Source organism: Rhodococcus sp. C26F (assembly GCF_053345925.1).
In genome coordinates this window covers 1-49,925 of sequence record NZ_JBKFBA010000039.1, presented here as the reverse complement: position 1 = coordinate 49,925, position 49,925 = coordinate 1, and the positions used below count along the sequence as shown (strand labels likewise).

At 61.3% G+C, this 49,925-nt stretch carries 43 protein-coding genes and 3 pseudogenes; 19 read left to right on the top strand and 27 right to left on the bottom strand.

Annotated features, from left to right (window positions below; translation table 11 throughout):
- Positions 1-36: 36 nt before the first annotated feature.
- Positions 37-1,410 carry a dihydrolipoyl dehydrogenase gene (gene lpdA / locus ACLBYD_RS25780; RefSeq protein WP_447818637.1) on the top strand — a complete coding sequence of 458 codons (1,374 nt, stop codon included), beginning with the start codon at positions 37-39 and terminating at the stop codon, positions 1,408-1,410.
- A gap of 27 nt (positions 1,411-1,437) precedes the next feature.
- On the opposite strand, the gene ACLBYD_RS25775 is transcribed toward lpdA, so the two are convergent.
- The 3 genes from ACLBYD_RS25775 to ACLBYD_RS25765 form a co-directional block, all read right to left on the bottom strand.
- The gene (locus ACLBYD_RS25775) at positions 1,438-2,085 is read right to left on the bottom strand and encodes a TetR family transcriptional regulator (protein ID WP_447818633.1); all 648 of its coding nucleotides are present in this window, start codon (positions 2,083-2,085) and stop codon (positions 1,438-1,440) included.
- A 118-nt stretch (positions 2,086-2,203) separates the two neighbouring features.
- A complete protein-coding gene (locus ACLBYD_RS25770; protein ID WP_447818636.1) occupies positions 2,204-3,109 on the bottom strand; it encodes a tyrosine-protein phosphatase in 906 nt (301 codons plus the stop codon).
- Between the two features lie 783 nt (positions 3,110-3,892).
- Positions 3,893-5,287 (bottom strand): DHA2 family efflux MFS transporter permease subunit, encoded by a 1,395-nt coding sequence (locus tag ACLBYD_RS25765; protein ID WP_447818632.1) that lies wholly within the window; start codon positions 5,285-5,287, stop codon positions 3,893-3,895.
- A 360-nt stretch (positions 5,288-5,647) separates the two neighbouring features.
- On the opposite strand from ACLBYD_RS25765, the gene ACLBYD_RS25760 reads away from it, so the two are divergent.
- From ACLBYD_RS25760 to ACLBYD_RS25735, 6 genes are all read left to right on the top strand, one after another.
- Entirely contained in the window at positions 5,648-6,682 is a 1,035-nt protein-coding gene (locus tag ACLBYD_RS25760) for a phosphotransferase family protein (protein ID WP_447818631.1), read from the top strand.
- Positions 6,683-6,727: 45 nt separating this feature from the next.
- A complete protein-coding gene (locus ACLBYD_RS25755; protein WP_447818630.1) occupies positions 6,728-7,963 on the top strand; it encodes an acyl-CoA dehydrogenase family protein in 1,236 nt (411 codons plus the stop codon).
- A gap of 2 nt (positions 7,964-7,965) precedes the next feature.
- Positions 7,966-9,162, top strand: coding sequence for an acetyl-CoA C-acyltransferase (locus ACLBYD_RS25750; RefSeq protein WP_447818629.1), 1,197 nt, complete (start codon positions 7,966-7,968; stop codon positions 9,160-9,162).
- Positions 9,163-9,185: 23 nt separating this feature from the next.
- Positions 9,186-10,238: a lipoyl synthase gene (gene lipA / locus ACLBYD_RS25745; RefSeq protein ID WP_447818628.1), complete on the top strand. Its 1,053-nt coding sequence runs from the start codon at positions 9,186-9,188 to the stop codon at positions 10,236-10,238.
- Between the two features lie 79 nt (positions 10,239-10,317).
- Complete coding sequence (locus ACLBYD_RS25740; RefSeq protein WP_447818627.1) at positions 10,318-11,823, top strand: CoA-acylating methylmalonate-semialdehyde dehydrogenase; 1,506 nt, start codon at positions 10,318-10,320, stop codon at positions 11,821-11,823.
- 55 nt (positions 11,824-11,878) lie between these two features.
- Positions 11,879-12,640, top strand: a complete 762-nt coding sequence (locus tag ACLBYD_RS25735) for an SDR family NAD(P)-dependent oxidoreductase (protein ID WP_447818635.1) — start codon at positions 11,879-11,881, stop codon at positions 12,638-12,640.
- Between the two features lie 132 nt (positions 12,641-12,772).
- On the opposite strand, the gene ACLBYD_RS25730 is transcribed toward ACLBYD_RS25735, so the two are convergent.
- Genes ACLBYD_RS25730 through ACLBYD_RS25710 form a run of 5 tightly spaced genes read right to left on the bottom strand, consistent with a single transcriptional unit; the run spans position 12,773 to position 17,432 of the window.
- Positions 12,773-13,960, bottom strand: a complete 1,188-nt coding sequence (locus tag ACLBYD_RS25730) for an ABC transporter substrate-binding protein (RefSeq protein WP_447818626.1) — start codon at positions 13,958-13,960, stop codon at positions 12,773-12,775.
- 57 nt (positions 13,961-14,017) lie between these two features.
- Positions 14,018-14,734, bottom strand: a complete 717-nt coding sequence (locus tag ACLBYD_RS25725; protein ID WP_447818625.1) for an ABC transporter ATP-binding protein — start codon at positions 14,732-14,734, stop codon at positions 14,018-14,020.
- On the bottom strand, positions 14,727-15,509 hold the full coding sequence (locus ACLBYD_RS25720) for an ABC transporter ATP-binding protein (protein WP_447818624.1): 783 nt from the start codon (positions 15,507-15,509) through the stop codon (positions 14,727-14,729). Before ACLBYD_RS25720 ends, ACLBYD_RS25725 begins: the two co-directional genes overlap by 8 nt.
- Positions 15,496-16,563, bottom strand: coding sequence for a branched-chain amino acid ABC transporter permease (locus tag ACLBYD_RS25715; RefSeq protein WP_447818623.1), 1,068 nt, complete (start codon positions 16,561-16,563; stop codon positions 15,496-15,498). The genes ACLBYD_RS25720 and ACLBYD_RS25715 overlap by 14 nt, the downstream gene beginning before the upstream one ends.
- The gene (locus ACLBYD_RS25710; protein WP_447818622.1) at positions 16,560-17,432 is read right to left on the bottom strand and encodes a branched-chain amino acid ABC transporter permease; all 873 of its coding nucleotides are present in this window, start codon (positions 17,430-17,432) and stop codon (positions 16,560-16,562) included. The genes ACLBYD_RS25715 and ACLBYD_RS25710 overlap by 4 nt, the downstream gene beginning before the upstream one ends.
- Before the next feature lie 471 nt (positions 17,433-17,903).
- Here ACLBYD_RS25710 and ACLBYD_RS25705 point away from each other — a divergent pair, with 471 nt between their 5' ends.
- Positions 17,904-18,695, top strand: a complete 792-nt coding sequence (locus ACLBYD_RS25705; RefSeq protein ID WP_447818621.1) for a hypothetical protein — start codon at positions 17,904-17,906, stop codon at positions 18,693-18,695.
- 889 nt (positions 18,696-19,584) lie between these two features.
- Here the strand turns inward: ACLBYD_RS25705 and ACLBYD_RS25700 are convergent.
- From ACLBYD_RS25700 to ACLBYD_RS25635, 14 genes are all read right to left on the bottom strand, one after another.
- The gene (locus tag ACLBYD_RS25700; protein ID WP_447818620.1) at positions 19,585-20,577 is read right to left on the bottom strand and encodes a phosphotriesterase family protein; all 993 of its coding nucleotides are present in this window, start codon (positions 20,575-20,577) and stop codon (positions 19,585-19,587) included.
- Positions 20,578-20,631: 54 nt separating this feature from the next.
- Positions 20,632-21,444 carry an SDR family NAD(P)-dependent oxidoreductase gene (locus tag ACLBYD_RS25695; protein ID WP_447818619.1) on the bottom strand — a complete coding sequence of 271 codons (813 nt, stop codon included), beginning with the start codon at positions 21,442-21,444 and terminating at the stop codon, positions 20,632-20,634.
- An 86-nt stretch (positions 21,445-21,530) separates the two neighbouring features.
- Positions 21,531-22,460: a TIGR03621 family F420-dependent LLM class oxidoreductase gene (locus ACLBYD_RS25690; RefSeq protein ID WP_447818618.1), complete on the bottom strand. Its 930-nt coding sequence runs from the start codon at positions 22,458-22,460 to the stop codon at positions 21,531-21,533.
- Positions 22,461-22,465: 5 nt separating this feature from the next.
- Entirely contained in the window at positions 22,466-23,449 is a 984-nt protein-coding gene (locus ACLBYD_RS25685) for an alpha/beta hydrolase (protein WP_447818617.1), read from the bottom strand.
- 44 nt (positions 23,450-23,493) lie between these two features.
- Positions 23,494-24,243 (bottom strand): SDR family NAD(P)-dependent oxidoreductase, encoded by a 750-nt coding sequence (locus tag ACLBYD_RS25680; RefSeq protein ID WP_447818616.1) that lies wholly within the window; start codon positions 24,241-24,243, stop codon positions 23,494-23,496.
- Positions 24,240-25,421, bottom strand: a complete 1,182-nt coding sequence (locus tag ACLBYD_RS25675; protein WP_447818615.1) for an LLM class flavin-dependent oxidoreductase — start codon at positions 25,419-25,421, stop codon at positions 24,240-24,242. The genes ACLBYD_RS25680 and ACLBYD_RS25675 overlap by 4 nt, the downstream gene beginning before the upstream one ends.
- 101 nt (positions 25,422-25,522) lie before the next feature.
- The gene (locus ACLBYD_RS25670) at positions 25,523-26,161 is read right to left on the bottom strand and encodes a hypothetical protein (RefSeq protein WP_447818614.1); all 639 of its coding nucleotides are present in this window, start codon (positions 26,159-26,161) and stop codon (positions 25,523-25,525) included.
- 723 nt (positions 26,162-26,884) lie between these two features.
- The gene (locus ACLBYD_RS25665; protein WP_447818613.1) at positions 26,885-28,360 is read right to left on the bottom strand and encodes an aldehyde dehydrogenase family protein; all 1,476 of its coding nucleotides are present in this window, start codon (positions 28,358-28,360) and stop codon (positions 26,885-26,887) included.
- Between the two features lie 51 nt (positions 28,361-28,411).
- Positions 28,412-29,248: a mycofactocin-coupled SDR family oxidoreductase gene (locus ACLBYD_RS25660; protein WP_447818612.1), complete on the bottom strand. Its 837-nt coding sequence runs from the start codon at positions 29,246-29,248 to the stop codon at positions 28,412-28,414.
- A 5-nt stretch (positions 29,249-29,253) separates the two neighbouring features.
- Positions 29,254-30,843 (bottom strand): class I adenylate-forming enzyme family protein, encoded by a 1,590-nt coding sequence (locus ACLBYD_RS25655; RefSeq protein ID WP_447818611.1) that lies wholly within the window; start codon positions 30,841-30,843, stop codon positions 29,254-29,256.
- 48 nt (positions 30,844-30,891) lie between these two features.
- Positions 30,892-32,403: an AMP-binding protein gene (locus ACLBYD_RS25650; RefSeq protein WP_447818610.1), complete on the bottom strand. Its 1,512-nt coding sequence runs from the start codon at positions 32,401-32,403 to the stop codon at positions 30,892-30,894.
- Between the two features lie 35 nt (positions 32,404-32,438).
- Positions 32,439-33,587, bottom strand: a complete 1,149-nt coding sequence (locus tag ACLBYD_RS25645) for an LLM class flavin-dependent oxidoreductase (protein ID WP_447818609.1) — start codon at positions 33,585-33,587, stop codon at positions 32,439-32,441.
- Positions 33,588-33,609: 22 nt separating this feature from the next.
- A complete protein-coding gene (locus ACLBYD_RS25640; protein ID WP_447818608.1) occupies positions 33,610-34,524 on the bottom strand; it encodes an LLM class F420-dependent oxidoreductase in 915 nt (304 codons plus the stop codon).
- Positions 34,525-34,566: 42 nt separating this feature from the next.
- The gene (locus tag ACLBYD_RS25635) at positions 34,567-35,331 is read right to left on the bottom strand and encodes a hypothetical protein (protein ID WP_447818607.1); all 765 of its coding nucleotides are present in this window, start codon (positions 35,329-35,331) and stop codon (positions 34,567-34,569) included.
- Between the two features lie 249 nt (positions 35,332-35,580).
- Here ACLBYD_RS25635 and ACLBYD_RS25630 point away from each other — a divergent pair, with 249 nt between their 5' ends.
- The 3 genes from ACLBYD_RS25630 (at position 35,581) to ACLBYD_RS25620 (ending at position 37,905) form a co-directional block, all read left to right on the top strand.
- Entirely contained in the window at positions 35,581-36,729 is a 1,149-nt protein-coding gene (locus ACLBYD_RS25630; RefSeq protein ID WP_447818606.1) for a thiolase C-terminal domain-containing protein, read from the top strand.
- Entirely contained in the window at positions 36,729-37,151 is a 423-nt protein-coding gene (locus tag ACLBYD_RS25625) for a Zn-ribbon domain-containing OB-fold protein (RefSeq protein WP_447818605.1), read from the top strand. Before ACLBYD_RS25630 ends, ACLBYD_RS25625 begins: the two co-directional genes overlap by 1 nt.
- Positions 37,152-37,260: 109 nt before the next feature.
- The gene (locus tag ACLBYD_RS25620) at positions 37,261-37,905 is read left to right on the top strand and encodes a TetR/AcrR family transcriptional regulator (RefSeq protein ID WP_447818604.1); all 645 of its coding nucleotides are present in this window, start codon (positions 37,261-37,263) and stop codon (positions 37,903-37,905) included.
- A gap of 209 nt (positions 37,906-38,114) precedes the next feature.
- Here the strand turns inward: ACLBYD_RS25620 and ACLBYD_RS25615 are convergent.
- Positions 38,115-38,333 (bottom strand): annotated as a pseudogene (locus ACLBYD_RS25615) (LLM class flavin-dependent oxidoreductase); the annotation flags it as partial.
- 55 nt (positions 38,334-38,388) lie between these two features.
- Here ACLBYD_RS25615 and ACLBYD_RS25610 point away from each other — a divergent pair.
- Both ACLBYD_RS25610 and ACLBYD_RS25605 read left to right on the top strand, forming a co-directional pair.
- A pseudogene (locus tag ACLBYD_RS25610) lies at positions 38,389-39,503 on the top strand (IS630 family transposase).
- Between the two features lie 306 nt (positions 39,504-39,809).
- A complete protein-coding gene (locus tag ACLBYD_RS25605; RefSeq protein ID WP_447818603.1) occupies positions 39,810-40,163 on the top strand; it encodes a WhiB family transcriptional regulator in 354 nt (117 codons plus the stop codon).
- A 102-nt stretch (positions 40,164-40,265) separates the two neighbouring features.
- Here the strand turns inward: ACLBYD_RS25605 and ACLBYD_RS25600 are convergent, their stop codons facing one another.
- The 3 genes and pseudogenes from ACLBYD_RS25600 to ACLBYD_RS25590 all read right to left on the bottom strand — a co-directional run.
- Positions 40,266-41,096, bottom strand: coding sequence for a mycofactocin-coupled SDR family oxidoreductase (locus ACLBYD_RS25600; RefSeq protein WP_447818602.1), 831 nt, complete (start codon positions 41,094-41,096; stop codon positions 40,266-40,268).
- 111 nt (positions 41,097-41,207) lie between these two features.
- Complete coding sequence (locus tag ACLBYD_RS25595; RefSeq protein WP_447818634.1) at positions 41,208-41,471, bottom strand: Zn-ribbon domain-containing OB-fold protein; 264 nt, start codon at positions 41,469-41,471, stop codon at positions 41,208-41,210.
- Positions 41,472-41,483: 12 nt separating this feature from the next.
- Positions 41,484-41,618: pseudogene (locus ACLBYD_RS25590) on the bottom strand (zinc ribbon domain-containing protein); the annotation flags it as partial.
- Positions 41,619-41,662: 44 nt separating this feature from the next.
- Between ACLBYD_RS25590 and ACLBYD_RS25585 the strand changes: the two are divergent.
- A complete protein-coding gene (locus ACLBYD_RS25585; RefSeq protein WP_447818601.1) occupies positions 41,663-42,817 on the top strand; it encodes a thiolase C-terminal domain-containing protein in 1,155 nt (384 codons plus the stop codon).
- An 18-nt stretch (positions 42,818-42,835) separates the two neighbouring features.
- Here ACLBYD_RS25585 and ACLBYD_RS25580 read toward each other — a convergent pair whose 3' ends face one another.
- The gene (locus ACLBYD_RS25580; RefSeq protein ID WP_447818600.1) at positions 42,836-43,666 is read right to left on the bottom strand and encodes a MaoC/PaaZ C-terminal domain-containing protein; all 831 of its coding nucleotides are present in this window, start codon (positions 43,664-43,666) and stop codon (positions 42,836-42,838) included.
- Positions 43,667-43,773: 107 nt separating this feature from the next.
- On the opposite strand from ACLBYD_RS25580, the gene ACLBYD_RS25575 reads away from it, so the two are divergent.
- From ACLBYD_RS25575 to acs, 5 genes are all read left to right on the top strand, one after another.
- Complete coding sequence (locus ACLBYD_RS25575) at positions 43,774-44,847, top strand: LLM class flavin-dependent oxidoreductase (RefSeq protein WP_447818599.1); 1,074 nt, start codon at positions 43,774-43,776, stop codon at positions 44,845-44,847.
- 347 nt (positions 44,848-45,194) lie between these two features.
- Positions 45,195-45,905, top strand: coding sequence for a hypothetical protein (locus tag ACLBYD_RS25570; RefSeq protein WP_447818598.1), 711 nt, complete (start codon positions 45,195-45,197; stop codon positions 45,903-45,905).
- Positions 45,906-45,924: 19 nt separating this feature from the next.
- Positions 45,925-46,449 carry a flavin reductase family protein gene (locus tag ACLBYD_RS25565; RefSeq protein ID WP_447818597.1) on the top strand — a complete coding sequence of 175 codons (525 nt, stop codon included), beginning with the start codon at positions 45,925-45,927 and terminating at the stop codon, positions 46,447-46,449.
- A gap of 88 nt (positions 46,450-46,537) precedes the next feature.
- A complete protein-coding gene (gene ribB, locus ACLBYD_RS25560; protein ID WP_447818596.1) occupies positions 46,538-47,836 on the top strand; it encodes a 3,4-dihydroxy-2-butanone-4-phosphate synthase in 1,299 nt (432 codons plus the stop codon).
- Between the two features lie 48 nt (positions 47,837-47,884).
- Complete coding sequence (gene acs / locus ACLBYD_RS25555; RefSeq protein WP_447818595.1) at positions 47,885-49,816, top strand: acetate--CoA ligase; 1,932 nt, start codon at positions 47,885-47,887, stop codon at positions 49,814-49,816.
- The last annotated feature ends 109 nt before the right edge of the window (positions 49,817-49,925 follow it).

The following is a 49,925-nucleotide window of genomic DNA, read 5'->3' as shown; positions in this document are numbered from 1 at the left end:
CGGCACCGCCGCCTCCTCGGAAGGAACCTTGCTGCAATGACGAGTAGCACGTATGACGTCGTGATTCTCGGCGCCGGCAGTGGCGGATATGCCTGTGCTCTACGCGCTGCGCAACTCGGACTCACTGTCGCCCTCGTCGAACGAGACGAACTGGGCGGCACCTGTTTGCATCGCGGATGCATACCGACGAAAGCGCTACTTCATGTCGCTGAGGTAGCCGACGCACTGAGAACGGGCGGAAACTACGGCCTCGACGTCACGCTCAACACCATCTCATTCGACCACGTTCACGCCTTCAAAAATGGGGTGGTAGACCGACTGCATCGCGGGCTGAGCAGCCTTATCGAGACGTCTCCCAACATCACGGTGATCCGCGGTGCCGGTACCGTCGTAGGCACCCACACCGTCCGCGTAGGCGATGAGGAGTACACCGGGTCGAACCTCGTCCTCGCCACGGGCTCACGGCCACGCACAATCCCTGGTGTCGATATCGGCGGTCGTGTGATGACCAGTGACAGCGCCCTGGATATGCCGACCATCCCAGAGCGCGCGGTCATCATCGGCGGATCCGTCATCGGTGTCGAGTTCGCGAGCCTGTGGCACTCTCTCGGATCCGAGGTCACAATTATCGAATCTCTCGGAAGCCTCGTTCCGCAGGAAGATCCGTCGGTGTCGAAAAAGCTGGAACGAGCGTTCCGTAAACGCAAGATCAAGTTCACGACGAACGCGAAAGTGGTCGAGGTGTCTCAATCCGACACTGGGGCAAGTGTCACCCTGGACTCAGGAACGGCATTCGACGCAGACGTGGTTCTTGTTGCTGTGGGACGCGAACCCGCCTCTGACCGCCTGGGCCTCGACGAGGTCGGAGTAGCTCTCGATCGAGGATGGGTGGTAACCGACGAGCGGCTCCACAGCAACATTTCGTCCGTCTATGCAGTCGGCGACCTCGTACGTGGCCCTCAACTTGCTCACCGAGGGTTCGCACACGGCATCTTCGTCGCCGAAGAAATTGCCGGCCTGCAGCCACGTCCTGTCGTCGACATGAACCTGCCCCGGGTCACCTACAGTGACCCTGAGATCGCATCAGTCGGTCTTACCGAGCGCCAGGCCCAGGAAGCATTCGGAGACGTCGAATCCGTTGAATACAACCTTGCAGGCAACGGCAAGAGTCTCATCCTCGGAACGTCGGGCAGCGTCAAGATCGTCCGCGAACCCGAAGGACCGATTGTCGGTATTCACATGATCGGCGCCCGAATGAGCGAACAAATCGGAGAAGCAACCCTTGCAGTCGCGTTGGGTGTCCACCCCAATGAACTCACCTCCGTCATCCATGCCCATCCGACCCAGAACGAGTCCCTCGGCGAAGCCGCGCTCAGCCTCGCCGGTAAACCCCTTCACGCTCACGGCTGACACGAACGCCGGCGCACCCGAAATCTGTCAGGCGCGCCGGCGTTCCATCAGAGACGACAAGCCACCAGCAACGAAAGTTGCCAACGAGTCGAGGCTTTGGGCCGACGTCCTCTTCGAACCGGCGGCACCCACCCAGGTAGCAGCCATCGCGATCAGAGTATTTGCAGCCAGCGAGAAATTCTGATCCCGCTCTTCCCTGTCGACGTCCGGAAATGCCCTCTCCAAGAGCTGCCCGATAAGTACCGCCGTGTCATCGTCCTCCATCGGGGAAAACAACCGCTCGTCATTCGCCAGGCTCAACTGGCCACAAATGGCGAGCCATTGTTCGGCTCGCACGTAATCCTCTTCGAGAAACTGCTGATAGGGCAACGCGAGCACGCGCACGATCTCCTCGGCAGACGGCACCTCCGCGCTTTCCTTCAGTTCCGAGGCAAGAGCATGGATCCTGGCCAGGGCAGCAGAGCCGTAGTCGAGAAGCACGGCGCGAAGGATCGCGTCCTTGGACCCGAAATGGTAGTGCGCCGCTGCGGGTCCATAGCCCGCGGCAGCATTGATCGCGCGAACGGACACTGCATCGATTCCCTCTGCTGCGAACAGCGCCGCAGCCGAGTCGATAAGAGCCCGGCGAGTTGCTTCGCCGTCCCGGGCCTTCGGACGCTTCTTCTTGGTAGTCATCTGCCGATGGTATCCACCGCATCAATCGAGTGTTTCAATCGGACGTCCACAGCTGGCCCGAGGGGGTGCACTCTGAGGGCGGCCGGCGGCAACGCTCGTGGTGCCCCCATCTGCACTCCTACGCCTCGACGATTTTCGATCGCAAGACCGCAACGTCGTGATCGTCCAAGCCCAGACCCGACTTCACGTAGTTGTCGAACGAGCCGAACACCGCGTCGACCTCTTCGAATGCTGCTTCCAAGTACTCCGGTGACACACTGTACAGCGCGCGCATCGCAGCTCCGGCCTCGGGGCCGGAGGACTCGCTCGCCGCAGTTGCTTTGGTGCCAATCGTCGCTTTCGAGTACTCGTTTGTCAGCATGTAGTCTCGCATCACGGTCTCCCGATGCACTCCCGCGATGGTCAGGATGGTCGCGGCAATCCAGCCCGCTCTGTCTTTACCGGAGGTGCAATGGAAGATCACCGGACCCTCTGTCTGCGCAATGTCCCGAATTGCCGCACCCACCTCGGTACGAACCGAGTCGGTGTTCACAAGCTTCTGGTATGCGTCGACCATCAACCGGTCCACGCTCTCTGCTGAGGAAATGTCCAAGCCGCCCCCGGCGGTGACATTGTCAGCCTCGTCGCTGAACAAGTTGTGCCGGACGTACTGCGCCCCTTCAGGTACACGGTCTGGCTTTGCTTCGATCTCACCGCTCGTACGCAGGTCGACGACCTTGGCAATACCAAGGGTATTCAAGGTCCTCACATCCTCGTCGTCTGCAGTCAGTGCATTGGATCGATAGATGACAGAGGGACGGATCGAAGCCCCGTCCATAGTTCTGTACGTTTCGGCGCCGGCAAGATCCCTGAAATTGTCGACAGACGTAAGTCGCGGAGCCGGACTGCGGGAGAGCGCCTTCGACGATTCGGTAGCTGAGGAGGTGCCGGGTGAAGTCGCCGACGTCGGGGCAATTCCGCTTGGTTCCGCTCCTTCGCTGCAAGCTGAGAGAAGAAGTGCCGCGGCGGCGCAGCAAGCAAACATTCCATGATTGATACGCAAGAGTGAAGCCTCGCATCCGAATTCGTGAGTGTGACTGTCGGCACAGTATATCGATCATGTGATTGCGTCAACTGATCGATTTTGGGGACAGGGAGGTTCTACAACGCCCACTACCTCGACATCGTGAATGCCGGTATCACTTTCCGGGAGGCCGGCCCCGGTTTGATCAGTATTCTTCTGAGACCTCTCGCTTGAGAACTGGTCGGGCGTACGACTGGCGACCTACCGTCCTCGTGAGTCCTGATGAGAGCGGTGGCGCCGAGAACACCGGGGGCCTGGAGCACCCCTCACTTCGGGCGGTAGATGAGAACGCTCGTGCATCTGTAACCTGCCAGACGTGGTGCCGTTCGTGCACAACACGCCCAGTGACCGGCGTTCTCGAGTAAGAACGACCGGGGAACGTGGCTCCTGACCTGGGCAAGCAGGATATCCGCCGATGCACCGATGTCGTTGACATCTTCCCCGACCCCGCCGCGCCGATCCGCTTGTTTGAGCCGTATCGACGAGCAGCCTGACGTTGATCGACAACCGGCGCGATCTGGGCTTCGATGTACCGGCGTGCTTTCGCCTCGGCAACTCTACTGAGATCGTCACCGAACCCACCGAGGGGATAATTTCGCCTCGACGGCATGGTCCGGCTCTGAGGAATCGGGTAAGAATGTCGCTCACCATCTCTCACTGACGTGACCGCACGAACCCGGGTCAGTACGTGGCATTCGAATGAGCAAGCCGAGTGAGCGAGCGCCGCCTCAGCGAATGCTCTCGCTAATGCAGTGGGGCCGGTCCGGGCTGGGCCGGCTTGGCGAGGAAGCAGGCAGCAACGACTGCAGCCAGAGCGATGCATGACCCGCATACGAAGGCAGTCCGAATGCCCGCCAGGTCTGCGGCCGCTCCCCCCGTTTCCGAAGCCCTCTCGGCAGCAACCGAAGACATCACTGTCACGAACAGCGCCGTACCTGCCGCCCCCGCGAACTGCTGAAGGGTGTTGACGATGGCGCTGCCGTGTGAATACAGCGACGGTTCGAGGCATCCGAGTGCCGAGGTCATCGTGGGAGTGAGAACGAGACCAACACCGATGCTCAATGCGATATGGACCGACACCACCACACCTGCACTGACCGTTTCGTCGTACAACGACATCAATCCGAGCGACACTGCAACGAGAGCGGTGCCAGGAAGCGCGAGCGGTCGTGGACCGAACCGGTCGAACAAGCGGCCCACCAAAGGCGCGACGAGCCCCATGACGAGCCCTCCGGGCAGCAGGATCAGTCCCGCCTGAAGGACGGTCAGACCCCGGATGTTCTGAAGGTAGATGGGTAGCAGGATCAGATTGCCGAACAGCACTCCCATACAGATCACCAACACAGCGGCACCGGCGGCGAATGACCGCTGACCGAACGGTCGCATGTCCAAGAGCGCAGCATTCCGTCGCTGCAGCGCCCGCTGTCTGATGACGAACGCCACCATGCACCCTCCCCCTACCACGAGGGGCGCTGCAGGAGTAATAACTGCGTGCCCTCCTTCACCGAGGCTGCTCAACCCGTAGATCAAACCGCCGAACGAAAATGCGGACAAGATGATCGACAGTCCGTCGAATCGGACTGAGTTCGTTTGTCCGATGTTCTTCACGAAGAGCAATCCGAGAATCAGACTCGATACCGCAATCGGTAGGACCGACAGAAACAGCCCTCTCCAGGGCAGAACAGTAAGGACGAGCCCGGCGAAGGTCGGCCCCACCGCCGGCGCAACAGCGATCACGATCGCGATCAACCCCATGGCCCGACCCCGACGCGCTGCCGGCACCGCGGTCAGCACGGTAGTGACCAGTAGGGGAAACACCAGCGCCGTGCCGCAAGCCTGCACCATTCGGCCCGCCAAAATCAGCGGGAACCCAGGAGCCACCGCCGCCAGCAACGTACCCAGCGTGAAGGCCGACATCGCCGTCGTGAAGACCGCTCGAGTGGTGAACCTTTGCAGAATAACTCCGGTCATCGGTATGACCACGGTCATGGTGAGGAGAAAACCCGTGGTCAGCCATTGGGCCGCTGTTGCGGTGATAGCCAGTTCAACCATCAACTCGGGGATGGCCACGCTCATGATTGTCTCGTTGAGAATGACCACAAAGGACGAGATGAGTAGCAACCCGATCACGAGGCTCATGTGTGAGGGCATGGACGTCCCGCCGTCCCCTGTCTCTATCTGATCCGGGGCAGTTTCCGACGTCCGACCCACCGTCATGTAAGAAGCCTCCCGAAGAACGAAGATTCAAAATATTTGGCTCTCGTTGCCAACGTGAGCTACTCGGCGCTCCCGTCCGCGATCGTCCTACCTCACCCGTCCTGGCAGAGCGGAGCGCATGGGTCCGACCGCGCAACTATAACCGATCGATTGATTCAATCGTGTGATTCGTATAACGTGAGCTTCCGAACGACGCGAACGACATCACGTCTCCCGCCCGTATGCAGCGACACGCAAGTACGGCTGAATCACGGCCTTTCAACGATCAAGGACACGACCAGCATGAGCGACACCACCTTGCCGACCTCAGCATTCGACGTCGCCGAAGTCCGCGCACGGTTGCAACAAGTCGGTGAACTCGGCGCAGACGAAGACGTCACGGTGCGACTACTGGCCGGTGGGCGCTCGAATCTGACCTTCGAGGTGTCCAGTCCCAATCGATCATGGGTGTTACGGCGACCGCCCGCAGGTGAGCTCTTGGAGACCGCCCATGACATGGGCCGAGAAGTTGCTGTGCAATCCGCTCTCGCAAACAGCGGCATTCCGGTGCCTCGCATCGTCTACTCGTCGTCCGACGCCCCGCACGCGGGCGGCTCGTACTACCTCATGGACAAGGTCGACGGCACGGTGCTGAGAACCGATGCCGACTTCGAATCGGTCCCACTCTCCCAGCGCGAAGCACTATCACACCAGTACATCGACTCACTCGCCTCACTACACACACAGGACGTCGAAGCGGTCGGACTCTCGTCCTTCGGACGACCTGAAGGGTTCCTCGAACGACAGGTGCGACGTTGGACCAAGCAATTGAGCTCCTCACGATCCCGTGAACTCCCAGAGCTGGACCGTCTCTCCGCTGCACTCGCCGGTTCGGTTCCTGCCACCGCGAAGCCCTCAGTCATCCATGGCGACTTCCGATTCGACAACATGATCGTGCAGTTGGAACCACATCCGTCGATCGCCGCCATCCTGGACTGGGAAATGTCGACTCTCGGTGATCCACTGACCGACCTCGGTCTGGTCCACCTCTTTTGGGAAGGCTGGAAGGGAATCGACAACCCTATCGCAGGAACTCCCACCTCCCACGCCGGATATCCGTCCTTCTCGGCCCTCGCGCAGCGGTATTCGTCAACTACCGGAACCGATTTGAGCAATCAAGTCTGGTACAACGCCTTCGCGTTCTTCAAGATGGCCGTCATCTTGGAAGGAATCCACACTCGCTTCCTCAACGGCGAGACCGTCGGCGACGGTTTCGACAACATCGGGGCGATGGTCGCTCCGCTGACCGAACGTGGACTCGCCGCTTTGACGGCGTAGAACGCCCCACCCGAGTTGCAGCACCCAACGAACAAGGAGATCCACGTGGACTTCACCCCGGACGCGCGGACGGAAGAACTGCGATCGAAGTTGCTCGCGTTCATGGAGAACGAAATCTATCCAGTCGAGCACCACTTCCATGACCGTCCCGGAACCGGCTCCTTGCAGTGGGAACGACCTGCCATCATGACCACTCTGAAGCAGAAGGCCCGCGCGGAGGGTCTGTGGAATCTGTTTTTGCCCGATGACGAGCACGGAGCCGGACTGACCAATCTGCAGTACGCACCTTTGGCCGAGATCACCGGTTGGAGTCCCGAGGTGGCGCCCGAAGCGTTGAACTGCAACCCCCCGGACACGGGCAACATGGAGTTGCTGGCGATGTTCGGAACGCCCGAACAGAAGCACGAGTGGCTCGAACCGCTGCTCGCCGGACAGATACGCTCCGCGTATTGCATGACCGAACCGAACGTATCCTCCTCGGATCCATCCAATTTGAGTACAACGATCACCGATGACGGTGACCATTGGGTCGTCAATGGACGCAAATGGTGGTCGACCGGTGCACTGAGCAGCGACTGCCGGGTACTGATCGTCATGGGCGTCTCCGACCCCCACACCGACGCCCGCGGACGGCACAGTCTGGTACTCGTCCCGAGAAACACTCCTGGTGTCACCATCGAACGCGGACTCCAGATCTTCGGCTTCACCCACGGCGCCCACGGCGGTCACGCCGAAATCCGATTCGACAACGTCCGGGTCCCCAAGAAAAACCTGTTGGGAGAACGTGGCCGTGGACAGGCCCTTGCACAGGCCCGCCTCGGCCCCGGACGCATCCATCACTGCATGCGCATGATCGGCATGGCCGAGCGCGCCTTCGACCTGATGTGCACGCGCGCAAATGAGCGGACTGCATTCGAGAAGCACCTGGCCGACCAGGGAATCATCCAGCATTGGATTGCCCAATCTCGGGTCCGAATCGACCAGCTGCGGCTATATGTGCTCCGGGCTGCATGGTTGATCGACACAGTCGGAGCGCGGGCTGCGCGCACAGAGATCTCAGCCATCAAGGTCGCAGCTCCGGACACTGTCGAGTGGGTCGTCGACAAGGCGATCCAAGTCCACGGCGCTGGGGGCATGACCCAGGACCACCCGCTCGCCATGCTGTGGGCCCAGGCCCGCACGATGCGCTTCATCGACGGTGCCGACGAAGTCCACCGCATGGTCGTAGCGACCAAAGAGCTTCGCAAGCGACAGCCCGCCGAACGCCACGCAAGGGGATAAAAATGACTTCCAACGTCATTGTGGACGGCGCCCGCACGCCTATCGGAAAACTGTCCGGGTCCCTCCGATCCCTGTCCGCTGTCGCACTGGGTTCCCACGCAATCACCGCTGCCCTGAACAGGGCAGGCGTGCAACCGGATCAAGTGGACCATGTGGTCATGGGCAATGTAGTGCAGGCCGGAGTCGGACCGAATCCGGCGCGACAAGCGGCCGCCGCAGCCGGAATTCCACTGTCCACGCCTGCAATCACGATCAACAACCTGTGCCTGTCAGGTTTGGAGGCAGTTCGGATCGCCGACCGGATGATCTCCGCCGGCGAAGCGACCATAGTTGTTGCTGGCGGCATGGAGTCGATGACCAACGCGCCCCATTTGGTCCGGGAAGCACGCAATGGCATCCGCTACGGGTCGGGAACACTGGTCGACGCGCTAGACCGCGACGCCCTCATCTGCGCATTCGACGGGGTCGCAATGGGCGCAGCAACAGAGGCCTACTTATCAGCAGAGGACATTTCGCGAGCTGATCTCGACGTCTTCAGCTCCACCTCGCACCGCCGGGCCGACGCCGCAACACACGATGGCACCCTCACCCGCGAGATTTCCGCAATCGCATTGACCGGCCGCGCCGGTACCACAATCGTCGACACAGACGAAGGCATTCGCCCAGGGACGACCGCCGACAGTCTCGGCCGGCTCCGGCCTGCTTTTGCCAGCGACGGGGTCATCACCGCGGGAAACTCCTCACAATTATCCGATGGGGCATGCGCACTCGTGATCATGCGAAAAGATCTCTGCGAAGCGTTCGGCTTACCCTGGTTGGCAGAGATCAGGAGCCATGCCTTCGTAGCGGGTCCCGACACGTCACTTCTCCATCAACCAGCTGCAGCAATCGCCGCCGCACTCGAACGAGACGGTGACCTCACGGCCAAGGACCTGAACCTGGTCGAAATCAATGAAGCGTTCGCCGGCGTCGCCATCGCAGCCATGAACGACCTCTCACTCGACCCGGATCGACTGAATATTCACGGCGGAGCAATCGCACTCGGTCATCCAGTGGGGATGTCGGGAGCACGACTTGCACTGACGTTGGCACATCAACTTCACGACCGTGGCGACTGTGTCGGCGCAGCTGCATTGTGCGGTGGTGGCGGGCAAGGCAACGCCGTAATCCTCCACGCTCCCCCGGCACCACGTACTTAGGCTCAACCCGAAAGGTCCTGGCCATGGCACCACCATGCAACTCCGGCACCAACGACAGGAACCCCTCGGCGGATCCGGCAGGTCGAAAGCTGTTACGGCTCGAGGTCCGTAACGCGCAGACACCAATTGAGTCCAAACCCACGTGGATCAAGACACGCGCAAAGACCGGACCCGCATTCGAAGATCTGACGAACCTCGTCAACGATCGAGGACTCCACACGGTGTGCCAGGAAGCCGGCTGCCCCAACATCTACGAATGTTGGGAGGACCGCGAAGCCACATTCCTCATCGGCGGCGACCAATGCACCCGCCGCTGCGACTTCTGCCAGATCGACACCGGAAAACCCGCTGCCCTCGATCGCGACGAACCCCGCCGCGTAGCCGAATCGGTCCGCACAATGGGCTTGCGCTACGCCACCATCACCGGTGTCGCTCGGGACGATCTCTCCGACGGCGGCGCTTGGCTCTACGCAGAAACCGTACGGAAGATCCACGAGTACAACCCCGGCACAGGCGTCGAGAACCTCGCCCCGGACTTCAACGGTCGACCGGAACTCCTCGAGGCCGTGTTCGACTCCCATCCGGAGGTACTTGCCCACAACGTAGAGACCGTACCCAGGATCTTCAAGCGAATCCGACCGGGTTTTCGCTACGACCGATCACTCGGTGTCATCGACGCAGCGCGCAATCATGGCCTCATCACCAAATCCAACCTGATCCTCGGCATGGGAGAACGTCCGGACGAAGTCACCGCGACGATGCGCGAGCTGCTCGATGCGGGATGCGACATTCTCACCATCACTCAGTACCTACGCCCATCCACCCGACACCACCCCGTTGAACGCTGGGTCAAACCCGAAGAGTTCATCGCGCATTCCGAGGCAGCACTGGCCATGGGCTTCGCCGCTGTCATGGCCGGCCCGTTGGTCCGCTCCTCCTATCGCGCAGGCAAACTTTTCGTCCAAGCTATGGCTCACCGGGCAATGCCATTGCCATCGCACCTAACGCACCTCGCGGTCGCACCCGCCGGTCCCTCCATGCAGGAAGCAACGTCAGTGCTGACCCGAACACGATGACAACCACCGCGCCCGGCTTGTCAGGACGCACCAGAACTGGCTCATTCAGTACATTCCATTATCAGAAGGAACAACTCCCTTGGTTGACAACCTGTATCACTTCGTCGGTGGCAAGCGTGTCCCCGGCACCTCCGGCAGGTTCGGCGACGTCTACGACCCGAACACCGGCGAAGTCCAGGCCCGGGTACCGCTCGCCGACAAGCCCGAAACCGAGGCCATCATCGCCGATGCTGTCGACGCTCAGCGCCGGTGGGCGGCGTTCAACCCACAAAAACGTGCCCGCGTACTGCAGAAGTTTCTGCAGTTGGTGCACGAGGAGATGGACTCGCTCGCCCGACTGCTATCGAGCGAACACGGCAAGACCATCCCCGACGCCAAGGGCGATATCCAACGCGGCCTCGAAGTCATCGAATTCGCAATCGGCGCACCACATCTGCTCAAGGGCGAATACACCGTCTCCGCCGGCACCGGCATCGACGTGTACTCGATGCGCCAACCCCTCGGCGTCGTCGCCGGCATCACCCCCTTCAACTTCCCCGCGATGATCCCGCTGTGGAAGGCCGGCCCCGCCCTGGCCGCCGGCAACGCCTTCATCCTCAAACCCTCCGAACGCGACCCCTCGGTTCCGCTGCGCCTGGCGGAATTGTTCACCGAGGCCGGCCTGCCCAACGGGGTGTTCAACGTCGTCAACGGCGACAAACAGGTCGTCGACGTGCTGCTGACCGACGAGCGCATCAAGGCCGTCGGCTTCGTCGGCTCCACCCCCATTGCCCAGTACATATACGAAACCGCCGCGAAGAACGGCAAGCGCGCCCAGTGCTTCGGTGGTGCGAAGAACCACGCCATCATCATGCCCGACGCCGACCTCGACCAGGTCGCCGACGCCCTCATCGGCGCCGGCTACGGTTCCGCCGGCCAGCGGTGCATGGCCATCTCGGTGGCCGTGCCGGTCGGGCAGGACACCGCCGACGCACTGGTCGCCAAGCTCGTCGACCGCATCGGCGCGCTGCGGATCGGCCGCTCCGACGACGAGAAGGCCGACTTCGGTCCGCTGGTCAGCCGCGACGCCCTCGACCGGGTCAACGACTACATCGGGATCGGCGTCGACGAGGGCGCCGAACTGCTCGTCGACGGCCGCGGCTTCGTCCTCGACGGGCACGAGAACGGTTTCTTCGCCGGTGCGAGCCTGTTCGACAAGGTCACCACCGATATGCGGATCTACCGCGAGGAGATCTTCGGTCCGGTGTTGCTGATCGCCCGCGCCGCCGACTACGAACAAGCGCTGGCGCTGCCCACCGAACACGACTACGGCAACGGCGTGGCGATCTTCACTCGTGACGGTGATACCGCCCGCGACTTCACCCACCGTGTCGAGGTCGGCATGGTCGGAGTGAACGTGCCGATTCCGGTGCCGATCGCCTATCACACCTTCGGCGGCTGGAAACGTTCCGGCTTCGGGGACCTGAACCAGCACGGCCCGGATTCGTTCCGCTTCTACACCAAGACCAAGACCGTCACCCAACGCTGGCCCTCGGGCACCAAAGAACACGCCAGTGATCACTTCGTCATCCCTACGATGGACTGAGCGGGCATCATCTCTCATCTCCAACCCCGTTCTCGAACAAGGAAGTACCGACAACGTGCGTATAGAGAACAGCGTCGCCGTCATCAGTGGCGGTGCCTCAGGACTCGGTAAAGCAACCGCGCAAGCACTACATGACCACGGCGCGAAGATCGTCATCATCGACCTGCCCTCCTCCGATGGAGCCGCCGCCGCACAGGCGCTGGGCGACAATGCACACTTCGTCGCCGCCGATGTCACTTCGGACGGTGAAGTGGCGGAAGCCGTGAAGTTCGCGAGCACGCTCGGCGACCTCCGGATTGCCGTCAACTGCGCAGGTATCGGCACTCCGGGTAAAGTCCTGGGTCGAACCGGCGCGCTACCATTGGCTGACTTCGAACGCGTCGTCCGAGTGAATCTTCTGGGCACCTTCAACGTCATCCGTCTGGCAGCTGAGCAGATCGCACACACCGACCCGGTCGACGGCGAACGAGGCGTCATCATCAACACCGCTTCCGTCGCTGCCTTCGACGGCCAGATCGGACAGCCGGCTTACGCAGCGTCCAAGGGCGGTGTGGCAGCTATGACACTTCCGATTGCTCGCGAACTCGCTCGCCACCTCATCCGTGTGGCGACCATCGCACCCGGGATCTTCGAAACACCCATGCTTGCCGGCCTTCCGCAGGAGGCGCAGCAGTCCTTGGGGCAACAGGTACCTCATCCCTCGCGGCTGGGAAGGGTGTCCGAGTACGCTGCTCTTGCCACACACATCGTCGAGAACCCGATGCTCAACGGTGAGACAATTCGACTCGACGGGGCCATCCGGATGGCGCCCCGCTGAGCCGCTACGGCGGAGTCCGAGCACGAACCGGCCTACTGCAGCATCCCGCACCACAATGGTGAGGATCGCTGTAGTAGGCCGGTACCGGCTTTGGCTGACCTGTCAGGTTCGCTGCCTCAACACGAACATCGATCAGGCGTCGGGCACGGCATACTCTGCGACAATCGAACCCTCTCCTGCAAACGATTCGGCGATCATCTGATGCCCGAGATACTGGGCTTCATCCGAGTAGTAACGAGAGGCACACGCGCCGTCCTGCCATTCGATCGTCCTCATGGCTTCGACGATCTTCTCGTGGTCGGTTGTGGTTCCAGCTTCTTCCATCGCTTGCGCGAGGAAGTGCACGGCGTCGTATACCTGCGTCGCCGAGGCTGTCGGCTCGGTCCCCTGCTTCTCCTCGTACGTTGCTGCGAAGTTGTGTCCCGCAACGCTCTCGCCGAGCTTCGGAGCACACGGAGTGACGGCGTACAGATTCTCGAGTGCCTCCCGGGGAGCAAGGTCGTTGGCAGAAACCAGTGGTCCCGAGTTCCCTGTAACAACAGGAACATCGATCTGATTCTGGAGCATCTGATTCATCTGAAGTGCAAGGACATTCGGGAATGTCCACGATACGACGGCGTCGACGTTCTGGAACTCGAGGATAGGTCCGGTGAGATCGGTCGCTGTGGGCGGCACATAGCGTACGCCTTCCACGGCGATACCTGACGTTTCTGCTACCGCCAGTGTATTTTCCGTAGACGTGCGTCCGAATGTCTCGTCGGTAGCAATGATTCCGATGGTGTCGGCTCCAAGTTGCTTGCTGAGTTCCACAGCACCTCTGGCGCGCGCAGTATCGTCCGGATTCACCGAGAACAACCATTCGCTGCCGGCTTCTGCACCTCGAGCGAGCTTCCCATCACTGCTGATATGGATCATGGGGATCTCGGCGGCGTCCACGTCTCTCGTCAATGCTTCAAGGGATCCACCGCCTGGAAATCCGATGATCGCGCTCGGATTCAGGTCAACTGCCTTGAGGAACGCAGTCCGGGCGTTCTGCGGATCCGTGACGGACGCCGGTATCCGCGTGTACTCGAGGGGTTCCCCCAAAATGCCACCGACTGCGTTGATCTCGTCCACAGCGATCTGGGCACCCACGTTGTAATCGTCGAGTGCGTTGGGTGAATCACCTTTGACCTCGATCAGCCCGACAATGTGCGCACGGCCGTCTGCCTCGTTCGAAGAAGCCTCGGCACTGCACGCGGATGCCGCCAAGGCGGAGCCGATCACCGTCGCGATCAACGTATATCGGCGATTCCGATGTCTGTTCACTGACCGATACATTCATTCTCCTCAACTCTCGACGAACCGCGGCCCTATGGCGCCGGGTGCGGATGACAGTCAACTGTCGGACAGTGCATCGCGCTGCCCGAGATAGCTGGCCACAATCAATGATCGATCGGACAATTCGGCTGCGGTTCCTTCGAGCACCGGCCTGCCAGCGGCAAGGACGCAGCCACGGTCTGCAAGGGAAAGTGCATCAGTCGTGCTCTGTTCCACCAGCAGCATTGCGGTTGTACTTTTGATTTCGCGGAGAGCTGCATAAACTACTTGGGTCACTGAAGGCGCGAGCCCAAGCGACGGCTCGTCCAACATCAACAGCCGCGGCGATGCGATCAGTGCCCGTCCGATCGCCACCATTTGTTGTTCGCCACCGGAAAGAGCGAATCCCATGCGATCTCTGAGTCGCGTCAAAGCCGGAAACAGATCGTAGACGTCGTCGTAGCCGAACACAGCAGCCCGATCTGCTCGAGCGACCTCACCCATTTGGAGGTTCTCATGGACCGAGAGATTCGGGAACACGCGCCTCCCCTCGGGAACGTGGATCAGTCCCGATCTGGCGATGCGCGCGATGCCCGAACCCCTGAGATCGTCACCATCGAACCGCACCGTGCCTTCGTACGCAGCCGTACCGGATATCGCATTCAGAAAAGACGTTTTACCCGCACCATTCGGACCGAGGAAACAGACCACTTCCCCCTCCTGCACAGACAATCTCACATCCCGAAGCGCTTCCGTCGATCCGTAACTCACACACAGTCCATCGATCTCAAGCATCTTTACCCACCCCGAGGTAGGCGTCGACGACACGAGGATCCCGCCACACGGTGTCCGATTGTCCGAGCGCGATCCGTCGTCCCAGCTCCAGCACCATCACGCGGTCACACAGCGCATCGACAAAGTCGATCTTGTGATCGACGATGATCATCGTGACGCCCTCATCACGGACAGATGTCAGCAGCTCACCCAGAGAAGACGTCTCCGCATCGTTCAATCCGGCACTCGGTTCGTCCAACAGTAAAATTTCCGGAGAAGCGACAAGTGCGCGTGCGAGTTCCACCAGGCGTTGTTCTCCGTAGGTGAGACTGTGGGCTTGCACGCGTGCTCGATGCTCCATCCCCACTCGCACCAACTGCTCGAACGCACTGTCAAATCGGTGGTCCTCACCACGCCGCATGCTGCGTCGCCGAAGCCAGGCGGATGTGAGTCCCTGCGCGTTCCGATCACGTGCGCCGAGCGCAACGTTCTGCAGACAGTCGAGATCCGGCACGAGTTGTGGCGCTTGATAGACACGAGCAACTCCGCAGGAAACAACGGAGGCCGGCTTGCCCAGGACCAACTTGTTGCTTCCCACTTCCACTGATCCTGATGCAGGGACTACTCCGGTCAGTGCATTGAGCAGCGTCGTCTTCCCACTGCCATTGGGACCGACCAGTCCGAGCGCTTCCCCGCGATAGACGGTAAATGATGCGCCGTCAACCGCGTGTACACCACCGAATGCAACGCTGAGCCCTTCTACTGTGAGCAATGGTTCGTTGTCAGGAACTTCCACGATCGCCTCCGTCATTGTGTGGCAACTGTTCCGCTCCCGTTGGACGTCGTCGTGTTGCCGAGTGCTTCTGCCTCCGCCCCAGACGCACACTGAGTCCGGTAATACCCGTCGGAAAGACCAGAATCAGCACCAACAAAAGCAGGCCGTAAACGATCGACATATATTGCTGGATTCCAGACAGGAGCTCGGGTACGCAGACATAGAACGCCGCTCCGATCAGCGCACCCCAGTGACTTGTGACACCGCCGAGTATCACCATCAGGAACAGGCCGATGCTCAGTTCGAGGCCGAATGAGTCGACGCCGATGAAACCCTGCCAGTGAGTGACCAACGAACCTGATAGACCGCCGAGTCCGGATCCGACGATCATGGCAGTGATTCTCAGACGTTCAACGGGTACTCCGAGAGTTCTGGCGACCGGCGGAAAGTGCCGTATCGCTGCGAAGTCACGTCGAAGAGGCGAGCGGGTCGCCCAGATCGTCAGGAGAAGAATCACGGCGAGTGCAGCGGCGAAAAGCCAGAACACCTCACTGTCGGTGCGCAGTTGGACGCCGAACACTTTTGGATACCGTACACCTGTGATGTTGCCGTTGATACCAGTGAATGCACTGGTGCGGCCGAACACCACTAGGCCGATCTCGGTCACTCCTAATGTGCCGAGTGCGAAGTACAGATGCTCAGCGCGCCACAGCAGTGCCCCTACGACGAACCCTGCTGCGGCGGTGACCGCGATGGCTCCCACCACACAACTCCAGAACGGCCAGTCCTTCGCCGCGAGGAACGCTGTAGTGTAACCACCGAGTGCCATCATGAATGTCTGGCAGAACGCAAATCGTCCTGCACAACAGAAAATCCAATAAAAGCCGAGCGCTGCAATGGAATACGCGATCCACAAGTTGAGCAGATTCAGGGCACTGTTGGAGGTGAGTGCCTGGGATGCTGCGAGGACACCGATCGCAACGACTCCGAGTACGAGGTAGTGCGCTCTTTCATACCCCTGCCGTGGGCTTCGTTTCGGGGTGACCTCACGGATGTCTACTGCTGTCCCGGTCATACTCTTGCCTCCGCCCGTCCGAGCATGCCTTGGGGTCGAAGTGCAAGAAGTCCCAGCATGACTACATACGGCAGTACAACTGCGTAGTCCTGGAGTACGTAACCTCCGACCAGATACTGAAGAGCCCCGACAAGGACCGCGCCAAGACAGGCTCCCCACAAGTTGCCGAAGCCACCGATCACCGACGCGGCGAACGCCGCGATCATGATGGTGAAACCGAAGTTCAGATCGAGAGTCGCGAGTGGCGCTACGAGGATGCCTGCAAGCGCCGCCAACCCCGCGGACAGCCCCCATGCTGCGACCCCGATCTTCGTTGCGTCGACCCCGTACAACTCTGCGGCCGTGCGATCACTTGCCAAAGCGCGCAGTTGCCGGCCGAAGCTGGTGCGGTTGAAGATCAACGCAATACCGATGATGCACGCGATGGCGACAATGATGATGAGCAATCGCTGGGCGGCGATGGGCGCACCGAACAGGTTGACCACGCGAGCGTCGACCGGCGACGGCAACCGTTGAGGAGTGCTTCCCTGCCACAACGAGACCCCTGCTCGGATAACAAGTGCTGCCGCCAGGGTAGCGATCAGAACTGTAAGATGCGGCCGTTTGCGCAACGGCGCGTAGGCAATTCGTTCGAGAACAACACCTATGCAGCACATCACCACGACGGCGCAGAGATAGCCGAGCAGCGGAGCCGTGCCGAAATCGACAATGAACCACAAGGCGATGTAGCCACCGAGCGTAATCAGATCGCCGTGTGCGAAGTTCACTACGCCTGACGCTTTGTAGAGTACGAGGAATCCGAGCGCTGCCAGGCAGAGCACGGCGCCGTATGCAAGCGCGCTCACTGACAGCGCGATGAAGGTCGTCATCGCACTCTCCAGAGGGGCAGATAATGAATGCACCTCGATCCGCGCCTACCCGCACCGACCGGTTGCACCCCTCGGGCTATGGACTCCATCAGCTCTTCTTCGATCCGAGACATCGTTCCAGTCCTTTCAGTCCCTGCCCTGCGTCGGCAACTCTGCAGACGGATCGGTTCAACACGTCACATGATCGGCTCGCCGCACTTGCGACCACCATGAAGGACCGGATACACCGGCAGATCCGCCGAGTAGATCGCCTCGGTCTCACTCGAGCGCCCAATCCGCTTAGCGCCGTTCGTCACAATTAGACTAGCGCTTGGTTGGTTATGTTGGAAGAGTGTTGCGAGTCGCGGGTCACTGACCTAGCATTTGCTCAAGTACTTACGCGTTCTTCCCCCAGACGCTTCACGTCGCGACATCGGGATCGACACACCGTTGCCCGAAGACTAGGGAAAGGTACATACGGTGCACCGCTCGGTGTTCAACCTGGACATCACTGACTTCCGGCCCATGAACAGCCAAAGCCCTCAACGCTTCCTTCGATGGATTACCCGGTCGTTTCACGAATCGGAAAAAACAGCTCCAGGTATCGACGAAAATACTTCCTCGAGGTTGCAATCCGGCCGATCGGGCGACGGTCACGGCATCGACCTGATCGGCGCCTGGTACGCAGTCGGCGTCACTGGGCACGACCAGTTCCGCGCTTTCTCGCTCTACGAATGCCGGGGCGGGTGGAACGGAGGATGGCGGGAAATGATGGCCCTCTACGACGGGGTCCCCGACTCGATGTTCCTCTCATCGATCGACAACGTCCGTTTCCAGGCCACAACCCTTCCTTTGGTCGCTGCGCCCGGAAGTCCCAGCACGGAAGAACTCGCCTCCCGACTGACTCAGGGAAGCTATGCGTTACTCGAAATTGCTGAGGTCAAATACGGTTCGGCACTCGACTATCTTGCCGCGGTACAAGAGCACCGTGTTCCAGTCCTGGCGGATCACGGACATGAACTCGTCGGCCTCTACGAGGTGGCCTTCACAAGGTCGAAGGCGGTCAGTCTGTGGGCAACCGATCTGGACGGCCATGTTTCCGTGCTGCGGGCGCGCGACGCCGCACTCGGACTCGACTCCGAAGTACCGCCCGATGAACGTCTGCTCGACTGGGATCGACTCGCCGCCGAATTCCTCATTGCCCCCACCCGAGACCTGTACCTGGCGGGATATCCGGGACCGATGCTCAGCGGTCCACGAACACCAAGTCGGTTCGATTCGTGAGTTTCTCACGGAGTTCGTTGGTCAAGGTCTTACTGCGCATTCCGCGCACGTTCTGACCGCAGAGTCGCGGTAACGACAGGCGATGGATCAGCGGTCGAAACTCCCCTGGTCGCGTGTGCCACCGCTCATGTGTGCTGATCGCTGTCCACGGATGCCGCCGAGCGTGTGAAGGCGGTTGCCGGCGCTGCGCAACGAAAACCTCGAGACCAACGGTGCACTGACCGACGTTCCGATCCTGTTTCTGTCCGAAGGGAGCCAACCGCAGCTTCGTTGATGAGACATGGTCCCACTGCTGGTCGACGACACCGGCGTCGGATCACAGACTGGCCACGCCGTTCGGAACTGGCCGACGATGCGAACGCCGGACCGTCACCGACAAATCCGCTTGGAGCATCCGACACGGGACCGCCGGTTGCTGGCGGGGACGAGGCGCGGGCGATTCACTGCAGGACCCGATTGTAGAGACCTGTGCAGAGGTCCACGGTCGATTGCGAACGCAGCGATGTCCGCGGTCCCGGCCGAGGGTTCCCGGAGTCGAAGGACACATTCGACCCGAGACATCCGGACGGTACGTCCGTACCGCCGCGTCCCTGTCAGTGGCGAGCGCCTGCCTACAGCGACGGTCGCTGCTTGTGTACCTCGAAATCAATCACCGAAAAGGCGGTCGTCTCGTCGAACACACAGCGGGGATGGTGGGTCCAACGATAGCCACGCGGACGTCCATAACATCCACACCCGTCCTGCCGTGGAACTCGGTCCGAGGAAAGCCCCAGCCTGCGCCACACCCTGTAGCGCAGGCTGGAAACCGACGGTGTCGATGGCCGGACGCCAATCTGAACATCGAGAACGCGGCCGTCAAAGAACGAAGCTGTTCTCCCCGTTGAAGAATTCAGTAACCACCCTGGACCGAGAAAATTCGGCGCGGGTTGTGGATGAGCATCGTATCGATTTCTTCCTGCGACACGCCACGCTCGAGGAGTGCGGGCACGACGTCCTGCGGGATGTGCGTCCATCGCCACCGCGGGTTCATGGTCCGCCTGCGAACCGGATCCGACATGTCCGAGAAGCAGGAGGTGTCATGCGACAGAACCATGCGGTCTGCATGGCCCCGACGGCACATCTCGGCGACGATCTCGACCCGCTTGTCGAATGCCACCGTCTCGAGCCCGAACCGGTCCATGCCGAGGTAGGAACCCTCACCTACCAGTTCCTCGAGGTACTGGTAGTCGTCCGTGTCTCCCGAATGCCCGATCACTACTCGCGTCAGGTCGACACCTTCCTCTTTGAAGACTTTTTGTTGATCCAATCCACGTCGCAGACCCGAGTGAGTATGAGTCGTGATGGGGGCACCTGTTTCGCGATGCGCGTGGGACACGGACCGGAGAACTCGGTCGACATCCTTCGTCAGTCCGGCCTCGTCGGTCACGCACTTGATCATCGCGGCTCGTACCCCGGTACCGCTGATTCCTTCGCAGATGTCACGGACGAAGAATTCGGCCATGCGATCCGGACCGCCGGCGGGGGTCCCCGGCCCACGGTAGTGGAAGTACACTGGGAGCTCGCTCAGGACATATGCCCCGGTCGCAACGAGAATGTTGATGTTCGACTTCTCTGCGACCTTTACAACCCGGGGAACGTATCGTCCGAGTCCGAGCACCGTCAGATCGACCAGCGTGTCGAAACCTTCGGCTTCCAATGCTGCCAGCCGCTGCACGGCTTCGGCGATCTGAGCCTCTTCATCCCACCGTTCCGGATAGTCCGGCCAGTTCTGCTGCACTTCCGGGCTGGTGACGAAAATGTGCTCGTGCATCAACGTTTTGCCGAGTTTGTCGACAGTGACGTCACCCTTCGCAGTGGGGACGGTCGGATGAGCGGTCAACATTGACTCCTCTGATAGATCACACGGGTGCTGATCAACCTGACTCGCATTCCGCGATCAGATCGGCGCCTGAGGGTGAACAATATGGTTCTGGGCATGCCACGGCTGGTGCGCCTGAAATCCACCGTCGACGATGATCGTCTGCCCAGTGATGTACTTCGAGTCGGGTCCCGACAGAAATTCGATCACGGAAGCAAGATCGTCGGGGTCGGCGAAATCGTCGACAAGAAGGTTCGCATCATAAGCAGCCAGCTTGTCGGATGACAGATTGCCTTTGGCTGTGGGGCTCAGGATCAGACCGGTCGCCACCGCGTTGACTCGAATCCCGCGCTTGCCGTGAGACGTGGCAACCGAGCGCGTGAGCGAATACTTCGCGGCCATCGACGCAGCGTAAGCCACATGAACTGTGTCGCCGCTGAACCCGGAGGTGGACCCGACGTTGACGATCACGCCGCCTCCCGACCGCTGCATAATGGGAACGGCACAGCGTGTTCCCCACACCGCACCGTAGAAGTTCACCGCGAACGTCCGCTCCCAGGTGTCCTGGGGCGTGGACTCGATATTGATGTCCGCTTGCTCGACTCCTCCATAAGCGACCGCGTTGTTGACGAGAACATCGATTCGGCTGAACTTCTCGTCAGCACTGGTGATGAGGTGCTCGACCTGAGTCTCCACTCCGACGTCCGCAACAACGGCGTGGGCAGTACCTCCGGCGGCCGTGATCTCGTCTGCAACCTCGATCAGCTTTTCTTCCTGGATATCGTTGACCACCACCGCGGCGCCGCGCTGGGCAAGACGAAGCGCAACTGCCCGCCCGACGCCCTGCGCCGCTCCTGTCATAATGACGACTTTGCCGTTCCAATCGCTCATGGATCTCCTTCCATCTGGATGCCAATGTGAGCATTCGATCCGTCCGCCCGCACCACCCGGTCGGAATGTCGTGACCGTCCTATCGGTTACGAACCGGCCAGTTTCTCGACAACCGGGATGAAGGTTTCGAGGTCCTTGTCGTTGTGCAGGACGAAGTAGTTGAGGCCGTGCGTGTCTCGCCAGTATCGAAGCTTGTCGACCATTTCCGAGACGTCCCCCAAGAGAACTTGTGGCGTGTCGTTCTGCTGGGACAGGTTGACAGCGCTCCAGTCTTCTTTGTCCTGGGGCACTCCGACCTGCTGGATGCTCGTCCCGATGCCGATATCTGCGAATCGCTCACCGGCGGACGCGCGAATGGTCTCGATCTTCCCGAGGAACGACTCGAGGCCGCCGTCGCTCGCGTCCACTGCAGTGCCGTCGGCCTTCACACGGAGGGTGAGGTTGACATAGTCCGCATACTTTCCGGCAAGGCGTAGCATCTTCGGGCCACCTCCGGGAAAGAGGAACTTCGGGAACGGCTTCTGAATCGGTTTCGGTTCTTGCACAAGCTCGTTGATCTGGTAGTACTCACCGTCGTAGGAGAAAGCTCCCTCACCCCACACTCCGCGGAGTACATCGAGGGCTTCGACAAACCGATCGAACCTGACTTTCGGCGGATCGAAACTCATCCCGACCCGGTCGTATTCGTCACGCATCCAGCCGGTACCCAGCCCGACGTCGACTCGCCCGTCCGAAAGTACGTCGAGAGTCGCCAGCTCTTTGCCGAGTACTACGGGATGCCGGTAGTCGTTCGAGAATACGAGAGTACCGATCCTGAGCGTGGAGGTGGCGGCCGCCGCAGCCGAAAGCGCTGCAATCGGAGCGAATCGTGGCCCGACGAAGTGGTCCGGCATCAACAAATTGGTGAAACCGCTCTGCTCCACCAGTCGAGCACGCTCGGCCCACGCCGCTCCCGAGTCCGCTTTCCGTACAACGACTCCGAACATGAATGGTTTCGCAGTGCGGTTCTCTGCCATGCTGGTCATCCTTCTCTGATCGTTTCAAGGGTGTCGTGTGCTCGCGGAGCCCCGGCTTGGGCCATCCTTCGAACCGCCTCGAACATGTCGGCGATCGCACGCCGACTGGCGCTCGCTCCCGGAACCAAAGCGGTGAAACCGTGCGGTACTCCGGGGAACGAATGGAGTTCCACGTCCACTCCTGCTCTCATCAACGCGAACGCGTACTCGATAGCTTCGTCGTGCAGGCAGTCCAATCCCGCAGCCGCGACGTACGCCGGCGGAAGTCCGGTCAAATCTTCGGCCGCGCAAGGTGATGCATATGCAGTCGGCGAATGTCTGCGATCACCGAGATAGTGCTCCCAGCATACTTCGGCATCGTGGGCGTTGAAGACATGTGAATCCGCAAGCTTCACCATCGAGTGTGTGCTGAGGGTCGAGTCGATGAAAGGATAAAGGAGAATTTGCCCATCCAGTACGCCGAGTCCCTCGTCGCGAAGACGAAGCGCGACTGCCGCCGCCAGGCCGGCGCCCGCACTCGCGCCGCCGATCAGCACCGTGTCTCCACCGCGATAACCGAACGCATCTTCTCGCATACCGGCATCCGCAAGAGCGTATGCCACCGCGCAGCAGTCGTCGAAGCCTGTGGGGAAGGGGTACTCCGGTGCCAGTCTGTAGTCAACGGAGACAACAGCAATGCCCAAGTCCGAAGCAAGACGCGCACACAGAGCGTCATCCTCTTCCGCCGAGCCGATCACGTATCCCCCGCCGTGCATCCACAGCAACGTCGCGGCATCATCCGCCATTCCGACGGATGTGTACACAATGACGGGAATGTCATACCCATCGGGACTTCGGACCGTGCGCACTCGGTGCACCGTCACGTCTGCGGGCAGCCTGGAAGACCCCGATTGCGCTGCAGCGGAACGCATCGCGGCGCGCTGAGCGTGCGGATCTTCGAACTGAAGAGCCGGAAACTGCGCCAGTACGTCGGCGAACTCGATGTCCACCTGTTCTCCTCGAGTAGTGTTTTCATCCGTGCTGTGATGCATGATCACCGGGCTGCCGTGGCACCGCCGTCCAGCACCAGGTCGGCGCCGGTCATGTACGACGAGTCGTCCGAAGCGAGAAAAACAGCGGCCGCGGCAACTTCTTCGGGTTCGCCGGGCCTGCGGAGCGGTGTCCCCAGCCAGAGTTCTGCATTTCTCTGCTGGTCGAGAGGGATATTGGCTCCCAACATCTGCCCGGTCACGGCTCCGGGGACCAGACAATTGACCCGAATGTTTGACGGCGACAGCTCCGCCGCGGCAACGCGTGTCAACCCACGAACACCCCACTTCGACATGCCGTATATACCGTGTTCGGCATGGCCTGTGACTCCGGCAGTCGACGAGACATTGATAATCGAGCCGCCGCCGGAAGAAATCATCAACGGCGCTGCTGCCCGAATGCCGAGGAATGCACCTTTCAGATTGACACCGACGATTGCATCGAAGGCATCGCCGTCCTCTTCGAGGAGCGTCCTCGTCCGGTAGCGTGCGGCATTGTTCACCAGTACGTCGAGACGTCCCACGTCCTGTGCGACGCCCTCGATGACCCGAGCCCACGAGTCCGCGCAGGACACGTCCAGCTGTTCGAATCGGATGTCAGGGCCGATCTCTCGTGCAGTGGCACGACCTGAGTCCGCATTTACGTCACAGATGATCACCGTCGCCCCCTCGGCGGCGAAAGCCCGTGCCTCTGCAGCTCCCTGACCTCGAGCGCCGCCAGTGATGATGGCAACCTTGCCTTCGAGTCGGCTCATACCGATGCCGTCACCTGGCGGCGTTCAGCCGCCGGCTGGCGGAAATGGGGAATGACATGTTCCCCCCACGCTTTGATCGTTGCCATGCATACGTCCTGAGGAACCGTACCCATCTGGATGAGACAGAGCACTTCATCGACGCCGATCTTCTCGAGTTCCTCGACGTATGCGATCGCCGTGTCGACCGTCCCGTACGCATGATCGATATTGAAATTGGCTGCGGCAAGCGAACGTTCAGAGTACTGTGGGCGATCGCCGCGGTCGAACGCGGCTTGTTCTGCTTCCGCCTTCGCTCGCATGTACGCGATGTTGTCCTCGTCGACTGTGTCGCCTGTGGGAGGCTTCGCGCCTCCCAAATGCCAATACCCGATCGATTCGCCGAAGAACCGCTGGCCGCGGGCACCGATTTCCTTCGCCTGTTGTTCGTCGTCAAGCACGATCGTCGGGCACAACGCGACAAAATTATCGTTCACGACGTCGGACACGAGCTTCTCGCCGGTACGGCTCCGGACTCGATCCCAGTACAGTTCGTACTGCATTTTGACGCTGTCCAGTCCCCCGAACCCGAAGACGAGCGCACCCACCCCCAGATCGGCGGAATGCTGCACAGTGTCGGGTTTGGTGCTGGCCAGGAAGAGTGGGGGGTGCGGGTTCTGGATCGGACGGGGAAGCACACGCAATGGTGAGTTGCCATTCGGTGCCTGGATGTCGAGCAGCGGACCATGGTATTCGAAGTCCGGAGAACGCCAGGCTGCGGAAATGATGCGCAGCGCTTCTTCGACCTGTGCGGCTGTTTCTGCCGGGTCGACATTGCACATTGCCGCTTCCTGCAGTGTTCCGCCCCGTGCCGCGCCGAGGTTCAGGCGGCCGTTCGACAGGACGTCGAGCATCGCGGCGCGTTCGGCGACGCGTGTCGGGTAGTTGAAGTTGAACGGCATGCAGACGGCGCCGTGTCCGATCCGGATGCGTGAGGTCTTGGCCGCAACCGTAGCCAGGAACAATTCGGGGGCCGACATGTGCGAGTAGTGCTCGAGGCCATGGTGCTCGACCGCCCAGATACCGTCGAATCCCATTTCTTCGGCGTAGACTGCCTGCTCGATCGAATCGAAGTAGGTCTGTCGCTCCTTCTCCGGTGTCGGATCGGCGATTTGAGCCTCGAAGATCATCGAGAACTTCATGGTTCGCTCCTATTCGAGTTCGGTGCGCTATTTGATTGAGCGCTTGCTTGTTTGCTTGTAATGGGTGTGCGCAGCGTGGCCGATCGGGAGTACACGAGTATTCAGCAGACGCGCAGCGTGCGGCCTGCACGAGCAAGTGTCGCGACGCGACGACCCAGGAGGCTCAAGCTCGACGCGAGGGCCACGTCCCGGAATCGGGGGCCGGTCGAACCGAGGTCCACATCCACCGTCTTCTCGTCGAGGACCATCCCGCCTCCGACAACGTAAGCACCCATTTCCCGGATAGATCTTTTCAACGCGGCCAGATCCGCGGCCGACTCCCGAGGATCCCGTCCAGAGACAACCAACCCTACGGCCCTGGAGGAGAACAGCGATCGAGCGCCGTGGCTGTACACCAGGTGCCGCACGTCGTCGACAGTCGCCCCGGTAGCGCCGGACTGCACGATGAAGACGGCCGCATCGTCGCAGACTCGACCGTCGGACGCCTTTGCCGACGCGCCGTGCAGTGCGTCGAGCACCGCATGGGAAGCAGCTGCCAGCCCCGGCCATGCGACCCCGCCCGCCGTGCGCGATCGGTACACGAAGGACGTGACGCAGACTGCGCCCTCCCGCAGAGGGTTCCGAGGCGGCAGATACGCCCGCGACGTCAAGTGGTCGGACAGCGCGAACGCCCCTGTGGGCATTGGGCGAGTAATCCGGGTCGAGTGAGTAATCGGCATCGTGTCGAACTGTGTGGACATGCGACCTCCAGGAATTGGCATCTGTCATGTAACCCCCATCACAGAATCTAGTCAAGAGGCAGTGTGTCTAGTGAAGTAAGAACGCTGAACGTAACTACCCATATTGGACACACTGGACATCCACCCGGGCGGAGCACGGCGATGCGCCAATCGCGTCGCGCTATCAGATGAGCAGGATGCCTACATGAGCGATGGCGAGAAGGTTCAGGACCGTGCCCGTCAGAAACGTCAGACTTCCCATTCGCGTCAGCAACCTGACACCCGAAATCCAAGGCGCAGTGATCAGCGGTCCGACGTTCATCGTCAGCAGAGCCCTGCGAAACTCGACGGCCGGCGCGTGCACTTACATACGCCCACCAGATGCACGTCCCCGGTCGTCGGCGCGGCCAGGACGACATACTGGTCACGCAGTGTCCAGTGGTTCGAAGAAGGGTCACTTTCGGCCGTACCGCAGTTCATTCGCGGGGTCTGGTTTGATCGTGTCGGCGCAGATTGCCCATCGCGATGGCGAACTCGTGACACCCACGGTAATCCTGACCGCCGCGCTGATCGAGTCCGTGCGACGAAACAATGAAAGGTCGAACCTATCGATCACGAATGGGTTCCTGATGAAACCACACAGGTTGCCTCATCTCACCTAGCCGGCGTTGCCCGGCATCTCGACCTTCGCGCGGTCCAAGGCCGAACAGAGGTCAACAGGGGTCTTCGACGACGTTACGGACCTCACCCATGCTCAATCCACACGCTCTTGTTTTCGAGCCATTCGTCCAGGCTTGCCGGACCATTGGAGGTACCGGTGCCGCTCTCCTTCTGTCCACCGAAGGGCATTGCCCAATGAAGACGCCGGTACGTGTTGATCCAGACGCTACCGGCCGACAGACGCCGACTCATGCGATGCGCAACGGAGAGGTCACTCGTCCATACCCCGGCAGCAAGCCCGTACGACGTGTCGTTGGCAAGAGCGACAGCTTCCTTCTCCGACTCGAACGGTATCGCAACTGCCACCGGACCGAAAATTTCTTCCTGGCACACCCGGAGGGTGTGGTCCTCGGTCGCAAGAAGTGTGGGTTCCACAAAGTACCCACCGGCGTGAACACTGTCATGCGGGAAAAGACTCGGCCCCGATCGTCCGCCGAACAAGAGCGTCGCGCCTTCACCGACTCCGATGTCGAGATACTCTCGGACCTTCTCGTACTGGACATCGAAGGCAAGCGGGCCCATATCGGTCGCTGCATCGAGTGGATCACCGAGCACCATGCTCTCGGCCTTATGGCGGAGCTTCGTGACGAAGTCGTTGAATATTTCACGCTGAACGAGGATTCGTGAGCCGGCGATACACGCCTGGCCCGCGCTGGCAGTGAAAATGCCCGCGGCAACGCCCGCAGCTGCCGCGTCCAGGTCCGCGTCGGCGAAGACGATGTTCGGTGATTTCCCACCGAGTTCCAGGGCGAGCGATTTGATATTGCCGCTGGAAGTCTGGATGATCCGTCGCCCGGTTGCGGTCGAACCCGTGAAGCTGATCTTCCGAACGTCCGGATGCGCGACGAGCGCTTCTCCAGCAGTGTGGCCTTCCCCGGTGACGACGTTGACGACGCCTGGGGGGATACCCGCCTGCATCAGCAGATCGGCGGCTGCAAGGACTGATACCGATGCTCGTTCCGGAGGTTTGACGACGATCGTGTTTCCCGCGCCGATGGCCGCGGAGACCTTTGCGAGGAACATCGCCAACGGAGCGTTCCACGGAATGATTAAACCCACGACACCGAATGGCTCACGCAGGGTATAGGTGGTGGCTTTTTCCGAAATGAGGACGGATTCACCGGAAATGGTCTCGGCAAGACCGGCGTGATATTCGATCTGCATGGCCGCGCCGGCGACAGCCGGTTCCGCCTCGCAACGTGGGCGTCCATTGTCGGTCGCATCAAGGCGCCACAGTCGATCCAGATCGTCACGAACCAGCGACGCCCATGCTCGCAAACATGCTGCCCTGGATGCCGCCGGCAGTGCCCGCCACGACTCAGCGGCTGCCGTCGCTGCGGCAACGGCCTCGTCGATGTCCGCTGCGCCGCCTGCCGGGATCCTTGCCCAGACCTGTCCGTTCGCAGGATTGACACTGTCGATCCATTGCCCATTGGCTGCCGGTCGGTGGCGCCCTCCGATCAGTTGCAGGCAATCCACTGGTTGTGCACGGTCAGACATGTCGGTTCCTCCGCAACGGTGGTGTGTCGGCTGGGGGTTCATGACGGTCGGTCAGGCCGTCGATCGTGCTGCGGTGCCGGCGTTCACATCGATGACGCTTCCGGTTATATGCGGTGTATCCGGACCGACGAGGAACATGACGGCCGCAGTGATTTCCTCCGGGCGAAGCAGCGGAACAGGCTGGAGATGGTGCGTCATCAACATCGGAGCGACATCGTCCCAGGTCGGCTCGTCCAGATCCGGTCTCATGGCACGATAGAGGGCTTCATTGTGCACCATCGCGGTCGATGTGTTCCCTGGTGCTACGCCGTTGACGTTCACGCCGAACTGGGCGAGGTCCTGCGCTGCCGTCTTGATCAGACCGATGACCCCCCATTTCGACGCAACGTACGGGGAGGAACCCGCGACGGGGGTGCGTCCCTGATTGGATGCGGTCACGACGATCCTCCCGTAGCCGTTCTCGATCATCTTCGGGCTGACCGCACGCAGACTGTTGAATACACCGGTGAGATTGCTGCCGATGACCTCGTTCCACACAGCGAAGTCCGCATCCTGGATCGATCCGCCGCCGTACACTCCGGCGTTCGCAACGAGAATGTCGAGGTGGCCGAATCGGGCAGTCGCCGCGTCCACCGCCGCACCAGTCTGTTCGGGATCGCTCACATCGCATACGATGCTCAAAACGTCGACCCCCTTCTCCCGCACCAATTTCTCGGTCTCGCGAAGATCATTGGGGCCGGCTTGTGGGTATTTGATCGCCGGGACATCCGCACAGCGATCGATCAACACTACGTCGGCACCCTGCTCGGCCATCGCAAGTGCATGCGAACGTCCTTGACCGCGTGCACCACCGGTGATGACCGCTACCTGTCCGTCCAAATATCCCATTGCGGTCACATCCGTTCTGCTGGAGTCGATTCGACAAGGTCGCCGAACTGTTCGACCAGAGCACGTCTGAGCAACTTTCCTTTACCCCCTGAGCCATCATTGGCATGGGGAAGCTCAGCGGTGATCACCACCTTGTCCGGATGGGCCGAAGGCGGGAGTACACCGTCCAACTTCGCCATGATGTCGTCGGAGTCGAGGACCGAGTCTTTCTCCGGTGCGACCGCCAGGAGAATACGGGTGCTCCCTCCCGATACGGGGACTCCGACCGCGCCGGCTTCCGCAACCCCCTCGATCCTCGAGGCTGCGTCCTCGATCTGAGCAGGCAGGACCAACTCTCCCTCGCGCTCGATGGCGTCGGTCCGTCGTCCGAGCACAGACAACCGTCCGTCACGATCGATCGAGCCCACATCCCCGCCGACGAACCATCCGTCACGCAATGCCTCGGCCGTTGCCTCCGGTTGATGATCGTATCCGGCCATCACGTGCGGTCCACGGATCCTTATCTCTCCCACTCGATCGATCACCGGTACACCGGATGAGTCGACGACACACACTGCGCCATCCGATCGGGCCCACCCGACGACTCCGTCGGGAATTTCACCTTTGTCTCGCCGCGCGATGACGCTGTAGGGCGCTTCCGTCTGCCCGTAGTAACCGAACAATGCCAAGTTCGGCAGTCGTCGAGTAATTTTCGCCTGCAGCGAGGGAAGCAGTGGTTCTCCTCCGAGCATCGCCACGCGCAACGTGCTCAGATCGGCGGTCTCGTGAGCGGTATTGCTGAGCAGCTCCGAGAAGAAGCTCGGCGTCACGCTGATGTGGGTGATGCGCTCCCGCGGCACCGCTTCGAGGAAACGCGCGGGACCGAAGTTGTCCTCGAGGACGAGTCGGATACCCGCCGCGACGGCCGGCGCCGCCACAGCGATGAAACCCACACCCCAGATGATGGGACCGGTTCCCAAGGCAGCGTCTCTGCCGGCAGGCACATCGAGCCATAAGCCTCGGGCTATAGCGAGCGCCGAGGCATGAGTGTATCGAACTGCCTTCGGCAATCCTGTGGTCCCCGACGTGAAGAACAACGCCATCAGATCTTCTCCGGCTGCGCCCAAGGAGGGTTCTTCCGAAGTCGCGCTTGCGATAAGAGCGTTCAGGTCGACGGTGTCGGTCACAGTTTCCGATACGTCAGTACGGATCCTCACCCAACGTTCGACCGCCGTCAGTCTCGGCCGCAACTCGGCGATGAGGTCGTGGAATTTGGCGTCGTACACGAATGTAGTGGCATCGATTCTCGATACGATTTGTTCATGGACGGACGCTGGCCAGAAAGGGTTGAGCGCGCACAGGACCGAACCGATCTTCGACTGGGCGAAGTACACCTGCGCGACCGACAACGTCGAATCGAGCAAGGTCGCAACTCGTTCCCCCTGACCGATACCCGCAGCGAGCAGTGCATTCGCCGTCTTGTTGACCATTCGGTCCAATTCCGAGTACGTAAGATGCTCGGTTCCTCGATAGGTCAACGCGGGAGCATCGGGCGCTCGATCACGTTGGGTCGACAAGGTCGCATACCCGAAGTTCGAATAGGGAGAGAAGGTCATCGCGGATATCACCTGATTCACAGTCGGTCACGGGTCGGGGGGTGCCGGCTACTGCCCGGGGTAGCCGCCTCCCCCGTGGTTCTTGTCGAGTAGGTCGTAGTCCGGCACCATGCCGCGCATCGGAATAGAATCGACGAAGACGACCGCCCGCGGCTTTTTGTAGGAAGCAACAGTTCGGCGAACGTGTCCGATCAGATCCGATTCCGAGACGTCGGAGCTCTCGTTACGCACGACGACCGCTACAACCGATTGGCCCCAATCGTCATCGGGACATCCGATCACCGCGGCAGCATTTACGTCCTTGTGCGCCAGGAGCGCCCGCTCGACCTCTGCGGGGTAGACGTTCTCACCCCCGGACTTGATCATTCGGAGCTTGGGGCCCACGAAGGAAATCGTGCCATCTCGTTCCCGTCGGCCCAGATCTCCAGTGTGATACCAACCGTCACGGAACTTCTCCGCGTTGAGCTCGGGCCGATTCCAGTAACCGGAGAACAGATGCGCTCCTCTGGCTACGATCTCGCCGACCTCGCCGTCCACAACGTCAACACCATCGGGGTCAACGACTCGGACCTGGACGAGTGGGCTCGGTCGTCCACTGGTGCCGATGCCGCCGATTCCGAGCGCGTGATAGGTGAGCATGCCTGCCACCTCGGTCTGTCCGTAACCGTAGTTGGAGCGGCCCCAGGGGCTGTCGTCGATGGTGATCATTTCGTTCCAGCGATCGTCCCCCGGAGCGAAAGACAGGCTGCTCAAGTCATACTGTTTGTCACTGTTCGCGGTTTTCAGTCGTTCGATCATCGCTGGGAACAGCATTGCTCCCTGACACCGCTCCCGTTCGATCAGCGCGCATGCGTCCTCCGGATCAAAGTCGCGGAGGATGACATTCGTGCCTCCCGTCACCAAAGTTGCGATCGCGAACATCATGGTTCCCACATGGAACATCGGTCCACTGTCGAGGAAAACAAAGCCTTCCTCGACCCTGCGCTGAGCAGCCAGAACCAGACTGTGCTGGATCAACGCCCGTTGTGAGAGCAACGCCCCGTTCGGGCGACCGTCGAAAGCAGCGGTGTAGAGCACGAGCACCGGATCGTGCTCCGACACCGGAACGTTGCGGGCGTCGAACCTGCCGTATCGTAGCCAGGGTTCGTAGTCATCGTCGGAACCGCCACAGCGAACCCACCGGATTGAGGTGCCGATGCCCAGCACTTCCGGAGACGCCGTTGCGATGTGGGGCTCCCAAAACACAACCGGCGGCTTCAAGTCGTCGATAAGGAAGCGGAACTCGTCACAGCTCTGACGCCAATTCGCTACGCAGAGTGCTGCTCCGATTCTGCTGGCCGCGATGAGCAGCTCGATGATCTTGTGAGAGTTCGCACCGATCCACAGGATGCGATCACCGCGACGTACTCCCTCACGGATGAGCGCGTTCGCCAGCTCCGTAGTGGAGTCGTCGAGTTCGGCGTATGTCCGTCTGAGATCACCGTCGACGACAGCGACTCGATCGGCACGGCTCCGACGATGTTCCTGCACGATATCGGCAAGAGTCAGCTCAGTGTGCACGCGACGTGCCTTTCACAGGATGCGGAGATCCCAGGTCAGCGGAAGGCGGGAATAACTTCCTTGGCGAAGAACGTAATGGCCTTGGCCATGTCCTCGAACGGGATGTGGCGGGTGCTTCCGAAGTCACACATCAGGTGGTTGAATCCGAATTCCTTGAGCATCGCTACCTGACCGATGACCCGCTTGGGGTCGCCGATCACCTCGAGCTGCTCCCAACGGAAATCGTTACCTACTTCTCCTCCCTTGAGGTAGCGGCCTTCCCAGAATTCGAATCCCTTGGCGTACGCCCCCGTCTTCGAATCGATTGGAGCGCTCTGCTCGTTGAAGATTCTCGCGCGATCGAAGCCGGCTTCGAACTGTGCCTGGTCGGCCTTCGCTTGCTCGACTGTGGGAGCCAGCCACACCGACCGCGAGACCACAAGATCGGTCTGTGAGGTATCGAATCCGGCTTCTCCTGCGATCCGGTGCCAGGTATCTGCAGCATTGCGAATTTTGGTGAAGGGTGCCGCCGGGTCGGCAAGGATGGGAAGTCCCCGCCGAGCATAACGCTCGACGGTTTCCGGACTGACCGCAGCGACGTACACCGGGGGGTGGGGGGTCTGCAGAGGTTTGGGGGTCAGGGACACGTTCCCACTTCTGTAGAACTGCCCTTCGTGTTGGAAGGGATCCTGTGTCCACAGACCCGTAATTGCGTCGAGTCCTTCATCGAATCGATCGCGAGCCTCCGCGAGGTCCATACCGAAACCGTCGAATTCGATGCTCTGGTAGCCCCGACCAAGTCCGAGGTCGAGCCGTCCGCCGGACAGTACGTCGAGTTGCGCCGCTTGCTCGGCCACATGGATCGGGTTGTGGAGTGGCAGAACCACGACACCCGTCCCCAATCGCAATCGTTCGGTGCGTGCCGCGAGGTAACCGAGCATCGTAAAGATGCTCGGCACGGTTCCGTAGTCCCGGAAGTGGTGCTCGGATACCCACACACCATCGAATCCGAGTTCTTCGAGGAGATCGGCGACCCGGAGGTTGTAGTCGTAGACCTCCTTGATGGAATTGTTGCGGTCCGGCCGGTGAAACAGCAGGAACGCCGAGAACTTCATCGGACGGGGCTCGACAGGAGCATTCATGTATCTCACCTTTCGACGGTTGCGCCACTGTGACGCAACCTGCGCCGGGCAGGCGCGTGACATTGGTTCGTGGGCAGATGGAACTTCATCGGTTGATGACCGATCTACCGAAGACCTCGATCGACTTCAGGAGTGAATCGCGATCTGTTCCGGAGAACGGCACCGACAGCCAATCGACTCCTGCCCGGCTGTAGGTCGTAATCTCGTCTCCCAATCGATCGAACGCCTCGTGGTCCGGGTTCTCGGTCATACGCATACCGAATGGGACGAAGCACACTTCGGGCCTGTCCCGTCCGGCTTCGCGCGCGCCCGAGCGCAGGTAGTCGATGCGTTCGGCGAGTTCCTCGATCGTTTCCAACCCCGGTGTGCGGGTGAGTTTGGAGGCCGCCGCCGGCTGTGGCATGGGCATCCATCCCTGACCGTGTTCGATCGTCCGGCGGATGGCCCGTTTACTGTTTCCTCCGAACCAGATCGGAGGATGAGGTTGCTGCACGGGTGCTGGACGCATGGTGTGCCCAGCCACCGAGTACGGCGGATCCTCGACAGTGACGGATGTACCGGACCATGCCTGCTTCATCAGGCGCAGCGCTTGGTCGGTGCGCTCGCCCCGATCGTCGTACCCTAGCCCGAGCGCCGCGAACTCCGAACGGAGGTATCCCACGGCCGCTCCCATAATTACCCGGCCTCCCGACAACACGTCGAGACTGGAAATGGATCTCGCTGTCAGGAACGGATTGCGGTACGGCAACACGAGAATATTCGTCAGCAACCTGATTCGAGATGTTCGTGCTGCGGCGAATGACAGAGCAACCATCGGGTCGAGAGCCTGATGGCCCCCACGTTCGAGCCATTTGTCCTGCGGAAATGGATGATCCGTGACTGCGACGGCATCGAACCCTACGCGCTCGGCAGCCTGCGCAACTTCCGCCACCGCGTCGGCGGTCAGGAACTCCCCGGGCCGATCGACCTGGTCGGTGGGCAATCCAAGTATGTACCGCACGAAGCCTCCTCGATCTTGATCGCAGACGGAACCGAACGCCGTCTACTTCGGCGCCAGCACCGAGCCGGGGAACGGTGCGAGCAACGTCTCACGCCACGGACCATCGAGGTACTGCCGCGCGGTCTTCCGCCATTCCACGAGACGCGGGTCGGCTTTCGCTTCGGCATCGAGACCGACCGCAGCATCGTAGGCTCGCTGGGTTTCGAGGTGGCTGTCGATATCAGTCCCCCAGAAAGTCGCGACTTCGGTATCCGACAGCATCACCTCGTACAGGCCGACGAGTCGGTGTCCATGATCGGCGAGGATGGGTGCCCGTTCCTCCCTGACCGCGGCGAGGTAATCCTGAGCTGCACCCGAACGAACCTGCGCGATCTCGTGGAGGAAGAACGGCGCTGTGTAACCTTCGGTTCGGAGCGCCTGAAGATCGGGCGTACCGTGCACCGCGCCCATGGGTCGGGAAAAGGCCTTGTGCCTGAGGTTGTCGATGCTCGACAGGAAGAGTTCAGGTTTGACGCCGTTGTAGATCTCCAGCTGCTGGCGCCATCCGCCGTCCCAGCCTCCGTGACAATCCCACAGGGTCACCGCTTTGAACTGCTCGTGTCCGGAAATCCCGATTGCGTAGAACGCTCCCACGAGGTCGATAGCTTTGGAGCGTACCGAGTGCCCTTGTGTCAGCTCGGCTTCCGATCCGGGCCTCTGTTCGTCTTCCTTCTTGTAATCCACCAGCCACTGCAGGTACTTCCGAGGGTCGGTCGAATTCATCGGATGGAAGTAGACCTCTTCCATGAGATAGATACCGCGTGCCACGTCGACATCCTTCCGTTGACGCAAGCAATCGCTTGCTCAAATAAATCTACGAGGTTTCACCGATCGGGTCAACGCGAACTTTCGAGCCGCCTCACCAGGCGCATATGGCATACGACCTCGCACAGTCCGAGCATCTTTGACACACGATCACGTCCGCCTTAACGTATCAACCAAGCGCTCGCTCAAACAAGGGATTGGCGTTGATGACATTCAGAAGCCAGGACACGACCATTCTCATGAGGCACCGCCGTGCGTGACCTCACCGCCATTGCCGGAATAGGCGCCACCCCCTATTCGAAGAACTCCGGTGTCAGCACCCTCGAGCTTGCTCTACGCGCCATATGCGCCGCCCTCGAGGACGCAGGACTCGACCGTTCCGACCTCGACGGACTCGTGACCCACAGCGTAGGTGATGCCGTGCCTGCCGCCGCAGTGGCTCATTGCCTGGGCGTGGACGATCCGAAAGTTCTACTCGACCTCACAGGAGGAGGCAGCATGTCCGCCGCCACCGTCGGTGCCGCCGCGATGGCTGTAGCCAGCGGACAAGCCGAGGTGGTGGTGTGTTACCGCGCCTTGAATGCGCGATCCGAGTTCCGGATGGGTGGTACCGATCGTGCAGTTCCCACACTCGTCGAGTTCCAGTACCAGGTGCCGTACGGACTTGTCGCGCCTCCCCAGCAGTACGCCCTGGTTGCTCGTGCATATCTCTCACGGTCCGGAGCCTCCGCCGAGGATCTCGGACGGGTTGCCGTAACTCAACGCGCACACGCGCAGTTGAACCCCCGTGCCATGATGACCCAACCGTTGACGCTGGACCAGTATCTTCAATCACCCTTCATCAGCGAACCACTCCGACTGTTCGATTGCTGTCTCGAAACCGACGCTGCTGTTGCGCTGGTGATCACCTCGACCGAACGGGCGCGCGACCTCCGGACGAAACCCGTGCTCATCAGTGGAGCCACAACTGGAGGTGGGCACAGCTTCTTTTCAGGGAGCCGCACCGACTACTCCACCAGTGCTGCACGCGAAATGGCCCCACGCTTGTACTCGAAAGCAGGTATCGGTCCAGATGAGATCGACGTCGCGGAGCTCTACGACGCGTTCACTCCCCTCGTCCTCATGCAACTCGAGGACTACGGGTTCGCAGCCCGCAACGAAGCAGCGGCCATGGTTGCCGCCGGCGAAACAGCACTGACCGGCTCGCTGCCCGTCAACACGCATGGCGGCCACCTCTCCGAAGGTTACGTCCATGGCCTCAATCACGTAGTCGAGGCGGTGACACAACTCCGCGGTGCGGCAGGACCTCGCCAGGTCGCGGAAGCATCGACTGCATTGTGCACTGGCCAACCCGGGTATGTCTCTGGAGTCACCTCCGCATTGATCTTGAGGAGCGAATGATGACCGCGTACGGCGACCGGGACTCCTCAGTATGGTGGAAAGCAATCAGCGAGCACTCGCTGCTGGTCCAGCAATGCGCCGCATGCGCCACGTTGCGTTGGGCACCGCGCGCCCTGTGTCCGGAGTGCGGTTCCTTCGAGTGGGAATGGCGCCCTACCGATGGAACGGGCACGATTGTAAGTTGGACTGTCAGTCATCGCGCCTTCCTGCCGGACCGGTCCACTCCGTTCACGGTGGTCCTGGTCAGGCTGAACTGTGCGCAGAATCTTCTCGTTCCGGGTAGCTGGAGCGGCGACCCGGTCGGCACGGATCTCACGGTCGGCATGCCGGTACAAGCCCGTTTCAGCGCCGTGCAACCGAACCCGGCCGAGCCCCAAACGATCATCACATGGACAGGTAAACCTCCCCATCACGAAGTCTGACGATGAAACGGATCTCCCGATGACGTCGACGAATTCGATTCGCACTCCCCAACCCCAGTTCGGTGTGCCACCATCCGACAGCTCCGAACGGCGCCAAGCAATCCTGGATGTGGCGGCGGCACTGTTCGCCGAACACGGCTTCGGCTCGACGACAGTACGTCAGATCGCCAACGCAGCCGGAGTCCGTTCGGGAAGCCTTTACCACCACTTCGATTCGAAGGAAGCAATAGTCGACGAGATCCTGTCACGGTACTTCGCGGGCATGCTGGCTACGTACCGTGACATCATCGACCATGGGGCAGACCCGGCGACCACCTTGCGTCGGCTCGTCGCAGCCGGCTTCTACACACTCGAAACGCACCGCGCCGCGATCACCGTCGTCCAGAACGAGCGCAGCCACCTAGGGCAAACCCCCCGGTTCGGCTACCTCATCGGCGCGGAAGACCACATTCGACAGATGTGGATCGGTGTCCTCGAGGACGGCATGGAGCAAGGCGTATTTCACCGAGAAATGGACCCCTCGGTCGTCTACCGTTTCCTCCGCGACTCCCTATGGGTCACAGTCCGATGGTTCACCCCTGATAGCCCCATACCGACTGCCGCACTGGCCGCTCAGTACCTCGAACTCGTCATGGGTGGCATGAACGCTCGCTCACGAACACATGAGCAGTCGGAACAGCCCGGCGCTTCGACAGAAGCCAGTTCCGCACCCCCGGCGCGAAATTTGAATTCGACTACGTCACAAGAACATTGAACCTTGCTCATCCTAACATGCCCGGTATGATCAACGTCACATCACGTGTGTCGGTAATAAGACCATTTCGTCCACCACTGGAAACGCTCTCCCGTCGGCAAGCCGATTCCTCAGGAAAGTCCAACCGAGTGGTGCGCGTCTCCGCATACTCGCACGATCGAAACGGACTGTGGTCCAATGCCCTGGCTCGATAGAACTCGCCGGCATAGTCAGACGCCCCCGGTCCATGCGCTTCGGACGAGCTCGATACTTTCCTTCAATCTCCGGAGACGAACACCGGGCGAGTCGAATACCAGCCCTGCACTGTCGTAGTCGGAACGCATCCACCCCGCACCGACACCGAATTCCAGTCGTCCACCTGACAGCAGGTCCAGGGTCGCGGCCTCCTTCGCGAGTACGACAGGGTTCTGGTAGTCGTTTACGAGGACAAGAACACCTAGCGTTCTGAGTCAAGAGTTCCATACATAATAATGGGATCAGTGGATGGCGCGTACCGGGCGGCCCAAAGCCGAGCTGGTCCTGTCCGACGACGAACGTGCCGCGCTGGAGGGCTGGGTGCGGCGCTCGTCGACACCCCAGGCGTGGGCGTTGCGGTGCCGGATCATCCTCGCCTGCGCCGAAGGGGCCTCGAACAAGGAGGTGGCCGCCCGTCTCGGTTCGACGCAACATGCGGTGGGACGCTGGAGATCTCGATTTCTCGAGCACCGGATTGCCGGCCTCGGGGACATGCCCCGATCGGGTGGGCCGCGATCGGTGACCGATGCCCAGGTCGCCGAGGTGGTGACCCGGACGCTCGAGACGACACCGAAGAACGCGACGCACTGGTCGACACGGGCGATGGCGCAGGAGACGGACCTGTCGCAGTCGACGGTCTCGAGGATCTGGCGGGCCTTCGGGTTGCAGCCTCACCGCACCGAGGGCTTCAAGCTCTCGACCGATCCGTTCTTCGTCGACAAGGTCCACGACGTGGTGGGCCTGTATCTCGATCCACCGGAGCGGGCATTGGTGTTCTGCGTCGACTGGGGGTCCCTCCCGCTTGCGGGGGCGAAGTCGCAGATCAGGCGTTGGACCGGTCGCAGCCGGTGCTGCCGATGATGCCCGTCGTGCCGCAGCGGATGACCTCCGACGACGTGCGCGCCGGCACCACCACCTTGTTCGCCGCCCTCGACGTCGCGTCGGGGAAGGTGATCGGGTCGCTGCATCGCCGCCACCGTGCCGACGAGTTCACAAAGTTCCTCATAACCTTGGACAAGCAGACCCCGCCGGGTCTGGATCTGCATCTAGTGCTCGACAACTACGCCACCCACAACACGCCGGCAATCAAGGCGTGGCTGTCGGCACATCCACGCTTCCATCTGCACTTCACCCCGACCGGATCGTCCTGGCTCAATCTCGTCGAGCGGTGGTTCGCCGAGTTGACCAACACGCAGATCCGTCACGGGGTGCACAAGTCGACTCAGGCTTTGGAGAAGGACATTCGGTCCTGGATCGCACAGTGGAACACCGACCCGAAACCATACGTGTGGACCAAGACCGCGGACGAGATCCTCGAACGCCTCGCGTCATATCTGAACAGGATTCCTGACTCAGAATACTAGGCGAACGCGTCGAGTGAGTTCGGCAGCTGCAGCGAGAGCTACCATCGGCGCGAACCTGAGTCCCGACAGATGATCGTTCACCAGAAGAACGTCGAATGGGCTGTCGTTGATCGCGGCGACTCCATCGCGCCACTGCTGAGCCGATACGCTCGGAGCGAGAGTTGCGCCGAACCGGATTGTTCTCTGCATTGCGTCGGCTTTCCTGTACGTGACATTCGCTTCGTACAAGAGTTCGTGTTGATCCTGTGACCACGTGGAACTATTGTATTTGAGCAATCGCTTGGTTGATTGGAAAGGGACGCCTCGATGCCGGCACCATCGCTACTGAATCTTCCCGCACCGTTAGCCGATTCCTGGGAATGGCAGCTCCGAGCCCTATGCCGCGAAGAGGACAACGGCACGTTCTTTCACCCGGACAACGAGCGCGGCACTGAACGCTCTGCCCGAGTGCAGGCCGCCAAGCAGATCTGCAGGCGGTGCATCGTACGGAGCGAGTGCTTACGTCACGCGCTGTCTGCCGGCGAACGTTATGGTACCTGGGGTGGCTTGTCCGAGGACGAGCGGCGCGCTCTTCACGCGAGAAACCGTAAACGACAGGCGCTTGGAGCGGAGCTCGATATCGTCGAGTGCGCGGCCTCCGCATATCACGTCACGACTTGACGGGCCGCACAGCTCCACTGGACACAAGGGCTGCATGCCCTGGCGCCGTATCGCTGTCGCAGACGTCGCGGGCGAGCGCGTATCGCTCGCCCGCTTCCGCGTCTACTTGCTGGTAAAACCTGCATCGACGGGCAACGTCACGCCAGTAACATACCGACCGGACTCCCCGACGAGGTAGAGCACAGCCTCGGTCACATCGGCGACATCGACCATAGGCACGGGCATGGGATTCGACATTGTCGCTGCTCGCTGTGGATCTGCGGCCACCCATTCGACCATCTCGGCGTGCTCTACCATCGGAGTCCGCACCCCCGTGGGATGCACCGTATTGACCCTGATCGAGTGGGGCGCCAACCACGCAGAGAACGAACGCATCAACCCGACTACTCCGTGTTTGCTCGCCGTATATGCGCTCGCCCCACCGGATCCGTCACCTCCACGACCGATGAGCCCCTGCGCTGAGCTCGTGATCACGATCGCCCCGCCGCTACGGCGTTCGATCATCAACGGCGCCACAATTGCGACCGTGTTCCACACCCCGACCAGATTCGTTTCGATAGTGTCGAGAAACACCTGCTGCGGGTCCGGTTCCGACGCCCGCTGCGGAGAAATACCCGCATTGGCCAGGACAATATTTGGGACTCCGAACCTCGCAATCCCCTCGTCGAGAGCAGCCTGCAGACCCGCTCGGTCGCGGACGTCGGCAACCACGGCATGGATCTTGCCACCAGCCCTCTCGACCTCCTTGACCGTCTGCTGCAGATCGTCCCTTGTGGCCATCGCATACGGCACGCTGTCGATCTGCTCGCAGATGTCGACAGCGATGATCGATGCGCCTTCCGACGCGAGCCGGACTGCATGACTGCGTCCCTGTCCACGTGCAGCACCCGTGATGAATGCGACTTTTCCTTCGAATTGCCTGTCGGCCTGCATAAAACACTTCCTCTACTCGGTGGGATGCTCGTGTTGGGCGATGGGAGACGACATGCTGTCGCTGTAACTCGGAATAGCGACGGCCTCGAGCAGCCGGTCGGCAATTGCGGCTCACCGCAACCTGAATACGGGAACGGCGCCGAAGCCGTCGACATTGCGAAAGCGGACGTGCACGGGAGCATCGATCGACACCGCCGAAGGAGGTCCGTCCACCTCGATGACCCCGAATACTCGAAGACCGCGTTGTTCGGGTAGGGCGATCCATCCCGCCGCGTAGGGCACATCCTCTCGGTAAGCTGACACGAAGCTCCGGTGGACAATAGTGAAGGTCTCAACCGTCCCGTCCCCACTCACCGGCTCGAACGAGTAGTTCACGCTGTCGCACCCCGGACACTCCGGCTCAGGGTGATGAATGAATCGTCCGCACGCCAGGCACCGTTGGATTCGAAGCTCGCCGTGGTTGCATCCCTCCCAGAATGGACGAGCCAACTCACTCGGTTCAGGAGCAACGCGAATCACCATGACGGTATTGTTTCAACCAAGCGCTTGGTTTACAAGGGGAGCAGATGGGTCGTCAGTCGTTTACAGGAGCAGCCGCCATCACCGGGATCGGCCTCACGGAGATATCACGCAATTCCGGCGTAGATCCACTCCAGCTTGCGTTGACAGCGAGCCGATCCGCGATCCGCGATGCAGGACTGCAGGAATCGGACATCGACGCCGTCCTGAGCTACCACATGAACGATTCCGCTCCCGTCACGGATGTTGCGGCCCACCTCCGTTTGAGCCCTGGAATTTGGACCAATGAGATCTTCGGCGGCGGAACACAATCGGCCTCGATTCTGGGAGATGCAGCGATGCTCGTCCATTCGGGCACAGCATCGAACGTCCTGGTCTACCGCGCCCTCAACGGAAGATCCGGCAAGCGGATGAGTCAAGCGCCGTTACGGCTCGCCGGCGGAGAGGCGCAATTTACCTATCCGTTCGGCATCGCGGGTCCGGTCAACCTGTTTGCCCTGTCCTCCGCTCGGTGGATGCATGATACCGGCGCAACCCAAGAAGACCTTGCCGCCGTGGTCTGTCAGTCCCGAAACCTTGCGGTAGCCAACCCGCGTGCGCTGGTCAAGACCGGAATGACATACGACGAGTACCTGACGGAGCCGTGGATCTCCACGCCTCTGCGCCGAGCAGATTGCTGCCAGGAAACCGATGCTGGAGCCGCGCTCGTCGTAAGCCGATCGGATATTGCAGCCTCTCTAGGCCCGCACAACCCGAGGATTATGGCAGTGGTGCGAGGCGGCGGACCCGGTGCCTCGAACATGGACAAGGCTGCCGACGTTTCCGCGCTGTTCTCCCGCCACCTCGCCGAGCGACTGTGGAGCATGGCCGAGATGCGCCCCTCCGATGTCGACCTCGCGCTGCTGTACGACGCCTACTCCCCCGTCGTCCTCCAACAATTGGAGGACTTCGGTTTCTGCGCCACCAGCGAGAGCGGCAATTTCGTTCGATCCGGGGAGACACTTCCGGCGGGATCGATTCCGGTCAATCCTCATGGTGGGCTGCTGTCGGAAGGATATGTGCACGGTCTCAACAACGTGCTCGAAGCCGTACGCCAGTTACGGGGCAACGCAGCGACGCATCAGGTCCCCTCACCTCAGATCGCGCTGTGCACCGGTTTCGGTGGCAGTTTCGGTAGTGCAGCGATCCTCGCCAGGAGTTGAGTTGACGGCAGCCGGACGTCAGTAACTCACCCGACCCTCGGTAAGTACGCCGGCACCTCCGACCGACACTGCATAAGGGACGCATTGCTTCTCAAGTGAAGCCGACTCGGGCGCAGCAATAGCAATGTCCAAGGCACTTCCGGGATAGACGGGAGCCGCGAAACGTGCAGTGATCGCCGAGAGTTCCCACGGCTCACTCGCCAGCGGTACCGCGAGCGCGCGAGCGACTGTGCCGAGCGTGCACAGACCGTGCAGGATCGGGCCGGCGAAGCCCGCGGCGCGTGCAGCGCCGGGATCGATATGGATGAGATGACGATCGCCTGTCAGCCTATACAGCGCAGCCTGTGTAGGCGGCACCCTCACCTGCAACGACGGAGTGAGCACCGGACCCCGCGCCGAATCCGACACCGCGCGACGAACCTCGACCGTCGAAGTATCGACGCTCGAGAACCCTCCTTTTCCGGGCAAAATGATCGAGTAGATCGCGGAAAAGTACTCGCACTCTGCCTCGATATCCAGAATCGCCGATCTACCGGTGTCCCGAACCGCCTGAATGCGACCGTAGACCTCGAACTCGGCCGACCGAGGAAGGGCTCGGTGCATTGCCAACGATTGGGCACCGTGAAGCGCTTCCTCCGGCACGAATGCCCCTGCTTCCGACGCCGCGTCGGCAACCCACAAGGCCAGCGGCAGAGCAAATGTCGGTAGAACCTTCAGGTCCCGCTCGAAGACGAGCGGCAGATCGTCCGCCCGGGCGCCGACGGCCAATGCGTACAGGATCGCGTCTTCTTCGCGGTACTGCACCACTCGTGTTCCCAACTGGCATCCAGCCCATTCCTTCAACTCCATACCGAAAGCGTATAGCATTTGAGCAAGCGCTTGGGTTACGCTGTTTTCAGCGCCGGAAACAGGCACGGTCACATTCATCACTCGGTACAACCGACAGGAGTTTCAGCATGGCGAAGCTGCGAGCAGGCCTGGGATACGAACTCGAGGTACGCGGACGCACCAAGGAAGTCGAACAGCAGGCCTTCGAGAACCTCATCGAGCAGGTCACGCTCGCCGATGGACTCGGCTACACCACTGCCTGGATGGTCGAGCACCATTTCACGCGTGGCTTCTCCCACTCATCCGCACCGGACATCGTCCTGAGCGCACTGGCACGCGTCACCAAACAGATCCGCTTGGGACTCGGCGTCGTCCTTCTTCCGTTCTCGCATCCGATCCGCACCGCAGAACGTGTTGCCACGATGGACATCATCTCGGGTGGTCGCATCGAATTCGGTACCGGTCGCGGCGCCTCACCGCTGGAATACCAAGCATTCCAGCGGCCGTTCGAGCAATCCCGCGCATTGTGGGAGGAGAACCTCGACACAGTGCTCGGCATCTGGGAAGCCGACGGCGAACCCTACAGCGCTGAGCACGAGTACTGGAGCGTCCCGGATGTCGGTGTCTATCCCCGACCCGTTCAGGAACCGCACCCTCCGGTATGGGTCGCCTCGACCAGCCTCGACGGCTATCTCCAAGCCGCTCGTCGCGGATACAACCTGCTCGGAATGACGATGCTCAAGGGCATCGACGATGTCGCCGAGGACATCGCGAAGTACAAGGAAGAACTTGCCCGCCACGGCTTCGATCCCGAGACCCGCAAGATTGCCCTGATGATCCCGTGGCATGTCGCGCCGACGACCGACGAAGCGCACGCCAATGCCGCAGACGCTGTGATGTGGTACATCCGCCGACAGGTCAACCTCGTCGCTCCCCCCGACTATTACGATGCACGGCACGCAAGCCACCGAGTTCTTGGAGCCCTCGCAGCAGGTCAGTCCCAAGAAGAGGCGATCGAGACTCTCCGTGAAAACCTCATGATCGTCATCGACGACGTCGAAGGCTCCAAAAAGGCTGTCCAGCGACTCGAAGAAGCTGGGGTAACAGACCTCATCGGACAATTCCAGGTCGGCGGACTCGACAACGAGCATGTCCTCAGCTCCATCAAACTGTTCGCCTCCGACGTCGTGGAGATCCGATGACTCAGACCACCCATTCCCTGTCCGAGCCTGTCGAACGCACATCGCTCCCTGGAATCAACCCACGCAAGGCGACGGGTCTTGTACACGTGGACCCGACAGTGTCGTCCGTTTTCCCCCTCACTGTCGACGACCGAGCCGCGTCGATAACTCTGGCCGCGCAGTCACTTACGGCGGCCGGCATCAAGCCCACGGACCGGGTGGTCGTCGCCCTCAACAACGACGGCGACCTCGGAGGCGCACTCGTCGCAGAAGCATGCTCCACCTTCGCCGCTGCCGCGGCCAGTGTCGGACCCCGCGGACGCATGAGACTGCTCCGCGCTCTGGAGAACCTCCGAGCAAGTGTCCTGGTGGGCACACCGACCGGAGTGGCCGATTTCCTCGCCCGGCTGCATCTCGAATTCCTCGTCGATCCACTGGATTTGGAACTTCGCCTGATCGTACTGACCGGTGAGATCGCAGATCCGAAGAGCATCCAACACCTTGGACGCGAGTTCGGAGCACAGACAGTCGAACTGTTCACCGACCCGGTGAGCGGCGTGCCTATCGCCCATAAGGATGCAAAGACCTCCGCGCTGGTCCCTGTACGCGACGACCTCCTGGCCTACGCGCAGCCGACAGCCGAGATCACCCACGACAACTTGTCGGAGATCGTGGTCCGGTACCCATGGCATTCCAGCCTCGGCGATACAGCAATCAGAACGGGCTATCTCGGTTCCACCGATGGCAACACCGTCGCAATGCCGACGAATACCTACGGCGACCTGATCCTCATCCGTGGTCGATGGGTTTCCATCACCGAATTGAAGCGTGCCTTGCGCGGCATCGACGGCATCGCACACTGGGAACTCCAAGTGCGCCGGCAGGGAACCCTCGACTCGGCACGCATCTACGTCTCGTTCAACCGAGACAGCTTGATTGCAAACGGAATGTGGCACGGACGAATCGCCCAAGCGATCACAACGATCACTCCCGTCTCGATCGAAGTTGCAATCGACTCCGAAGTGCGCGAGGAGTCGACTGCGCCATCGATCCGCGACGAACGCGGACAGCACCTGTAACAGAGAAGGAGAGGTTGCCATGAGCACGACCTCAACAAGTAAGTACGCGAACCAGACAATCGTCGACCCGTCGACCATGCGATCGGTTCTCGGGCACTTCGCAACCGGCGTGGTCGCCATCACCGCTGTCGATCCTGTGTCCGGCCAAAGAGCCGGTCTGGCGGCGAACTCCTTCACGTCGGTGTCACTGGACCCACCACTCGTCGCATTCTGTGTTGCCCACACCAGCAGCTCATGGCCGATGATCAAGCAGGCCGGCACCTTCGTCATAAATATCCTCTCCGAGGAACAAGAACATGTCGGACGACAACTCTCTGTCAAGGGCGGCGACAAGTTCGCCGGTCTGAACTGGCATCAGTCGCCCTCGGGCAGCCTGATCCTCGACGAGGCTGCCGCGTGGATCGAAGCCCGCATCGAGGCCGAACACGTCGCAGGTGACCACGTAATCGTGGTGTCGAATGTGCTGAATCTCCACGCCGACGACCGATCACCTCTGCTGTTTCACAAAGGACAGTACGGGCGCCTACATCTTGGCGAAAACTGATCTATTCGGTCGTTTCCGCCCACTACGTGCCAGATAACCGGGCAACCAACTCTCCCACCTTCGAACACCTTCATCTGCCGGAGGCATCATGAGCATGGACCGCCGATCCCGCGTCGACCTAATCGGCGCTGCGGCCTCGCTTGACGAATTCGATCCAGTGCCGAGTGCGCTCGACGCCATCGCGCGCGGAGAGATCGTCATCGTCGTCGACGATGAGGCGCGGGAGAACGAAGGCGACCTCGTAATGGCTGCCGAACATGTCTCGACCGAGAAAATGGCATTCGTGGTCCGGCACACCTCAGGATTTGTCTGTGTCGCTATGACCGAGCAACGGGCGGCAACACTCGATTTGCCACTCATGGTTCCCACTGCGGCCAATGCCGAGAACCTCGGTACCGCCTTCGGCGTGGCCGTCGATGCCAAAGACGGTGTCACTACGGGCATATCTGCCGCGGATCGAGCTGTCACGGCACGAAAGCTCGCGTCGGTATCGACACTTGCGAGCGATCTCACTCGCCCGGGGCATGTGATGCCTTTGTTGTCCCGGGCTGGAGGTGTGCTCGAACGTGCCGGTCATACCGAAGCGACCGTCGATCTGTGCCGGCTTGCGGGTCTCGAATCCGTCGGTATCTTGTGTGAACTGGTCGACGATGACGGCGAGATGATGAGGGGTGCATCGCTGTTCCGGTTTGCGCGACGACATGGACTGCACATTGTCAGCGTGCACGACCTCGTCAAATACCGCCGGCGGACCGAATCCGCGGTGACACGCGTTTCCACGGCCCATCTTCCGACCTCGTCCGGCGAGTTCACCGTTCACGCATTTCGCGATCAGGACGGTCTCGAACACTTAGCGTTGGTTGCCGGTGCGCCACATCTCGCCGGGTCTGATAACGACGCAGCTCTCGTACGAGTGCACAGTGAATGCCTGACGGGTGACATACTCGGCTCGCTCAAATGCGACTGCGGGCCACAACTGCAGGATTCTCTGCGGGCCATCGCGGCGGAAGACTGCGGAATCCTTGTTTATCTACGCGGTCACGAAGGTCGAGGTATCGGTCTCGGCGCGAAACTGGCCACCTACGGACTGCAGGAAGTCGGCTACGACACAGTCGACGCCAACGTCGCGCTGGGTCTTCCTGTGGACTCGCGAGACTACTCCGTGGCTTCTGCAATCCTGAAAGACCTGAGCACCACACGTATCCGTTTGATCACAAACAATCCGGACAAGATGCATGCACTGAGCGAGCACGGGATCGAGGTGATTCACCGCGTTGCTCATCCATCGCATGTCAATCCCCACAACGTGGATTACCTCCGGACGAAAAGGCGCCGCATGGGGCACTCGATCCCGATCGAGCCGGATGTTGCGAAATCCACCGGCTGAGTGAGCACGTCAGACAGAGGTCAGTGACCGATAAGGAAGAGTAGCTTCATGACGAGCGCAGCCCAGGAGCACGAATCGAAGGCGTACCCGCCGAGCCCGGAGTTCACCGCCACGGCCAACGCCGGTCCGGAACTGCAGGCCGCGGCCGACGCCGATCGGCTCGGATTCTGGGACGAGCAGGCGAAACGACTCGACTGGGCGCAGCCCTGGACGGAAGTGCTCGAGTGGTCGAACGCACCGCTGGCGAAGTGGTTCGTCGGCGGCAAGCTCAACGTCGCCTACAACTGCGTCGACCGGCACGTCGAGGCCGGTAACGGCGATCGGGTCGCCATCTTTTTCGAGGGCGAGCCCGGCGATTCCCGGTCGCTGACCTACAACGACCTGCTCGCCGAGGTCTGTCGCGCCGCGAACACCTTCACCGAGCTCGGCCTGGTCGCCGGCGATCGCGTCGCGATCTACATGCCGATGATCCCCGAGGCCATCGTCACCATGCTCGCGTGCGCGCGCCTCGGCCTGACCCATTCGGTGGTCTTCGGCGGCTTCTCGTCGTCGGCACTGCGCTCGCGCATCGACGACGCGCAGGCCAAACTGCTCGTCACGGTCGATGGCCAGTGGCGTCGTGGCCAGGCCGCGCCGCTCAAGGCAGCCGCCGACGAGGCCGTCGCCGATGCGAAGTCGATCGAGCACGTGCTGGTCGTCGCGCGCACCGGCATCGACGTCGAGTGGACTTCAGGTCGCGACCTCTGGTGGCACGAGACCGTCGAGAAGGCGTCGCCGGAGCACACCGCGCAGCCGTTCGACTCCGAGCATCCGCTGTTCATCCTGTACACCTCGGGCACCACGGGTAAGCCCAAGGGCATCATCCACACCTCCGGTGGCTATCTGACCCAGGCGTCGTACACGCACCACTACGTCTTCGACCACAAGCCCGGCAAGGACGTCTACTGGTGCACCGCCGACATCGGCTGGGTCACCGGCCACAGCTACATCGTCTACGGCCCGCTGAGCAACGGCGTCACCCAGGTCGTCTACGAGGGCACCCCCAACTCGCCGAACGAGCACCGGCACTTCGAGATCATCGAGAAGTACGGGGTGTCGATCTACTACACCGCCCCGACGCTGATCCGCACGTTCATGAAGTGGGGTCGCGAGATCCCCGACGCCCACGATCTGTCGTCGATCCGTCTGCTCGGCAGCGTCGGCGAGCCGATCAACCCGGAGGCGTGGCGGTGGTACCGCGAGGTCATCGGCGCGGATTCGGCCCCGATCGTCGACACCTGGTGGCAGACCGAGACCGGCGCGATCATGATCTCGCCGCTGCCCGGCATCACCGCCACCAAGCCCGGCTCGGCGATGGCGCCGCTGCCCGGCATCTCGGCGAAGATCGTCGACGACGAGGCCACCCCGCTCGGCGCGGGCGGTAACGGCTATCTGGTGCTCGATCAGCCGTGGCCGGCGATGCTGCGCGGCATCTGGGGCGACGAGCAGCGTTACCGCGAGACCTACTGGTCGCGCTACGCCGAGCAGGGCTGGTACTTCGCCGGCGACGGTGCGCGTTACGACGACGACGGAGCGCTGTGGGTGCTCGGCCGTGTCGACGACGTCATGAACGTGAGCGGTCACCGCATCTCCACCTCGGAGGTCGAGTCGGCGCTCGTGTCGCACCCGTCCATCGCCGAGGCCGCGGTCGTCGGCGCGGCGGACGAGACCACCGGTCAGGGCATCGTCGCGTTCGTGATCCTGCGCGAGCACGTCGCCAACACCGGCGACACGCTCATCAAGGAACTGCGCGATCACGTCGCGGTGGAGATCTCCCCGATCGCCAAGCCGCGCCAGATCACCGTGGTACCGGAGCTGCCGAAGACCCGCTCGGGCAAGATCATGCGCCGCCTGCTGCGCGACGTCGCCGAGGGTCGCGAACTGGGCGACACCTCGACGCTCGTCGATCCGGCCGTCTTCGACGCCATCCGCGCCCGTTAGTTGTTGCGGGTCATGACGTTGTAGACACCACCAGGGGCTGACGAAGGCGGACGGGTCTTCCGGCGGCAGGATGGGAAGTACCACCAACTCATCCGCCGAACGAAAGAAC

Bases quoted from the DNA above. Each gene is read 5' to 3' on its own strand.
- lpdA (WP_447818637.1), top strand. From the start codon at position 37: ATGACGAGTAGCACGTATGACGTCGTGATTCTCGGCGCCGGCAGTGGC.
- ACLBYD_RS25775 (WP_447818633.1), bottom strand. From the start codon at position 2,085: ATGACTACCAAGAAGAAGCGTCCGAAGGCCCGGGACGGCGAAGCAACT.
- ACLBYD_RS25770 (WP_447818636.1), bottom strand. From the start codon at position 3,109: ATGTTTGCTTGCTGCGCCGCCGCGGCACTTCTTCTCTCAGCTTGCAGC.
- ACLBYD_RS25765 (WP_447818632.1), bottom strand. From the start codon at position 5,287: ATGAGCCTCGTGATCGGGTTGCTACTCATCTCGTCCTTTGTGGTCATT.
- ACLBYD_RS25760 (WP_447818631.1), top strand. From the start codon at position 5,648: ATGAGCGACACCACCTTGCCGACCTCAGCATTCGACGTCGCCGAAGTC.
- ACLBYD_RS25750 (WP_447818629.1), top strand. From the start codon at position 7,966: ATGACTTCCAACGTCATTGTGGACGGCGCCCGCACGCCTATCGGAAAA.
- lipA (WP_447818628.1), top strand. From the start codon at position 9,186: ATGGCACCACCATGCAACTCCGGCACCAACGACAGGAACCCCTCGGCG.
- ACLBYD_RS25730 (WP_447818626.1), bottom strand. From the start codon at position 13,960: ATGTATCGGTCAGTGAACAGACATCGGAATCGCCGATATACGTTGATC.
- ACLBYD_RS25725 (WP_447818625.1), bottom strand. From the start codon at position 14,734: ATGCTTGAGATCGATGGACTGTGTGTGAGTTACGGATCGACGGAAGCG.
- ACLBYD_RS25715 (WP_447818623.1), bottom strand. From the start codon at position 16,563: ATGACCGGGACAGCAGTAGACATCCGTGAGGTCACCCCGAAACGAAGC.
- ACLBYD_RS25710 (WP_447818622.1), bottom strand. From the start codon at position 17,432: ATGACGACCTTCATCGCGCTGTCAGTGAGCGCGCTTGCATACGGCGCC.
- ACLBYD_RS25700 (WP_447818620.1), bottom strand. From the start codon at position 20,577: ATGTTGACCGCTCATCCGACCGTCCCCACTGCGAAGGGTGACGTCACT.
- ACLBYD_RS25695 (WP_447818619.1), bottom strand. From the start codon at position 21,444: ATGAGCGATTGGAACGGCAAAGTCGTCATTATGACAGGAGCGGCGCAG.
- ACLBYD_RS25690 (WP_447818618.1), bottom strand. From the start codon at position 22,460: ATGGCAGAGAACCGCACTGCGAAACCATTCATGTTCGGAGTCGTTGTA.
- ACLBYD_RS25680 (WP_447818616.1), bottom strand. From the start codon at position 24,243: ATGAGCCGACTCGAAGGCAAGGTTGCCATCATCACTGGCGGCGCTCGA.
- ACLBYD_RS25675 (WP_447818615.1), bottom strand. From the start codon at position 25,421: ATGAAGTTCTCGATGATCTTCGAGGCTCAAATCGCCGATCCGACACCG.
- ACLBYD_RS25670 (WP_447818614.1), bottom strand. From the start codon at position 26,161: ATGTCCACACAGTTCGACACGATGCCGATTACTCACTCGACCCGGATT.
- ACLBYD_RS25665 (WP_447818613.1), bottom strand. From the start codon at position 28,360: ATGTCTGACCGTGCACAACCAGTGGATTGCCTGCAACTGATCGGAGGG.
- ACLBYD_RS25660 (WP_447818612.1), bottom strand. From the start codon at position 29,248: ATGGGATATTTGGACGGACAGGTAGCGGTCATCACCGGTGGTGCACGC.
- ACLBYD_RS25655 (WP_447818611.1), bottom strand. From the start codon at position 30,843: ATGACCTTCTCTCCCTATTCGAACTTCGGGTATGCGACCTTGTCGACC.
- ACLBYD_RS25645 (WP_447818609.1), bottom strand. From the start codon at position 33,587: ATGTCACGCGCCTGCCCGGCGCAGGTTGCGTCACAGTGGCGCAACCGT.
- ACLBYD_RS25625 (WP_447818605.1), top strand. From the start codon at position 36,729: ATGACCGCGTACGGCGACCGGGACTCCTCAGTATGGTGGAAAGCAATC.
- ACLBYD_RS25605 (WP_447818603.1), top strand. From the start codon at position 39,810: ATGCCGGCACCATCGCTACTGAATCTTCCCGCACCGTTAGCCGATTCC.
- ACLBYD_RS25600 (WP_447818602.1), bottom strand. From the start codon at position 41,096: ATGCAGGCCGACAGGCAATTCGAAGGAAAAGTCGCATTCATCACGGGT.
- ACLBYD_RS25585 (WP_447818601.1), top strand. From the start codon at position 41,663: ATGGGTCGTCAGTCGTTTACAGGAGCAGCCGCCATCACCGGGATCGGC.
- ACLBYD_RS25580 (WP_447818600.1), bottom strand. From the start codon at position 43,666: ATGGAGTTGAAGGAATGGGCTGGATGCCAGTTGGGAACACGAGTGGTG.
- ACLBYD_RS25575 (WP_447818599.1), top strand. From the start codon at position 43,774: ATGGCGAAGCTGCGAGCAGGCCTGGGATACGAACTCGAGGTACGCGGA.
- ACLBYD_RS25565 (WP_447818597.1), top strand. From the start codon at position 45,925: ATGAGCACGACCTCAACAAGTAAGTACGCGAACCAGACAATCGTCGAC.
- ribB (WP_447818596.1), top strand. From the start codon at position 46,538: ATGAGCATGGACCGCCGATCCCGCGTCGACCTAATCGGCGCTGCGGCC.
- acs (WP_447818595.1), top strand. From the start codon at position 47,885: ATGACGAGCGCAGCCCAGGAGCACGAATCGAAGGCGTACCCGCCGAGC.